Annotated in this window: 56 protein-coding genes and 1 tRNA gene (1 of these 57 running past the window's edge); 30 read left to right on the forward strand and 27 right to left on the reverse strand. The window is 72.7% G+C overall.

The features are described 5' to 3' along the window. Positions 1-217: 217 nt before the first annotated feature. Positions 218-751, reverse strand: a complete 534-nt coding sequence (locus tag ABT023_RS00005) for a YbhB/YbcL family Raf kinase inhibitor-like protein (protein WP_350879962.1) — start codon at positions 749-751, stop codon at positions 218-220. Between the two features lie 433 nt (positions 752-1184). On the opposite strand from ABT023_RS00005, the gene ABT023_RS00010 reads away from it, so the two are divergent. After that, positions 1185-1682 carry a hypothetical protein gene (locus tag ABT023_RS00010; protein ID WP_350879964.1) on the forward strand — a complete coding sequence of 166 codons (498 nt, stop codon included), beginning with the start codon at positions 1185-1187 and terminating at the stop codon, positions 1680-1682. Between the two features lie 371 nt (positions 1683-2053). Here the strand turns inward: ABT023_RS00010 and ABT023_RS00015 are convergent, their stop codons facing one another. Together ABT023_RS00015 and ABT023_RS00020 are read right to left on the reverse strand one after the other, a co-directional pair. Further along, on the reverse strand, positions 2054-2566 hold the full coding sequence (locus ABT023_RS00015; protein WP_350879966.1) for a hypothetical protein: 513 nt from the start codon (positions 2564-2566) through the stop codon (positions 2054-2056). 185 nt (positions 2567-2751) lie between these two features. Continuing rightward, positions 2752-2838, reverse strand: a tRNA-Ser gene (locus ABT023_RS00020). 376 nt (positions 2839-3214) lie between these two features. Here ABT023_RS00020 and ABT023_RS00025 point away from each other — a divergent pair. Next, on the forward strand, positions 3215-4192 hold the full coding sequence (locus tag ABT023_RS00025) for an NAD(P)H-quinone oxidoreductase (protein ID WP_350879968.1): 978 nt from the start codon (positions 3215-3217) through the stop codon (positions 4190-4192). 15 nt (positions 4193-4207) lie between these two features. Here ABT023_RS00025 and soxR read toward each other — a convergent pair whose 3' ends face one another. Continuing rightward, positions 4208-4669 (reverse strand): redox-sensitive transcriptional activator SoxR, encoded by a 462-nt coding sequence (soxR, locus tag ABT023_RS00030; RefSeq protein WP_350879970.1) that lies wholly within the window; start codon positions 4667-4669, stop codon positions 4208-4210. Positions 4670-4715: 46 nt separating this feature from the next. Between soxR and ABT023_RS00035 the strand changes: the two genes are divergently transcribed. Further along, positions 4716-5429, forward strand: coding sequence for a thiamine pyrophosphate-binding protein (locus tag ABT023_RS00035; RefSeq protein ID WP_350879972.1), 714 nt, complete (start codon positions 4716-4718; stop codon positions 5427-5429). A gap of 8 nt (positions 5430-5437) precedes the next feature. After that, the gene (locus ABT023_RS00040) at positions 5438-6325 is read left to right on the forward strand and encodes a transketolase family protein (RefSeq protein WP_350880589.1); all 888 of its coding nucleotides are present in this window, start codon (positions 5438-5440) and stop codon (positions 6323-6325) included. Positions 6326-6331: 6 nt separating this feature from the next. Here ABT023_RS00040 and ABT023_RS00045 read toward each other — a convergent pair whose 3' ends face one another. Beyond that, on the reverse strand, positions 6332-7039 hold the full coding sequence (locus ABT023_RS00045; protein WP_350879974.1) for a glycosyltransferase family 2 protein: 708 nt from the start codon (positions 7037-7039) through the stop codon (positions 6332-6334). Positions 7040-7162: 123 nt separating this feature from the next. Here ABT023_RS00045 and ABT023_RS00050 point away from each other — a divergent pair, with 123 nt between their 5' ends. Continuing rightward, complete coding sequence (locus ABT023_RS00050) at positions 7163-9334, forward strand: hypothetical protein (RefSeq protein WP_350879976.1); 2172 nt, start codon at positions 7163-7165, stop codon at positions 9332-9334. Here ABT023_RS00050 and ABT023_RS00055 read toward each other — a convergent pair whose 3' ends face one another. From ABT023_RS00055 to ABT023_RS00070, 4 genes are all read right to left on the reverse strand, one after another. Then, positions 9335-10078 carry a response regulator transcription factor gene (locus ABT023_RS00055; protein ID WP_350879978.1) on the reverse strand — a complete coding sequence of 248 codons (744 nt, stop codon included), beginning with the start codon at positions 10076-10078 and terminating at the stop codon, positions 9335-9337. It lies immediately after the preceding gene. A 69-nt stretch (positions 10079-10147) separates the two neighbouring features. Beyond that, positions 10148-10657 carry a hypothetical protein gene (locus tag ABT023_RS00060; RefSeq protein WP_350879980.1) on the reverse strand — a complete coding sequence of 170 codons (510 nt, stop codon included), beginning with the start codon at positions 10655-10657 and terminating at the stop codon, positions 10148-10150. A gap of 162 nt (positions 10658-10819) precedes the next feature. Further along, positions 10820-12421 carry a glycoside hydrolase domain-containing protein gene (locus ABT023_RS00065; RefSeq protein ID WP_350879982.1) on the reverse strand — a complete coding sequence of 534 codons (1602 nt, stop codon included), beginning with the start codon at positions 12419-12421 and terminating at the stop codon, positions 10820-10822. Between the two features lie 250 nt (positions 12422-12671). Then, positions 12672-13844, reverse strand: coding sequence for a thiolase family protein (locus tag ABT023_RS00070; RefSeq protein WP_350879984.1), 1173 nt, complete (start codon positions 13842-13844; stop codon positions 12672-12674). A 115-nt stretch (positions 13845-13959) separates the two neighbouring features. On the opposite strand from ABT023_RS00070, the gene ABT023_RS00075 reads away from it, so the two are divergent. After that, positions 13960-14409, forward strand: coding sequence for a PH domain-containing protein (locus ABT023_RS00075; protein WP_350879986.1), 450 nt, complete (start codon positions 13960-13962; stop codon positions 14407-14409). Between the two features lie 30 nt (positions 14410-14439). Here the strand turns inward: ABT023_RS00075 and ABT023_RS00080 are convergent, their stop codons facing one another. Further along, on the reverse strand, positions 14440-15351 hold the full coding sequence (locus tag ABT023_RS00080; RefSeq protein ID WP_350879988.1) for a rhomboid family intramembrane serine protease: 912 nt from the start codon (positions 15349-15351) through the stop codon (positions 14440-14442). A gap of 65 nt (positions 15352-15416) precedes the next feature. Then, the gene (locus tag ABT023_RS00085) at positions 15417-15947 is read right to left on the reverse strand and encodes a peptidylprolyl isomerase (RefSeq protein WP_350879990.1); all 531 of its coding nucleotides are present in this window, start codon (positions 15945-15947) and stop codon (positions 15417-15419) included. A gap of 84 nt (positions 15948-16031) precedes the next feature. On the opposite strand from ABT023_RS00085, the gene ABT023_RS00090 reads away from it, so the two are divergent. Beyond that, on the forward strand, positions 16032-16871 hold the full coding sequence (locus tag ABT023_RS00090) for a hypothetical protein (RefSeq protein ID WP_350879992.1): 840 nt from the start codon (positions 16032-16034) through the stop codon (positions 16869-16871). A 120-nt stretch (positions 16872-16991) separates the two neighbouring features. Here ABT023_RS00090 and corA read toward each other — a convergent pair whose 3' ends face one another. Both corA and ABT023_RS00100 read right to left on the reverse strand, forming a co-directional pair. After that, positions 16992-18134 (reverse strand): magnesium/cobalt transporter CorA, encoded by a 1143-nt coding sequence (gene corA / locus ABT023_RS00095; RefSeq protein ID WP_350879994.1) that lies wholly within the window; start codon positions 18132-18134, stop codon positions 16992-16994. 374 nt (positions 18135-18508) lie between these two features. Next, positions 18509-19603, reverse strand: coding sequence for an aminotransferase-like domain-containing protein (locus ABT023_RS00100; protein WP_350879996.1), 1095 nt, complete (start codon positions 19601-19603; stop codon positions 18509-18511). A gap of 238 nt (positions 19604-19841) precedes the next feature. Here ABT023_RS00100 and ABT023_RS00105 point away from each other — a divergent pair, with 238 nt between their 5' ends. After that, positions 19842-20672 carry a 3'(2'),5'-bisphosphate nucleotidase CysQ gene (locus ABT023_RS00105; RefSeq protein ID WP_350879997.1) on the forward strand — a complete coding sequence of 277 codons (831 nt, stop codon included), beginning with the start codon at positions 19842-19844 and terminating at the stop codon, positions 20670-20672. Positions 20673-20751: 79 nt separating this feature from the next. Then, a complete protein-coding gene (locus tag ABT023_RS00110) occupies positions 20752-21885 on the forward strand; it encodes a glycoside hydrolase family 26 protein (protein WP_350879999.1) in 1134 nt (377 codons plus the stop codon). A 3-nt stretch (positions 21886-21888) separates the two neighbouring features. Here the strand turns inward: ABT023_RS00110 and ABT023_RS00115 are convergent, their stop codons facing one another. The 4 genes from ABT023_RS00115 to ABT023_RS00130 are packed head-to-tail and all read right to left on the reverse strand — an operon-like array spanning position 21889 to position 24795. Beyond that, entirely contained in the window at positions 21889-22812 is a 924-nt protein-coding gene (locus ABT023_RS00115) for a glycosyltransferase family 2 protein (RefSeq protein ID WP_350880001.1), read from the reverse strand. Next, complete coding sequence (locus ABT023_RS00120) at positions 22809-23774, reverse strand: sulfotransferase family protein (protein WP_502890557.1); 966 nt, start codon at positions 23772-23774, stop codon at positions 22809-22811. The genes ABT023_RS00115 and ABT023_RS00120 overlap by 4 nt, the downstream gene beginning before the upstream one ends. After that, complete coding sequence (locus tag ABT023_RS00125) at positions 23762-24298, reverse strand: glycosyltransferase (RefSeq protein ID WP_350880591.1); 537 nt, start codon at positions 24296-24298, stop codon at positions 23762-23764. The genes ABT023_RS00120 and ABT023_RS00125 overlap by 13 nt, the downstream gene beginning before the upstream one ends. Before the next feature lie 56 nt (positions 24299-24354). Continuing rightward, positions 24355-24795 (reverse strand): UDP-N-acetylglucosamine--LPS N-acetylglucosamine transferase, encoded by a 441-nt coding sequence (locus ABT023_RS00130; protein ID WP_350880005.1) that lies wholly within the window; start codon positions 24793-24795, stop codon positions 24355-24357. A gap of 249 nt (positions 24796-25044) precedes the next feature. Between ABT023_RS00130 and ABT023_RS00135 the strand changes: the two genes are divergently transcribed. Next, the gene (locus ABT023_RS00135) at positions 25045-26013 is read left to right on the forward strand and encodes a sulfotransferase (protein WP_350880007.1); all 969 of its coding nucleotides are present in this window, start codon (positions 25045-25047) and stop codon (positions 26011-26013) included. Positions 26014-26057: 44 nt separating this feature from the next. Here the strand turns inward: ABT023_RS00135 and ABT023_RS00140 are convergent, their stop codons facing one another. Beyond that, positions 26058-26987, reverse strand: a complete 930-nt coding sequence (locus ABT023_RS00140; protein ID WP_350880009.1) for a core-2/I-branching beta-1,6-N-acetylglucosaminyltransferase family protein — start codon at positions 26985-26987, stop codon at positions 26058-26060. A gap of 204 nt (positions 26988-27191) precedes the next feature. Between ABT023_RS00140 and ABT023_RS00145 the strand changes: the two genes are divergently transcribed. The 13 genes from ABT023_RS00145 to ABT023_RS00205 all read left to right on the forward strand — a co-directional run bounded on the left by ABT023_RS00145 (position 27192) and on the right by ABT023_RS00205 (position 42463). After that, a complete protein-coding gene (locus ABT023_RS00145) occupies positions 27192-29045 on the forward strand; it encodes a lipopolysaccharide biosynthesis protein (RefSeq protein ID WP_350880010.1) in 1854 nt (617 codons plus the stop codon). Then, a complete protein-coding gene (locus tag ABT023_RS00150) occupies positions 29042-30034 on the forward strand; it encodes a DUF3048 domain-containing protein (RefSeq protein ID WP_350880012.1) in 993 nt (330 codons plus the stop codon). Before ABT023_RS00145 ends, ABT023_RS00150 begins: the two co-directional genes overlap by 4 nt. Then, positions 30031-31518: an O-antigen ligase family protein gene (locus ABT023_RS00155; protein WP_350880014.1), complete on the forward strand. Its 1488-nt coding sequence runs from the start codon at positions 30031-30033 to the stop codon at positions 31516-31518. The genes ABT023_RS00150 and ABT023_RS00155 overlap by 4 nt, the downstream gene beginning before the upstream one ends. Continuing rightward, on the forward strand, positions 31518-32747 hold the full coding sequence (locus tag ABT023_RS00160) for a hypothetical protein (protein WP_350880016.1): 1230 nt from the start codon (positions 31518-31520) through the stop codon (positions 32745-32747). The genes ABT023_RS00155 and ABT023_RS00160 overlap by 1 nt, the downstream gene beginning before the upstream one ends. After that, positions 32744-33604 (forward strand): sulfotransferase, encoded by an 861-nt coding sequence (locus ABT023_RS00165; protein ID WP_350880018.1) that lies wholly within the window; start codon positions 32744-32746, stop codon positions 33602-33604. Before ABT023_RS00160 ends, ABT023_RS00165 begins: the two co-directional genes overlap by 4 nt. After that, positions 33592-35127 (forward strand): lipopolysaccharide biosynthesis protein, encoded by a 1536-nt coding sequence (locus tag ABT023_RS00170; RefSeq protein ID WP_350880020.1) that lies wholly within the window; start codon positions 33592-33594, stop codon positions 35125-35127. Before ABT023_RS00165 ends, ABT023_RS00170 begins: the two co-directional genes overlap by 13 nt. 79 nt (positions 35128-35206) lie before the next feature. After that, complete coding sequence (locus ABT023_RS00175) at positions 35207-36256, forward strand: glycoside hydrolase family 26 protein (RefSeq protein WP_350880022.1); 1050 nt, start codon at positions 35207-35209, stop codon at positions 36254-36256. Positions 36257-36487: 231 nt separating this feature from the next. Continuing rightward, positions 36488-38563, forward strand: a complete 2076-nt coding sequence (locus ABT023_RS00180; protein WP_350880024.1) for a hypothetical protein — start codon at positions 36488-36490, stop codon at positions 38561-38563. 115 nt (positions 38564-38678) lie between these two features. Then, a complete protein-coding gene (locus tag ABT023_RS00185; RefSeq protein WP_350880025.1) occupies positions 38679-39128 on the forward strand; it encodes an NUDIX hydrolase in 450 nt (149 codons plus the stop codon). Next, a complete protein-coding gene (locus tag ABT023_RS00190) occupies positions 39125-39895 on the forward strand; it encodes a hypothetical protein (protein ID WP_350880027.1) in 771 nt (256 codons plus the stop codon). The genes ABT023_RS00185 and ABT023_RS00190 overlap by 4 nt, the downstream gene beginning before the upstream one ends. Before the next feature lie 81 nt (positions 39896-39976). Then, entirely contained in the window at positions 39977-40708 is a 732-nt protein-coding gene (locus ABT023_RS00195; RefSeq protein ID WP_350880029.1) for a phosphocholine cytidylyltransferase family protein, read from the forward strand. After that, positions 40696-41763 (forward strand): iron-containing alcohol dehydrogenase family protein, encoded by a 1068-nt coding sequence (locus ABT023_RS00200; RefSeq protein ID WP_350880031.1) that lies wholly within the window; start codon positions 40696-40698, stop codon positions 41761-41763. The genes ABT023_RS00195 and ABT023_RS00200 overlap by 13 nt, the downstream gene beginning before the upstream one ends. Further along, positions 41738-42463, forward strand: a complete 726-nt coding sequence (locus tag ABT023_RS00205; protein WP_350880033.1) for a CDP-alcohol phosphatidyltransferase family protein — start codon at positions 41738-41740, stop codon at positions 42461-42463. Before ABT023_RS00200 ends, ABT023_RS00205 begins: the two co-directional genes overlap by 26 nt. Positions 42464-42685: 222 nt before the next feature. On the opposite strand, the gene ABT023_RS00210 is transcribed toward ABT023_RS00205, so the two are convergent. Then, entirely contained in the window at positions 42686-43159 is a 474-nt protein-coding gene (locus ABT023_RS00210; RefSeq protein WP_350880035.1) for a hypothetical protein, read from the reverse strand. A 224-nt stretch (positions 43160-43383) separates the two neighbouring features. On the opposite strand from ABT023_RS00210, the gene ABT023_RS00215 reads away from it, so the two are divergent. Then, a complete protein-coding gene (locus tag ABT023_RS00215) occupies positions 43384-44397 on the forward strand; it encodes an ArsR/SmtB family transcription factor (protein WP_350880037.1) in 1014 nt (337 codons plus the stop codon). A gap of 140 nt (positions 44398-44537) precedes the next feature. On the opposite strand, the gene ABT023_RS00220 is transcribed toward ABT023_RS00215, so the two are convergent. Genes ABT023_RS00220 through ABT023_RS00230 form a run of 3 tightly spaced genes read right to left on the reverse strand, consistent with a single transcriptional unit; the run spans position 44538 to position 48601 of the window. Next, complete coding sequence (locus ABT023_RS00220; protein ID WP_350880039.1) at positions 44538-45995, reverse strand: tetratricopeptide repeat protein; 1458 nt, start codon at positions 45993-45995, stop codon at positions 44538-44540. Further along, the gene (locus ABT023_RS00225) at positions 45985-48243 is read right to left on the reverse strand and encodes a CHAT domain-containing protein (RefSeq protein WP_350880041.1); all 2259 of its coding nucleotides are present in this window, start codon (positions 48241-48243) and stop codon (positions 45985-45987) included. The genes ABT023_RS00220 and ABT023_RS00225 overlap by 11 nt, the downstream gene beginning before the upstream one ends. Positions 48244-48271: 28 nt before the next feature. After that, on the reverse strand, positions 48272-48601 hold the full coding sequence (locus ABT023_RS00230) for an effector-associated constant component EACC1 (RefSeq protein ID WP_350880043.1): 330 nt from the start codon (positions 48599-48601) through the stop codon (positions 48272-48274). A gap of 290 nt (positions 48602-48891) precedes the next feature. Between ABT023_RS00230 and ABT023_RS00235 the strand changes: the two genes are divergently transcribed. Then, a complete protein-coding gene (locus tag ABT023_RS00235) occupies positions 48892-50016 on the forward strand; it encodes a tetratricopeptide repeat protein (protein ID WP_350880044.1) in 1125 nt (374 codons plus the stop codon). A gap of 125 nt (positions 50017-50141) precedes the next feature. Here ABT023_RS00235 and ABT023_RS00240 read toward each other — a convergent pair whose 3' ends face one another. The 4 genes from ABT023_RS00240 to ABT023_RS00255 form a co-directional block, all read right to left on the reverse strand. Then, positions 50142-50492: a hypothetical protein gene (locus ABT023_RS00240; protein WP_350880045.1), complete on the reverse strand. Its 351-nt coding sequence runs from the start codon at positions 50490-50492 to the stop codon at positions 50142-50144. 15 nt (positions 50493-50507) lie between these two features. Beyond that, entirely contained in the window at positions 50508-50927 is a 420-nt protein-coding gene (locus ABT023_RS00245) for a hypothetical protein (protein WP_350880046.1), read from the reverse strand. A 583-nt stretch (positions 50928-51510) separates the two neighbouring features. Beyond that, positions 51511-51705 carry a DUF397 domain-containing protein gene (locus tag ABT023_RS00250; RefSeq protein WP_350880048.1) on the reverse strand — a complete coding sequence of 65 codons (195 nt, stop codon included), beginning with the start codon at positions 51703-51705 and terminating at the stop codon, positions 51511-51513. Between the two features lie 8 nt (positions 51706-51713). Next, positions 51714-52541 (reverse strand): helix-turn-helix domain-containing protein, encoded by an 828-nt coding sequence (locus tag ABT023_RS00255; protein ID WP_350880050.1) that lies wholly within the window; start codon positions 52539-52541, stop codon positions 51714-51716. A 129-nt stretch (positions 52542-52670) separates the two neighbouring features. Between ABT023_RS00255 and ABT023_RS00260 the strand changes: the two genes are divergently transcribed. The 4 genes from ABT023_RS00260 to ABT023_RS00275 are packed head-to-tail and all read left to right on the forward strand — an operon-like array spanning position 52671 to position 54547. Beyond that, a complete protein-coding gene (locus ABT023_RS00260; RefSeq protein WP_350880052.1) occupies positions 52671-52892 on the forward strand; it encodes a hypothetical protein in 222 nt (73 codons plus the stop codon). Further along, positions 52889-53059, forward strand: coding sequence for a hypothetical protein (locus tag ABT023_RS00265; protein ID WP_350880054.1), 171 nt, complete (start codon positions 52889-52891; stop codon positions 53057-53059). Before ABT023_RS00260 ends, ABT023_RS00265 begins: the two co-directional genes overlap by 4 nt. After that, the gene (locus ABT023_RS00270) at positions 53046-54248 is read left to right on the forward strand and encodes a helix-turn-helix domain-containing protein (protein WP_350880056.1); all 1203 of its coding nucleotides are present in this window, start codon (positions 53046-53048) and stop codon (positions 54246-54248) included. The genes ABT023_RS00265 and ABT023_RS00270 overlap by 14 nt, the downstream gene beginning before the upstream one ends. A gap of 2 nt (positions 54249-54250) precedes the next feature. Further along, entirely contained in the window at positions 54251-54547 is a 297-nt protein-coding gene (locus tag ABT023_RS00275; RefSeq protein WP_350880057.1) for a hypothetical protein, read from the forward strand. A 183-nt stretch (positions 54548-54730) separates the two neighbouring features. Here the strand turns inward: ABT023_RS00275 and ABT023_RS00280 are convergent, their stop codons facing one another. Further along, entirely contained in the window at positions 54731-55999 is a 1269-nt protein-coding gene (locus ABT023_RS00280; RefSeq protein WP_350880059.1) for a glycosyltransferase, read from the reverse strand. A 24-nt stretch (positions 56000-56023) separates the two neighbouring features. Between ABT023_RS00280 and ABT023_RS00285 the strand changes: the two genes are divergently transcribed. Continuing rightward, positions 56024-56129, forward strand: the 5' portion of a protein-coding gene (locus ABT023_RS00285; RefSeq protein WP_350880061.1) for an Fpg/Nei family DNA glycosylase. The gene runs 755 nt beyond the window's last position; only the first 106 of its 861 coding nucleotides appear in the window; its start codon is at positions 56024-56026; the stop codon falls past the right edge of the window.

Genomic DNA, 56129 nt, shown 5'->3' on the forward strand with positions numbered 1-56129 from the left:
GATCACCGCCCACGCCTCGTCAGTCAGTTCGCCACGACGCACCACCGGCACATCGTCAACGATCAACCACTACAAGATCGGCAGGACACGCCCTAACCCCCCACCCCCACCGCCCCCGCGATCTTGCACCTTGGGCCCGGACAATCCGGGCATGTGCCGCGAGACGCGGGCCGCAAGTGCAAGATCGCGGGCGGATGGCGGATGGCGGGCGGGTGGCTCAGTCCTTGACCTGGTACGTGGGGCGGATGACCGCGCGGGCCAGGGTGTGGAAGGCGAGGTTGAAGCCGACGTACGCGGGGGTGGCGTCCGGGCCCACGTCGAGGCGCTCGACGTCGACCGCATGTACGGCGAAGACGTACCGGTGCGGGCGGTCACCGGCCGGCGGGGCGGCACCGCCGAACCCGGTCGCGCCGTAGTCGTTGCGGACGCTGGACGCGTCGCCCAGGGCGCCCTCGTCGACGCCCCGGGGCAGCTCGGTCACCGAGGCGGGAAGGTTGACCAGCGCCCAGTGCCAGAAGCCGCTGCCGGTCGGCGCGTCCGGGTCGAAGCAGGTGACCACAAAGCTCTTCGTCTCGGCGGGGAAGTCCGACCAGGCGAGCTGGGGCGAGACGTTCCCCCCGCCGACGCTGTCGTGGGCGTGCCGGGCGTCCATCGGCTCACCGTTGTGCACGTCGTCACTGGTCAGGGTGAACGACGCAACGGTCGGCAGCAGCTCGTACGGGTCCGGGGCGATCGGTCGTTCCAGGGACATCAGGGACGGTCCTTCCGGTGAGCGTGGTTTCCTGCCGCCCTTCTTACCCCGCCACGACCGCCGATCGACCACCGGCACGTCGGATCAGCGCGAAGGACCTACGGGTAGGGACCGGCCAGCACGTACGTGAGCCGCCCGCTGCTGGTTGCCGCTCATTCGCCGCCGACCGGGCGGCAGGGGCCGGTGGCCGCGGGCAGCCGCCGGTACAGTGCCGCAGCATGGGCGCACTCAAGCCGTGGCACATCGCCACGCTCTGCTGTCTCGTCACGTCGGCAGCGCTGCTCGCCGGCCTCGTCTGGTTCCTGGCGAGCCGGGCAAGCCGCCGTCGCTAGAGACGGGGCTTGCCCGCGTCTCGTGCCCGGTCGTGACAGCTGGAAGTCACGGTGTCTGGCCCACACATGGCCCATGACGGCGAGATTAGAAGGATAATCGCGTGCTCAGGCAGTGGGCGGTTCCTCTTGCTGTTGCCTGGCATGCTAATCACGTGCCCTCTTCGCAGCCCCGCTATGAGCCCATCATGGTTCCCCCTGCCAGGCCGGGCAGATGGCGCGTGTGGTTGACAGCGTTGTTTGGCGCACTGCTGCTGTTCTTCGCGCTGCTCACCGTCGGCCAGGCGCTTTACCTGAACGAGAACGGCGTCATCACTCAGGCCGAGATCGTAGACACGCGTTTGGGCGGTCGCGCTGACTTCGTGCGCGTACGGGTCAGTTCGGGCCAGGAGACGAATCTCTGGGCCTGGGCGGAGTCTCCGAAGGTCGGCGCGACAGTTTCTGTGGTTTACCTTGCAGAATCGAACTGGGCGAAGGACGCCCGCGTATTCGCCCCAGGATGGCGAATCTGGCCGAATTTGGGAATGAGTCTTCTATTTCTGGTTGGAGCACTGCTGGAGCGCCGTCGCATCTCGCGTACATCCGACCGGGCGTTCGACTGAGTTCAAAGTTGTCATCAGCAGATCGGCCCGAGTGTTCTGGAGGGATTCTTTGCCTGCATGCACTTCGCCGTAATCCGACCCTCCGAGGTGAACATCTGCGCGCCGACGAATGCGAGCGTACCGAGAAAGGATGGTTCGGCTCCACCTCAGCGTTCCAGGTCCGCCCGCACGCCCCCTGACCGGCGTTTGCACTGGCCAGGGGGCGTTTTTGCTGCTTTCGGCCGGGTGTGGGATTCCGACCCGCGAAGGACGTCGCCGCCCTTACCGGTTTTCCTCCAGCCGGGATGTCTCGCTCAACTATCGCCTACGGCCTCATCGACAGCGGCGCGAGTCGACCTTGTCGTCCTTGACCGAGTTCACGCCACCTGGGGTCAGTAGCAAGGCGAGATGGAGTAGACAGGGTCCCAGTCGGCGGAACCCGAGGAAGGGCTCTTCGGGAGGACCCGGATCGGGATACCTTGGGAGCCGAGAAGGTACGGGGTGGGCGCGCCGCTGGACTGGTTGTTCCGCCAGTAACCCGTACCCGTCCAGTTGTACACGTCGTAGATTTGGCAGGTGTAGAGGAAGAAGACCTTCCAGACCAAACCGGCCCAGACCTGCGCGCAGAAGTAGCCGGAGGGACAAATGTAGGTATCCCCCGGCGCCACGCCGAGAGTGCTGACGGATGGCGAGATCGTGGGATTCGCGGTGGCGCCCATGCCACGAGGCGCCGGCGGTGCGGTTACGAGAATGCCGCCCGCGTCGTAGCTCGCGGGAGCGGCCCCCCCGACCGATTCGGTGGTGACGGATGCGGGTCTGGTGGCTGCGGAAGCTGTGGTGGGGACGCCGGTGGCCGCGACCACGAGCGCCGCGGCGACGATCAGCGCAGGCGCAAATCGCTTCATAAGTAGTCCTCCCGTGATGGCATAAACTGCCCCTACTACCCGAGCAGTATTCAGCATCCGGGCGATGATGTCGAGTGACGTCAATGTCATTGGTTGCATCCGCGCCTGGGGCATCGCAGGCATCGACGGCCGGGGCGAGGCGGCGCGGAAGCGGAGAGCGCCTGACCGCGCGGCGAACGGCAGAGCGGAGGGTGTGGGATTCGAACCCACGAAGACATCGCTGCCTTACCGGTTTTCAAGACCAGCGCCATCGGCCACTAGGCGAACCCTCCCGGACCACGCCCCGCAGGACGCGACCGCCGCCTAGTCTGCCAGAAGCCGGCCGGCGGGTGAGCCGCTGTCCCACCATGGCTGAACCGCCGGCCGAGTGCGGGACACCCCCGCCGCCGTGCTGACCAGCGAATCATGGCCGCCGTCAGATCCACAGTGGCCCAACTGCCGGCCCCGCCTGCTCCCCCGCCCGGTGCACCCGCGCGGCGAATCTGTTCCCCCGGACGATCACGACGAGGCGGCCCGAACTCGACGCCCGGACCGACACGGTCCCGGATCGGGCTCCGGCCGGTCACCCCGAGGCATGTCCTGCGGGCGACGGTGGACGAGATCCCGGGCCGGGCGTGGAGGGAGAGCAGGATGGGGTAAGACTGGGCCATGCACGCGATCACGATCCCGGAGCCCGGCGGACCCGACGCACTCGTCTGGGCGGAGGTGCCCGATCCGGAGCCCGGCCCCGGCGAGGTGGTCGTGCACGTGCGGGCCAGCGCGGTGAACCGGGCCGACCTGCTGCAACGGCAGGGGCACTACCCACCGCCGCCGGGCGCGCCCGCGTACCCCGGGTTGGAGTGCTCGGGGGTGATCGGCGCGGTCGGCGCGGACGTCACCGGGTGGGCGGTCGGTCAGGAGGTCTGCGCGCTGCTGGCCGGCGGCGGGTACGCCGAGCGGGTGGCCGTGCCCGCCGGGCAGCTCCTGCCGGTGCCGGACGGCGTCGACCTGGTCGACGCGGCGGCGCTGCCGGAGGTGGCCTGCACGGTCTGGTCGAACGTGGTCCGGCTCGCCGGGCTGGCGAAGGGCGAGACGCTGCTGGTGCACGGCGGGGGCAGCGGGATCGGCACGTTCGCCGTCCAGCTCGGCACGGCGCTCGGCGCGACGGTCGTGGTCACCGCCCGGTCGGCGAAGCACAAGCGGTTGCGCGAGCTGGGCGCCGCGCACGCGATCGACTACCGGGAGCAGGACTTCGTCGAGGAGGTCCGGCGGGTCACCGACGGCCGGGGCGCGGACGTCGTCCTCGACATCATGGGCGCTTCCTACCTGGCCCGGAACGTGGCCGCGCTGGCCACCGGCGGCCGGCTCGTGGTGATCGGCATGCAGGGCGGCCGGAAGGCGGAGCTGGACCTGGGCGCGCTGCTGGCGAAGCGGGCCTCGGTGGCGGCCACCGCGCTGCGGTCCCGTCCGCCGGCGGAGAAGGCGACGATCGTCGCGGGTGTTCGGGAGCAGGTCTGGCCGCTGGTGGCCGCCGGGGCGGTCCGCCCGGTCGTCGACCGGCGGCTGCCGATGCCCGAGGCGGCCGAGGCGCACCGGGTGGTCGAGTCCAACGACCACGTCGGCAAGGTGCTGCTCACCCTCGGGTGACCCCGGCGTGTCGTGTCACCCGGCGGGCGTGGCCTGCCCGGTGGGGGGCAGCATGAGCCGGGCGCCGGGGCCCTCGCCCGAGAGCTTGTCCTCCGGGTTGTAGAGGGTGCAGCGCTGCAACGACAGGCAGCCGCAGCCGACGCAGCCGTCCAGGTCGTCGCGGAGCTTGGTCATCAGCCGGATCTTCTCGCTCAGCCGGGCCCGCCACCCGATCGACAGCTCCGCCCAGTCGGCGGCCGTCGGGGTGCGGGAGGCAGGCAGCGAGTCCAGCGCGTCGCGGATCTCCTCCAGCGAGATGCCGACCTGCTGGGAGATCCGGACGAACGCCACCCGGCGCAGCTCGGTGCGGGCGTACCGGCGCTGGTTGCCGCTGGTGCGGTCGGCCCGGATCAGGCCGAGGCGCTCGTAGTAGCGAAGCGCCGACTGCGCGACGCCGCTGCGCGCGGCGAGCTGGCCGATGGTCAGGGATTCCTGCATCACGTCGCCTTGAGTTGAAGGGGACTTCAACTTGCAGGCTAGCGGCATGACCATCATGAGCGCCACCACGCGGGCCGCCGAAGGCGACCCACCCGCACCGCTCGGGCCCTTGTTGGAGCGGGTCCGGGCAGGTCGGGAGTTCGGCCCGAACGTGTACTCGACCCTCGACGTCCTCCGGGTGCTCTACGACCGGGTGCTGCGGATCACCCCGGCGACCGTCGACGACCCGGACCGGGACCGGTTCCTGCTCTCCAAGGGGCACGCCGTCGCCGGCTACTACGCCGTGCTGGCCGCGAGGGGCTTCGTGCCCGCCGACTGGCTCGACGACCAGGGCGGCCCGGACAGCCTGCTCGGCGAACACCCGGACCGCCTGCTGGTCCCCGGGGTGGAGATCGGCTCCGGCTCGCTCGGCCACGGCCTCGGCCTGGGCGCGGGCACCGCGCTCGGGCTGCGGGCCCAGGGCCTGACGACCCCCCGGGTGTACGTCCTGCTCGGCGACGCCGAACTGGACGAGGGGTCCAACCACGAGGCGATCGCGTACGCGGGCGCGGTCGGGCTGGCGAACCTGACCGCCGTGGTGATCGACAACGACTCGGCCAGCCACGGCTGGCGCGGCGGGATCGCGACCCGGTTCACCGTCAACGGGTGGACCGCCGCGACCGTGGACGGGCGCGACCACGATGCCCTCCACGACGCCCTCACCGGGCAGGGCGGGAACCGGCCGCACGTGGTCGTCGCGGTCGTCCGGGAGGGAGAGTGAGCATGCTGATGCGGGACGCGTTCGTCGACACGACCACGGCGCTGCTGGCCGAGCAGCCGCGCACCGCGCTGGTGCTCGCCGACATCTCGGCCGAGTCGTTCGCCCCGGCCGCCGGGCGGCACCCCGACCGGGTGCTCAACGTGGGCATCCGGGAGCAGTTGATGATGGGGGTGGCCGGCGGTCTCGCGCTGACCGGGCTGCGGCCGATCGTGCACAGCTACGCCCCGTTCCTCGTCGAGCGGGCGTACGAGCAGATCAAGCTGGACCTGGACCACCAGGGCGTGAGCGCGGTGCTGGTCGGCATCGGCGGGTCGTACGACCGGGCCGCCGCAGGGCGGACCCACCTGTCCCCGGCCGACGTCGCGTTGATCGACACCCTGGCCGACTGGACCGTGCACGTGCCCGGGCACACCGACGAGGTGCCCGCCCTGCTGCGCGCGGCGGTGGCCGGGGAGGGTCCGGCGTACCTGCGGCTGTCGACGCTGGGCAACGACCGGCCGCGCGGCACGGACGGATCGCTCGCCGTGGTGCGGGACGCGGGGCCGGGAGCGCCGCTGCTGGTGGCGGTCGGGCCGGTGCTTGACGCGGCGTTGGCGGCGATGGCCGGCCTGGGGGTGACGGTGGCGTACACCCACCGGCCGCGACCGTTCGACGCGGCCGGGCTGCGGGCCCTCGCGGGGGCCGAGGTGATCCTGGTGGAGCCCTACCTGGCCGGGACGTCCGCCCGGCTGGTCGGTGATGCCCTGGTGGACCGGCCGCACCGGCTGCTGTCGCTCGGCGTGGGCCGGGAGGAGCTGCGACGGTACGGCTCCGCCGCCGACCACACCCGCTGGCACGGGCTGGACGCGGCAGGCCTGCGCCGGTCGGTCAGCGCCTTCCTCGAAGCGGGGCGCTGACCCGGGTCAGCGCTGCGGGGCGTCGACGGGACGGCGGCGGGTGCGCTCTCGACCGAGGATCCAGATCGCCTCGACGCCGTCCTTCCAGGTGATCTTCTTGCCCTCCTCGCGGCCCCGCGCCCGGTAGCTGATCGGCACCTCGTACGGGCGGATGCGCCGGCGCAGCAGCTTGCCGGTCACCTCGGCCTCCATGCCGAAGCCCCGGGAGCGGACGTCGAGGGAGCGGTAGAGGGCGACCGGCATCAGCTTGAAGCAGGTCTCCAGGTCGCCGATGTACGAGTTGAACAGCACGTTGGCCGCCATGGTCACGCCCTTGTTGCCCATCACGTACCAGAAGCTGTACGCGCTGTGGCTGCCGAAGGTGCGGTTGCCGTAGACCACCGTGGCCCGGCCGTCGAGCACCGGGGCGAGCAGCTTGGGGATGTCCTGCGGGTCGTACTCCAGGTCGGCGTCGAGGATGACCATGTACTCGCCGTCGGCGTTGTCGACCGCCGTCTTGATGGCCGCGCCCTTGCCCGCGTTGCGCTGGTGGGTGATCACCCGTAGCCGAGCGTCGTCGGCGCGACCGAGGATCTCGCTGGTGCCGTCGCGGCTGCCGTCGTCGACCACGACCATCTCGATCTCGCACGGGTAGTCGACCGCCAACGCCTGCTTGAGGGCATCCGCGATGCGTTCTTCCTCGTTGTAGACCGGCATCAGGATCGAGAGCTTCACGGGGATCTCCACGGTGGCGGCGACACGTCGGCCCCAGCCTAGCCTGGCAGGTCAGCGCGACGGGGTACAGCACTGCCGGGCGGCGAGCGCGGCACATCCAGCCTGATGGTGTTTACTCGCGCCATGTCGGCAGCCGGCTCCCTGCTCGTGGCGGCCCCACTCGCCGCCGTTCTGTCGCTCACCGTGGCGCTGCGGCCACGTGGAACCGACGCGATCGCCCCGTTGCGCCTGGCCGTGATCCGAGCCGCCGTGGTCACCGGAGCGTTCGCGGTGCTGACGGTGGAGCTGCTCGGGGCGCTGCGTCTGCTGACCCTGCCCGCCTTCGCGGTCGCCTGGCTGATCTTCCTCACCGTCGCCGCCGGGGCGGCAGGCCGGCGACGCCGCCGCGACGGGACGCCGGGGGACCCGGCCGCCGCCGCCCGCGCCGGCCTCGCCCGGCTGGCCGGCCGGTGGCGTACGGCGGGGCGGGGCGAGCGGCTGCTGGCCGGCACGGTCGGCGGGCTGGTCCTGGTGGAGCTGCTGATCGCGCTGCTGGCCGAGCCCAACAACTTCGACTCGCAGACCTACCACCTGCCCAAGGTGGAACATTGGGTGGCCCAGCGCGGCCTGGAGTTCTGGCCCACCGCGATCCACCGACAGGTGACCATCCCGCCCGGCGCAGAGTACCTGCTGCTGCACCTGCGGCTGTTCACCGGCGGTGACGCGCTGCACAACCTGGTCCAGTGGGCCGCCGGGGTGGGCTGCCTGCTGGGTGCCGCCCGGATCGCCGCCCAGCTCGGCGGGGGGCGGCGGGCCCAGTTGCTCACCGCGTTCGTACTGGCCACCACCCCCATGGTGGCGCTCCAGGCGACCAGCACCCAGACCGACCTGGTCTGCGCCGCCTGGGTGGCCTGCGTGGCGACCCTGGCGCTGGACGGGCTGCGCCGGCGGGCCGGGGCCGGCACACTGCTGCTGCTCGGCGCGGCGACCGGACTGACCGCGGTGACGAAGACCAGCGGGCTGATCGGGGTAGGCCCGTTGCTGCTGCTCTGGGGCATCGGCCAGCTCCGGCTGGCGTACCTGGACGGACCGGTGCGGACAGCCGGCGACGACCCGGGCCGACCGGTGCTGGTCGGGGTCGGTGCGGGGGCGGTCGGGGACGGGGACCACCCGGCGGTCACGGCCGGGCCGGCCGGGCCGGCGGTGCGCGGCGGCGTCACGGGCCGCCCGGCGGGACCGTCCCGGGGGGCCGGGGTGGCCCGGACCGCGGCCGGATCACTGCTGGTGCTGCTGGTCGCCCTGGTCGTGGTCGGGCCGTTCCTGGCCCGGGTGCAGGCCGAGTTCGGTCACCCGCTGGGCCCGCCCCGGCTTCGCGAGTCGATCCCGATGGAGCGGCACGACCCGGCGTCGGTCCTGGTGAACGCGCTGCGCATCGGGCACACCGCGCTGGACACGCCGCTCGCCCCGGTCCGCGCCGGCACGGCCGAAGCGATCATGGCGGGGTCCCGCGCGATCGGGGTGGACCCGCAGGACCGGGCCATCACCTTCGGCCGGGAGGTCTTCCCGGTGCCGGCCTGGTACCCCGACGAGGACCGGGTGGCGTTCCCGCTGGTCGGCGCGCTCGCCCTGGTCGGGGCGGTGCTGGCGCTGGCCCGGCCGGCCCGGGTCGCCCCGGCTGCGGCCGGGGCCCTGCGGGCGTACGCCGTCGTGGTGGTGGCCGCCGTCCTGCTGCACACGGCGATGATCAAATGGCAGCCGTGGGGGAACCGGCTGCTGCTGTACGCCCTGATCCTGGCGGCCCCGCTGGCCGGCCTGTGGCTGGACGCGCTGTTCCGCCGCCGGCTCGCGCCGGGCCGACGGTCGGTGGCCGCCGGCCTGGCAGCCACGGTGCTGGCCGCCTCCGCCCTGGCCGGGGTGCTCGCCCTGTCGTACGGCTTCCCGCGCCGGCTGGTCGGTGCCGGATCGGTCCTCACCACCTCGGAGTGGGACACCCGCTTCCTGCGCCGGCCACAGTGGACGGACGAGTTCCGCGGGGCCGCCGACGCGGTGCGGGCGTCCGGCGCGCGGCGGATCGGGCTGGTGCAGCAGAACGACAACTGGGAGTACCCGTGGTGGCTGCTGCTGCGTGACGCCGACGGCCGCCCGCCCGAGCTGGTGGCGCTGGAGTCGGTGCTGCCGGACCGGCCGCCGGCCGCTCCCGCCTCGACGGACGCGATCGTCTGCACCGGCAGCCGGGCGGCCTGCGTGAAGCTCGTGCCGCCCGGCTGGACGCTGACCTGGCGGGGCTACGTCGGCTACGCCCTCCCGCCCACCTGATCAGGACGAGGGTGGGCGGTGGCGGTGGTGCCGTCCCGGCAGCGGCCGAAGGTCGGCATCGGCCGCGTACCCGGCACCCCGGTGGGTGCGGATCACCCCGGCCGCCCCGCCCAGCTTGGCCCGGATCTGCGCCACGTGCACGTCGACGGTGCGGGTGCCGGCGTGCACGGCGTACCCCCAGACGCCGGCCAGCAGCTCCGCCCGGGTGCAGACCCGGCCGGGCCGGGCCATCAGGTGGGCGAGCAGGTCGAACTCGGTGGCGGTGAACGGCACCGGGACGCCGGCCACGGTCACCGTTCGGCGGGTCGGGTCGATGGTCACCGGGCCCACCGTGCGGGCCCGGTCGTCGGCCCCGGACGCGCCGGCTGCGCGGCGCAGCGCCACCCGGACCCGGGCGATCAGCTCGCGCGGGCTGACCGGCTTCACCACGTGGTCTTCCGCGCCGAGTCCCAGGCCGACGACCCGGTCCACCTCGTCGCGCGTGGTGAGGAAGATGACGGGCGTCCGGTCACCGGCCTCACGCAGCCGCCGGCAGATCTCGGTGCCGGCCAGGCCGGGCAGGGCGACGTCCAGGACGCAGACCACCGGACGCAGCCTGCGTACGGCGGCCAGCCCGACGGCGCCGTCCCGTTCCAGGTGTACGCCGAAGCCGTCCCGGGTCAGGTGGAGCCGGACCAGGTCGGCGGCGGCGGGCTCGTCCGCGACCACGAGGACGAGCCCGCGCGGCGGTGCGTCGACGGTCACCGGTTCATGATTGCCGAACCTCGACGCCCGGGGCGCGCCGGGCCGTGCTCGAATCGGGCAAGGAGCCGCTCAGCGGATCACCACGGGCCGCAACGCGGTTGGGCGGGCGGCGGTCGGGGCGTCGCCGATGGTGGCCACGATCCGCTCCCGGGCCGTCCGGAGCCGGGTCCGGAACGCGTGGTGCAGCAGGGCGTCGAGCTGCCACACCTGCCTCGGGTGCTGGGGCCGGATGAGGAATCGCTCCCGGACGCCGTCGATGGCGGTGGCGGCCAGCTCGACCGCGGGCAACCGGGGGTCCGGGCTCCACGTGACGTCGGTCAGCTCGCGCAGTTCGGCGTTGAGGTGCAGGCACAGGCGGTGCAGCACCCGGGTCTGCCGGATGACGACGAGACGCCGGTGGGTCAGCAGCAGGAGGTACTCGCCGACCGGACGCTGCGGCCGGCTGCACCGGGTCACCAGGATGGTGGCGTCGCCCGCGCCGACGCAGCGGCGGAATATCGGTATGTGTCGGCTGACGGTCTGCGCCGCCAGTCCGGTGTCGGCGGCTGCGGGCAGGAACGTTCGGGAGAAGACGTCCATGCCCTGCCCAACGACAGGGGAGCCGGCGTGACGTGGGTCACGGGCGGACTTGCGGAACTTCCACGTGCCGGGGGTCGACGGCGTCGTAGGCGACCCAGGTCCCCGGGCGAGGGCGGCCCGGCGCCGGTCGGGTGCCGCTGACGGGCACCCGACCGGCTGCGCTCACAGCAGCGGTTGCATGGGCCCGAAGCCGGAGCCGAGGCGGATCGGCGGCAGCCAGGCGCCGCCGTCCCAGACGTAGCGCAGCAGGTGGCCCGTCGAGGCCTGAACGGCGACGAGCTCCGGCCGACCGTCACGGTCGAAGTCACCGGGCTGGACCAGGTCTCGCATGCCGCCCCAGCCGGTACCGGCCGGCAGCGGCACGCCGAACCCGTCCGCCGCGCCCGGGTGGACCAGGAGTCGGCCGGTGGCGGTCTCCCGGGCGAGCAGGTCCGGCCGGCCGTCGCCGGTGAGGTCGGCCCCGCCGGTCAACTCGTCCATCGCGTTCCAGCCGTCGGCGGCGAACAGGACCCGGGTGCCGAACGTGCCGCCCCGGCCGGGATAGAACCAGAGCGCGCCGGTGGACGTCTGGACCGCCACGAGGTCCTGGTAGCCGTCGCCGTCGAGGTCCCCGACCGGGGTGATCTCCCGGACGGAGTTCCAGCCCGCGCCCAGTTTGACCCGGCCGGTGATGCCGGACCCGGTCCCCGGGTAGAGCCACAGGTACCCGGTCGACTTCTCGCGTGCGACGACGTCCTCGCCGCCGGCCCGGTCGAAGTTTCCGGGCCGGACGATCGCGTCCATGCCGTTCCAGCCGGCGCCGAGGGTGACCCGGCCGCTGAGCGTGGTGCCGTTGCCGCCGTAGACGTGCAACTGCCCGGAGGCCGGATCGCGGTACGCCACGTCCGCCCAGCCGTTGCCGGTGAAATCGGCGAAGCCGGCCGCCGGCAGCACGGCCAGGTCGAGTTGGTCGCTGTCGATGTTGAGGGTGACCCCGCCCCACGTCTCGTGGTGGTCGCCCTGGTACTGCTTCATCCGCCGCCCCGGTGCCCAGTACGACTCCGGGATGGCCGGATCCGTCACCGTGGCCACCCCGTCCCAGCGGGCGAAGTCCAGGTAGTCCGGGCCGGCGTGGGTCGGCTGCTCGTAGGCGTCGACCTGGTCGGTCACGGCACCGGTGCCGACCTTGCCGTAGAGGCCGGAGAGGTAGCCGTTGTCGTGCAGCCGGATCGTCCAGGCGCTGACGAAGGCGTTGACCGCCGCCGTGCACGCCGCGTCGCCGGTCGGGTACGTCTCCATGTCGTAGAAGACGGTGCTGTCCGGTGCCAGCCCGAGGTCGCGGGCCCGGGTGGCGGCGTCGTCCGCCGCCGCGCGGCCCTGGGTCGCCGCCTGAGCCGGGTCGATGGTCCGGGTGTACTTCGAGCAGGGTGCCTGAAGTCCGACGTACAGCGGGAAGAACCGCCAGCCCGCCGCCTGTTGGGTGGCCACCCACTCCCTGGTCAGGTTGGCCTGGGCGCAGCCCCGGTTGACCCCGCCGAGGTAGATGCCGAGCGCGCGGTACGGCGAGGCGAGCCACGCCTTCATGGTGGCGCTGGACGGCGCGGCGCAGGTGTCGAAGCCCAGGCCGGTGAACGTCCCCGGGTGCGGGCCGGCGTAGCCGGCCGCGGCGGCCGGCCCGGTGCTGCCGGCGAGGGCGATGCCCGCGCCGAGAACCGTGGCGGCCGTGGCGGCCAGGGCCCGCCGGACGCCGCGCCCGAACGCGGGCGCAGAGAAGCTGTTCGTCACGTGTCCCCGATCTTTCCCCGTGCAGTAAACGAGCCGGCGGGCGGACCCGGACGGTCCTCGCGCAGCGCCGGCGCCCCGATTCTTCCGGGACCCCGACGGCTTTGTCGAGATCGGACGGCGGCTCAGCCGGTGAGCCACCGCTGGTCGGACCAGTCGGCGGGCGGCGTCGGGGAGTCGGTCCCGGTGGGTAGACCAGGAGCCGCGCCGGCGCGGGGCGAGGAGTTTTCCGCCGCCCCGGCCGGCTGGGCGGTCAGAGCAGCTCGACGATGGTGGCGTTGGCCATGCCGCCGCCCTCACACATGGTCTGCAGGCCGTAGCGGATGCCGTTGTCCCGCATGTGCTGGAGCATCGTGGTCATGATCCGGGCTCCGGAGGCGCCGAGCGGGTGGCCCAGGGCGATCGCCCCGCCGCGCGGGTTCAGCCGCTCCGGGTCGGCCTCCGTCTCGGCCAGCCAGGCCAGCGGGACCGGGGCGAACGCCTCGTTCACCTCGTACACGCCGATCTCCTCGATGCCCAGCCCCGCGCGGCGCAGCGCCTTCGCGGTGGCCGGGATGGGGGCGGTGAGCATGGCGACCGGGTCGTCGGCGGCGACCACGGCGGTGTGCACCCGGGCCAACGGGCGCAGGCCGTGCCGGCCGGCCCACTCGGAGGTGGTGACGGCGAGCGCGGCGGCGCCGTCGGAGATCTGGGACGCCGAGCCGGCGGTGACCACACCGTCGGACCGGAACGGGGTCTTCAGCTCGCCGAGCTTCGCCGGCGTGGTGTCCCGGCGGATGCCCTCGTCGGCGGCGAACTTGCCGCCGTCGGGCAGGACCACCGGGGCCAGCTCCGGATCGAACGCCCCGGCGTCCTGCGCGACGGCGGCCTTCTCGTGGCTGGCCAGGGCGAACTCGTCGAGCTGGGCGCGGGAGAAGCGCCAGCGGGCGGCGATCAGCTCGGCGCCGACGCCCTGGTTGAACGGCAGCGGGGAGTCCTCGGCGAAGCCCTCGACCCCCCGGTAGCGGTCGCGGATCCGGTCGCTGAACGGTGCGGCGTCGCCGACGCTGGAGCCCATCGGCACCCGGGTCATCGACTCGACGCCGCCGGCCACCACCAGCTCGGCCTGGCCGGACGCGACGGTGGCAGCGGCGAAGTGCAGGGCCTGCTGGCTGGACCCGCACTGCCGGTCCAGCGTGGTGCCGGGCACCGACTCCGGCCAGCCGGCGGCGAGTACGCCGTTGCGGGCGACGTTCCAGGACTGTTCGCCGACCTGGGACACGCAGCCCCAGACGACGTCGTCGACCTGCTCGGGGTCGATCCCGGTGCGCTCGGCCAGGGCGCGCAGCACGTGGGCCGAGAGGTCGACCGGATGCACGGTGGCCAGGCTGCCCTTGCGCCGCCCGACCGGGGTCCGTACCGCACCGACGATGACCGCGTCACTCATGTTTACTCCCCGGTAACCTGGCGGGCCTCGATACTACGTCCTGTCCCGGCCGGCCGTCCCCCGCACCGGCCGATGGCGGCAGGCCGAGGCGGTCCCGGCAGGGCATGCTGTACGCATGCGGCCAGAGCGGATCCCGGAGTCGTCGACGGCGGAGCGGCAGTGGCGGGTGCCGGCCTCGGTGCCGGTGGTCAAGCTGATCGGCGCGGCGGCGCTGGTCGGGCTCGGGCTGCTCCTCGCCGAGGGCGACCGGGTGCGGCTGGTGCTGGCCGCGGCGGCCGCCGTCGGGCTGGCCGGTTGGGCGGCGCGCGACCTGCTGGTGCCGGTGCGGCTCGCCGTCGACCCGGCGGGGATCACGGTGATCCGGGGCCTCGCCGGCCGACGCCGGCTCGCCTGGGACACCGTCGAGGCGATCACCGTGGACCGTGGACCCCGGCGGGGGCTGTCCACCGAGATCCTGGAGATCGACGCGGGCGACTCGCTGCACCTGTTCGGCCGGTACGACCTGGACGCCCCGCCCGGCGAGGTGGCCGAGGCCCTGCGCGCCGCCCACGGCGAGGCCCACTGACGTCACGCAACGGGCCGGCCGCGTCGGGGATCAGCCCGTGAGCGTCGCCGTGCGGACCACCGCGAGCCCGATCAGCGCCACCAGCACCAGCACGGCGCCGGCGGCCTGGAACAGCCCGCGCCGGGACCGGGGCGCGTACGCCAGCAGCAGGGCCAGCACCCCGCCGGTCACCAGCCCGCCGAGGTGGCCGGGGATGGAGATGCCCGGCACGGTCAGGGTGAAGACCAGGTTGATCACCAGGACCGGGAGCACCGAGGAGATGCTCCGCCCCATCCGGCGTTCGATCACGATCAACGCGGCGAACAGGCCGAAGACCGCGGTGGACGCCCCGGCCGTGGTGGAGTTCTCGGCGCTGAACAGGTAGGCGGCCACGTTCCCGCCGAGCCCGGCGACCAGGTAGAGGGAGAGGAACCGCAGCGGCCCGAGGTTGGCCTCCAGCGACCGGCCGAGCACCCAGAGCGCCCACATGTTCAGCAGCAGGTGGATCACGCCGTAGTGCAGGAACATCGCGGTGACCAGCCGGTACCACTCGCCCTGGGCGATGCCGTGCACGCTGCCGTCGGGGAAGAGGGCCTGGCCGAGCACCGAGCCCCAGTCGGTCAGCGGCGTGCTGCCGCCCATCAGGCCGCCGAAGCCGGAGCCGCCCGCCACCGCGTCCCCGCCCCGGTCGGAGGCGATGGACAGGACCATGAGCAGCACGTTCAGCGCGATCAGGGTCTTCGTGACGTAGCCGTGGCGGCCGACGGTACCGCCGCCGAAGGCGGTACGCGTCGGCCGCACGCTACGGCGTCCCTCGTCCACGCACTCGGGGCACTGGTGCCCGACCGAGGCGTCCCGCATGCAGTCCGGGCAGATCGGCCGGTCGCAGCGGGTGCACCGGACGTACGTCTCCCGGCCGGGGTGCCGGTAGCAGACCGGGGTGGTCGGTGGGGACTCACTCACGGCCGCTGCCTCCCGGTGCCGGCGGGGCGCTCAGTCATGCGAGCAAAGGTACCTCGCCACCCCGGTCAGGCCGGGGTGCGCTCGATCTCGACGCGCTCGATGACGACGTCGGAGACCGGGCGGTCGCTCGGGCCGGTCGGGGTGCTGGCGATCGAGTCGACGACCTTCGCCGACGCCTCGTCGGCCACCTGGCCGAAGATGGTGTGCCGGTTGGTCAGGTGCGGGGTCGGCCCCACGGTGATGAAGAACTGCGAGCCGTTGGTGCCCGGCCCGGCGTTCGCCATGGCGAGCAGGTAGGGCCGGTCGAAGCGCAGCTCGGGGTGAAACTCGTCACCGAACTTGTAGCCCGGGCCGCCGCGACCGGTGCCGGTCGGGTCACCCATCTGGATCATGAAACCGCTGATCACCCGGTGCGAGATCGTGCCGTCGTAGTACGGGCCGTTGCCCGGCTGACCCGTACGCGGGTCGGTGTATTCCTTGTTGCCCTCGGCCAGGTCGACGAAGTTGCGGACCGTCTTCGGCGCGTGGTTGGGAAAGAGCTCCAGCCGGATCGGGCCAGCGTTGGTGTGCAAGGTGGCGTAGACAGCCTCGGCCACGGGTACTCCTCAGTCGTTGGTCAGTTCCATGCGGATCCTCCCATGTGCCCGATCTGGCAGTGCGGAGGCATCCGAAGGTGGAGGATGACGGAGGAACAACTCCCAGGAGGTGGGACCGTGTTTGGAATCGGGCGGCGAAAGACCCAGGGGCAGCGAGCCAAGGTCGAACTGAACCAGGGCATCGGTCACCTGAAGCAGGCCGCCACGTACGCGGCGAGGGGCGCCGGCGCCACGGTCGGCCCGCGGGTCCAGGCGGCCCGAGGCGCGGTCGCGCCGACCGCCCTCGTGGTGCGGGACCGGGCGTCGAGCGGTCTCGCGTCGACGGTCGCGGCCCTCGCGCCGCTGGCCCTGGCCGTCCGCAACGCCCAGGCCGAGGCGGCCGGCAAGGCTGTCGCCGGCAAGAAGGCCGCCGCCGGGCGGCAGGCCGCGCTGAGCAAGAAGGTCAAGGCGAAGAGCCTGAAGGTCACGCGGAGGAAGCAGAAGAAGTCGTCGCGCGGCACGATGGTCGGCCTGCTGGCCGCCGGCACGGTCGCCGGCCTGGCCGGCGCGATGGCCATGCGCCGCCGCCGTGAGCAGCAGGAGTGGACCGAGTACGCCCCGGCCCGCACCCTGGAGCCGGCCCGCGACGAGGTGGACACCCTGATCGTGGAGACCCCGTCGGCGAACGGCGCGAAGGTGGCCGACTCGTCCACCATGTCCGGTGGCTCGCCGGCGGCCGGCGGGCCGACCGGGGCCGGCAGCTCGGCGGTGGCCGGCGGCGACAGCGCCTCCACCAGCACCCTCGACACCCAGCCGGTGATCCACCCGAACGACAAGGTGCCCTCGGTCGCCGAGGGCGCCCGGGACGTCTCCGGCCGTCCCGCCGACGACCTCACCACGGCCCTCGGCAAGGAGAACACCGCGCGGTCCGGCGGCCGGCGCTGACCCCTTCGGGCCATCGCCCGCGGCGCGGAGACGACCCCTGTCGTCCCGCGCCGCGGGCGTTCCAGGGCACCTGTCCGTCGCAGCCGGGCCGGGCCGAATGACGGGTGACGGGCGTCGGGCTCAGAGCCAGCCGTTGCGGCGGAACCAGCGGTACAGGGACAGCGAGACGACCAGCATCAGGGCGAGCACGACCGGGTAGCCGTACGTCATCCTCAGCTCCGGCATGTTCACGAAGTTCATGCCGTAGATGCCGGCGATCGCGGTCCAGACCGCGGCGATACCGGCCCACGCAGCGATCTTGCGCATGTCGTTGTTCTGGTCGACCGTGACCTGGGCCAGCCGCGCCTGGAGGATCGAGTTGAGCAGGTCGTCGTACGAGTTGACCTGCTCGACGGTGCGGCTGAGGTGGTCCTGCACGTCCCGGAAGTAGCGCCGCACCTCCTGCGGGACCTCCCGGTTGACCTGGGCGGTGAGGGTCATCAACGGCCGTTGCAACGGCGCCACCGCCCGCTTGAACTCGACCAACTCCCGCTTCATCTGGTAGATCCGCTGGATCCGGCCGCTGCTCTGCCGGTCGAAGACGTCGGCCTCCAACACGTCCAGGTCGTCCTCCAACCGGTCGGCCACCTCCAGGTAGAGGTCGACCACCCGGTCGGTGATCGCGTACGCGACGGCCCAGGGGCCGTGCTCCAGCAGCTCGTGCCTGGCCTCCAGGTCGGCGCGGACCGGAGCGAGCCGGCAGGCGTCACCGTGCCGGACGCTGATCACGAAGTTCGGGCCGATGAACAGCATCACCTGCCCGGTCTCGACGACCTCCGAGTTCTCGGTCAGCTCGTCGTGCTCGCAGTACCGGGCGGTGCGCAGCACCAGGAAGGTGACCTCGCCGAAGCGTTCGAGCTTGGGCCGCTGCTGGGCCTTGACCGCATCCTCGACGGCCAGCTCGTGCAGGCCGAAGGTATCGGCGATCGCGGACATCTCGGCCAGGTCGGGTTCGTGCAGGCCGACCCAGACGAACCCGCGCTCGCGGCGGGCCGCGGCCAGCGCCTCCGCGTAGTGCCACTCGCCGGGCTGCCGGCTGCCGTCGACGTAGAGCCCGCAGTCCATCACCGCGCTGCGCCCCGGCCCGACGGGCTCGGGGACGCGCTGGCCGTCGTCGGGGTTGAGGATCCGGGTCATCGCCCGCACCGGGGCCCAGGCCCGTGGCTTGATCACCCGCCCACCGTCCGGCGACGTGGCCCGGCTCCGCTCCGCCCGGTCCGACATGGCGACCCCCTCCCCACGCTGTCGCGGCAGCCGCACGCCGTCGCGGGTTGCAGGGTACGCCCGCGGCCGACGCCGACCGGCCGGCGTCGGCCGCCGCCTCAGCAGGTGGCGGACGGGTGCCCCGGGCGCGGAGTCGGGAGGGCGCCGGGGCGGGCCGTGCCGCGTCAGGGGGGTGAGGGACGACACGGCCCACCCGGCGCCCTTGGGGGCGGGGGTTCTGCTGCGCGCACCACCGGTCGGGTGGCCGGGGCCCGCATCGGGGCAGGTCGGCCGGGAGACGTGAGTGGTGCTCGCAGCATTGTGGGCCGCGAACCGGCCGGGCGGCAGACCCGACCCGGCCGGCACCGCGCTTCTGTCAGGAATCCGACAGATGGTCAGCCTCGGACGGCCGCCACCGCCTCCGCGAGACGACGAACACCCTCGTCGATCTGATCGACGGTGACCGCCGAGAACGCCAGCCGCAACGCGTGCTGCCCGCCGTCGAGCACGAAGTCGCTGCCCTTGACCACCGCGACGCCCCGCTCGGCCGCCGCCGGGGCGAGCCGGTCCACCAGCACGTCCTCCGGCAGCTCCACCCAGAGGAAGTAACCGCCGTCCGGCTCCACGAACCGGGCCTCGGGAAGGTGCCGGCGCAGCGACTCGGCGAGCACCCGGGCCCGCTCGCCCAGCGCGGTGCTGACCGTCTCGATCGAGCGGGTGATGTCGCCGGAGACGCAGAACTGGTGCACGATCGCCTCGGACACCATGCCGGGCGAGATGTAGAGGCTGGTCGCCTTCTTCGCGATGTCGGCGATCAGGTCCGCCGCCCCGATCAGGTAGCCGACCCGCACCCCCGGGCAGACCGTCTTGGTGAAGCTGGAGGCGTGCACCACCACACCCCGGGTGTCCAGCGAGAGCATCGACGGCAGCGGCTCGCCCCGGAACCGGATGTCGGCGTACGGGTCGTCCTCGAAGATGACGAAGCCGTGCTCGGCCGCCAGGTCGAGCAGCTCCCGCCGCTTCTCCAGCGACAGCGTGACCCCGGCCGGGTTCTGGTAGTTGGGGATGACGTGCGCGAGCTTCGGGCGGACCCCGGACTCCAGCAGCTTGCGCAGCTCGGCGATGTCCAGGCCGTCCGGCTGGATCGTCACGCCGTGGATCTCGCCGCCCATCCGCTGGAGGTTGAGCAGCGTCCGGTCGTACGTCGGGCGCTCGACCACAACCGCGTCGCCGGGGCGGACCAGGTGGTCGAACAGGAAAGCGTCGGCCTGGAGCGAACCGTTGGTGACCAGCACCTGGTCGGCCTCGACGCCGTGCTTCTCGGCGATCCACTTCCGCAGGGGCGGGTAGCCGACGGAGGTGCCGTAGGCCGTTACCCCGGCAGGGTCGGCGTCGAAGGCACGGACGGCGGCGGCCTTGAGCCCCTCGACATCGACGATGTCCAGCGAAGGAGCCCCACGGGCGAAGGAGATCAGCTGCTCGGCGGTCATGCGGACGAGCCTAGGGCCTGGCCCCGGCGATCCGACCGGCATACACGCCAAGTTCAACATGCGGGCAGCGGACGGACGGCGGAACGGCCGAGGCGGAAGCGGCCGAAGGTACGCGACACTCAGGTGTCGATTATCGGACCGGTCCCTGGCCGCGCCCCCGCGACCGCCGAAGGATGGGCGTCCGCGCGGCGCCGACGGATGGCACCGGCACCGGCACCGGAGGAGTGGTGAGTTTCACGTGACCGAGGACGGTACGGGTCGGCTCGACGACCAGGCCTTCGCACAGTGGCTGGCCGGCGCGGCCGGCAGGGCGCTGACCGCGCTGCGCGCGGAGCAGGGCTTCGCCGACCCGGCGGCACTCAAGAACGCCGGCGACAAGGTCTCCCACGACCTGATGTCGACCGCCCTGGCCCGGTGGCGGCCCGCCGACGCGGTGCTCTCCGAGGAGCAGGCCGACAGCCGGCGCGCGTGGGCCGGCGACCCGGCCGCCGGGGCCCGTCCCGCGCGGCTGGAGGCGGACCGGGTGTGGATCATCGATCCGCTCGACGGCACCCGCGAGTTCTCCGAGTCCGGGCGCGACGACTGGGCGGTGCACGTGGCGCTCTGGCAGCGCTCGGCCGGACCGGACGGCGCGCTGGTGGCCGGCGCGGTCGGCATGCCGGCCCGTACCGCGCCGGACGGCACGCCGCTGGTCCTGGGCACCGCCGAGCCCGCCGTGCCCGCCGTGGCCGGGCCGCTGCGGATCGCGGTGAGCCGCAGCCGGCCGCCCGCGTTCGTGGGCGAACTGGTCGAGGGCATCGACGCCCGGGCGGTGCCGATGGGCTCGGCCGGGGTGAAGGTCTGCGCGGTGGTGACCGGCGAGGTCGACGCGTACGTGCACGCCGGGGGCCAGTACGAGTGGGACTCGGCGGCCCCGGTCGCGGTCGCCCTGGGCGCCGGCATGCACGCGTCCCGGATCGACGGCTCACCGCTGCGCTACAACCGGGACGACCCGCGCCTGCCGGACCTGCTGGTCTGCCGCCCGGAGCACGCGGAGTCCCTGCTGGCGGCCATCGACCGCCACCGTTGACCGACGGATCCGCCGCCCGGCGGGCGCGGTCGTGGTGCTCCCGCCCGGTCCCATCGACACCGCCGACCCGAGGAGGGTCATGAGCTCCGGCCCCACCACCGCACCCGCCCTGCCCCCCGCCCCGGCCGAACCCGGCGGCCCGCGCCGCCGGCTCGGCCGGTGGCTGCTGCTCCCGGTGGCCGCCGGCGCGGTGGCGCTGGGCACCACGGTCGCCCTGGCCACCAACGGGGACCTGCCCGGGCGGCCGGCACCGACGATCACCGACGCCGCGTCCGAGGGCGCGGGCCTCGGCCCGGCCGCCCCCGGCGCCCGGCCGACGCCGAGCGGGAACGAGGGCTTCGGCAAAAGCCCGAAGTCCGCCTCGCCGAGCCCGGGCGTCAGCGGCGGGACGGAGGCCGGCGCGTTACCGGGCGGCCGGAACACCCTCCCGGGGGCGAGCATCCACCTTCAGGGTGGGGAGAGCTTCGCCACCGGGCTGGCCCGGTCCGACCGCAGCTACGGCCCGCTGCGCATGGTCCGGGTCTTCTACCCCGGCATGCCGCCGGCCTGGTCCGGCAGCCGCGCCGACGTCGCCGACCGGACCGTGGTGGTCTCCTTCAAGGCGCCGCCCGGCGAGGTGGCCGCCGGCCGGCACGACTCCCGGCTCGCCAACTGGTTCCGCTCCGTCCCCCGCAACCTGGACGTCTACTGGTCGTACTTCCACGAGCCGGAGGACGACATCGCCCGGGGCTCGTACACCGCCGGGCAGTACCGGGCCGCGTGGCAGCGGCTCGCCGGCCTCGCCGACCGGGCCGGCAACGCCCGGCTGCGGGCCACGCTGATCCTGATGTGCTGGACGCTGAACCCGAACTCGAACCGCACCTTCGAGGACTACTGGCCGGGTGGCGACGCGATCGACGTGCTCGGCTGGGACTGCTACAACAGCGGTGGCAAGTTCAACCGGTACACCGACCCGGCGCAGGTCTTCACCCCGATGATCGCCAAGTCGAAGGCGCTGGGGAAGCCGTGGGGGCTCGCCGAGACCGGCAGCGTCCGGATCGCCGGGGACAGCGGCGCGGGGCGGGCCGACTGGATCCGGGCGATGAGCCGGTACCTCGACGGCCAGCGCCCGCTGTGGGTGGCCTACTACGACTACCAGGTCGCCGGGGGCGACTTCCGGCTCACCGACGCGCCCAGCCGGGACGCGTGGCGGGCCTGGTGCGCCGCCTCCTGACGCTCAGATCCCCCGGCCGCGTCTGTGCAACGTACGAAGGACGCGGTCGGGGTCGACGGCCCGGCTGGCCACGGCCAGGGCCAGGTACGCGCGCGGCTCCCGGGGGTTGCGGGCCAGCGTGCGCCGGGCCCAGCGGACCGCCTCGCCCCGGTTGCCCAGCGCCGCCTGGGCGAAGGCGATCTGCCCGCTGACCCGGGCCTCGCCGGCCGGCACGGTGGCGAACTCCGGGTACCGGCCGAGCAGCCACTGCAACGCCGTGGCGATGGTCTCCCAGCGCTGGGCGAAGTACGACTGCTTGTGCCAGCGCACCGTCACGTACGGCTCGACGATGTTCACCAGCGGGGCGTGCCGGGCGGCCCGGAGCAGGAACTCGTAGTCCTCCGCGTAGCTGCCCGGGATCTCCTCGTCGACCAGCCCGATCCCGTCGAGCAGCGCGTCCCGGCGGATCAGGAACGTCGACGGGTGCAGCTCGGTGTGCCGGTCCCGCAGCAGGGCGGCCAGCGGCACCCGGTCCACCGAGAGCACCCGGTCGACCGGGGGACGGCCGTCGTAGTCGACCCGGATGCCACAGCTCACGAACGCCCCGTCCGGGGCGGCACGCAGCGCGGCCACCTGCGCGGCGAGCTTGCCGGGCAGCCACTCGTCGTCGTCGTCGCAGAACGCCACCAGGTCGCCCGTGGCGGCCAGGACGCCCGTGTTGCGGTTGCCGGCCAGGCCCGGGGTGCGCTGGTTGACCAGCACGGTGATCCGGGGGTCGTCGGCCAGCGAACGGTCCGGCTCGGACTGGTCGTAGACGACCACCACGTCGACCGGGCCGGGGTATTCCTGGCCGAGGATCGCGTCGAGGGCCTTGCGCAGCAGCTCCGGGCGGTCCCGGGTGGGGACCACCGCGGTCACCGACGGGTGCTCGTTCAACGGCTCGGTCATGGTGCCTCCGTGGAGCCCGGGCGGCCGAGGCCGACGTATCCGTACCGCAGCCGCAGCGGCAGCGTCGCGACGCTCACCACCGCCCGGCTGCGCGAGGGCAGGGCCGTGCGCCAGGCATCGTCCTGCCGGACGCGCAGCGGCCCCGCGTTGAACCGCAGCGGGTTGCCGGCGATGCTGTGCGCACGGACCAGCGGCGTGGGCGACGGGTCGAGCACCCGCAGCGCGTCCGGGGTGTCCGCCAGGCCGGCGAAGCGGCGGACCCGGGAGACGGTGCCGCGCGGGTCGGCGGTGAAGTCCTCATAGCGCAGCCGGATCACCGGCGCCCGGGTGGCGAGCAGGTGGAACGCGGCGTTCTGCGCCGTCCACAGCTTGCTCACCGTGAACGGCGAGAAGGTCGGCATGTACGCCTCGGCGTCCACCACCTCGGGCCGGCGCACCTGCTTCGCCCACGAGTGGGCCACCGCCCGGCTGTCCCGGACCAGGTGCAGCACCCGCAGGTCGAGGTCGTCGGCCCAGCGCAGCGCGAACGCCGTCGAGGCGTGCTTGCTGGAGTCCACCACGAGCTGCGCCCCGGTCACCGCCATCGCGGCGGCGTAGATCCGGGTGTAGAGGTCGGCGTAGCGGCGCACCTCGGCCAGCTCGGCGTCGGGCAGGTCGCCCCGGGCCAGCCGGGGGATGTGCCGGGTCCGGTCGACGGTGGCCTTGAGCGCGAGCACGTCGTCGCGGTCGACGGCCGACCAGCCGCCGAACGCGTGCTCGCCGACCCGCTGCCAGAAGTCGCAGGCGGTGAACCGCTCCCCGCAGCCGCACCGCTCGTCGCCGCCGAGGGCCCGCTCCCACAGGTGGACCACCTCACCGACGGCGCAGACGTCGGGGTGCTGGGCGAGGATCAGCTCCAGCAGCGTGGAGCCGCTGCGGCCGAGGCCGCCGACGAACAGCACCCGGGCGTTCACCGCCACCACCTGCGCCGCCCCGGCTTCCGGCTGGTCCGGACCAGGTCCTCGACGATCCGACCCACCGCTGTGGCGGCGGCGACCCGGGGATCGGGCCGGCCCGGGTCGGCAGCCAGCGCGTACGCCTGCGGGTCGGCCACCCCCCGATCGAGGGCCGCGACCAGGTCGGCCTCGGACTCGGCCAGCCGGACCATCCCGGCCGCGCCGAGGCGGCGGGAGAAGAGCTGCTGGTGGTCGTCGACGTGCTCGTCCCGGGTCGGGTCCCGGGGCACCACGATCGGCAGGTGCCCGTGCCGGCGCGCCTCGGTGATGGTGGCCGGCCCGCCGTGGCAGACCACCAGGTCGGCCTCGGTCATCGCCCGCTGGAGCTCGTCGTGGGCCAGGAACGGAGCGGCATCGGGCAGCCGGGGCGCGCGGCTGCGCCCGTGCTGGACGACGAGGCGGACCTCGGGGGCGAGGGCGTCGCGGCCGGCGTGCCAGCGCTCCAGCCACTCGACCAGCCGGTCGAACCGGTGCACGTCGGTGCCGACCATGGCCAGCACGGTGCGCCGGGCTGGGGAATTGGTGCGCTGGCGGGGGATCGGCAGGCTCACAGCAGGTTTCCCACCACGGTCGCCTTCGGGTAGAGCCGGCGCTGTTCCTCCCACTGCACGAGCATCGCGGAGAGGAAGGGCCGGCACAGCCGGGCCGACAGCGTCGCGGTGTCGATCCGGTCGTACACCTCGATGTAGACGGTGGGGATGCGACGCAGCCGGGCCACCACCACGAACGGCACGGCGACCCCGGCGCCGGTGGTGACCACCGCGGCGACGTCCCGCCCGCGGAACACCCGGACGGCGAGCCACATGTTGCGGACCAGGTTCTTCACGTTGCGGGTGGTCGGGTGGTGCGCCCAGACCACGTCCTCGCCGTCGAGCAGCGACCGGGCGTCCGGGGTGTCGAACGTGACCCAGGAGTGGGCCCGGTCGCGATACCACGGTTGCAGCGCCACCAGCTGGGCGAGGTGCCCGCCGCTGGATCCGACGAGCATGACTTCACCAGACTCCACGTCACCCGCCTCCCACGGCCCCGGCCGAGCCCCGGGACACGCCCACGGGGGGCGGTCGACCGGACGGCGCGGCGCCGCAACAATGTATCGGCCACCCGGCCAGGAACATAAGTGGCTCTCACCATCATCGGACCTGTCGGATGGTTGGCTGCGGCCCTTTCGCCAGTGCCTCACTCCGCAGTCCCGTGCCTAGACTGCCTGCTGACAGCAACCCGGGCGAGAGGATGGCGGATGACCGACACGGCCGAGGCGGCGCAGGGCGGCGGCACCCGGGCGGTCACCGTCCTGTACGTCTGCGGGATGCCGCGCAGCGGCTCGACCCTGCTCGACCTGATGCTCGGCCAGTTCGTCGGGCACTGCGACGTCGGCGAGCTGTTCTACCTGTGGCAGTCCGGCGTCGAGCGGAACTTCCGCTGCGCCTGCGGGGAGCACTTCGACGCCTGCCCGTTCTGGGGCGAGGTCGGCCGGCGGGCGTACGGCGGGTGGGCCCAGGTCGACGTGGCCGAGGTGCGGGCGTTGCAACGCCGGGTCGACGCCACGGGAAAGCTGCCGCTGATCGTGAACTCCCGGATGTCCCCGGCGTTCCGGCGGGACCTGGACCGCTACATCGAGCTGCTGACGAAGCTCTACCGGGCGGTGGCCGACGTGTCCGGGGCGAAGGTTGTGGTGGACTCGACCAAGCGCCCCTCGCTGGCGTACATCCTGGCCCGGGCCCCGCAGATCGACCTGCGGCTGGTGCACGTGCTGCGCGACCCGCGCGGGGTCGCGTACTCCTGGAGCCAGGTCGTCGAGCTGCCCGAGGGCACCTCGACGAAGGGCCGGATGAACCAGCGCTCGGCCCGGCTGACCGCCCGGCGCTGGGTCACCGTCAACGCGATGGTGGCCGCGCTGGCCCGTCGTGGCGTCCCCCGGGTCACCGTCCGGTACGAGGACCTGGTCCGCGACCCGCGCGCCGAGCTGGGCCGGATCGCCGCGCTCACCGCCGACGTGACCGGCGTCGTGGACCCGTTGGAGTTCCTGCGGGACAACGAGTTCGAGCAGGCCGGCTCCCACGCGGTCGCCGGTGGCCGGATCCGGATGCGCAGCGGCCCCATCACCCTGGCGCTGGACGAGAAGTGGCGCCGGGAGTACGCCCCGGGCCACCGCCGGCTGGTCGGCGCGCTGACCTGGCCGCTGCGCCGCCGCTACGACTACCGCTGACCCGCCCGCCGGCCCCGGGCGTGGCACGCGCCCGGGCGGCGGGTTCAGGGGCGGGCGGCGGCCAGGTGGGCGTCCAGGGTGTCCAGCAGCTCCGGGGCGCGCTCGTAGTCGAACTTGCGGGCGAAGTGCGCCCCGCTGGCCAGCGCCCGGGGCAGGTCCTCGGCGGTCAGCGACTTCGGGTGGTTGAAGGTGCTGCCCCGGAAGTCGAAGTACCGCTTGCAGTCCGGCACCAGGTTGAACAGCCCGGGGCTGCACGCGATGGTCTGGAAGACGGCCTCCACCGGGGAGAGGCAGCGTCGGAAGTACGACACCACGTCCGGCCGCCGGTCGAAGTACTCCCGCAGGTACGCCACCACCGGCCAACTCAGCGAGGCGAACGCCGACCCGCCGTGCAGGCGCAGGTCGGGCCCGAACGGGGTGCGGGCCCGGCGGCCCACCGCCAGCCCGTACGACACGTGCACCCGGACCAGCGGCTGCACCCGGTTGACCGCCTGGATCGGGCGGAGCAGCTTCTTGCCCCGGGGGGTGAGCGGGAGCAGCCGGCGGTGCTGGAAGTGGTAGCGGGACCGGACCCGGCTGCTCGGCCAGTGGCTGTCCGGGCCGAACGCGTCCCAGTACTCCATGAACCCGTCCGCGCCCGAGTCGACCAGCTCCGCCTCGCACTCGCCGAGCGGCCGCAGGGGGTAGTCCTGACCGGTGATGTTCACCAGCCAGTCGACCTGCACCCCCTCGTCGTTCAGCCAGTCCACGGCAGCCATGTAGCGGTCCACATGACTGAAATCACCGTAGCCGCCCTCGTGGGTCTGCACGACGACGTCGGGCAGCGAGCGCAGCTCGGTGAGGTCCAGCGGGGGGCCGTTGACGTCGTGGCTGATGTGCACCACGCTGTCCGGGCTGTACCGCTTCACGGCGTGGACCAGCCGGTTCATCTGCTCGGGGGACCGGTGGCTCTGGATGTGGTAGCAAAACCGCACCCACCCATCCTGCCCCCCGAACCCGGCTGCGGAGAAGCGGACCTTCGTCGGCTTCCCCTCACTGCCCGGATCGGGGAGACTCAGGGTTCCGCCATGATGCCGCCCGCCGCGGCCGACTGACCGGTTCCGGTCCACAGGAAGCGACACAGCCCGATGCCCTCGCCTCACCACACCGATCTGCGCGACTCAGACGGTCCCACGCTGATGACCTACCTCGAGTGGCTGCGCCGCCGGTGGTGGATGCTCGTGGTGGCCGCGCTGCTGGGCGCGGGCGCCGGGATGTTGGTCAGCCAGGTGCAGACCCGCACGTACGTCTCGACGACTTCGCTGCTGGTCCGCCAGGTCGGCCAGGACGCCAACCCGGGCGCCAAGGTCAACCTGGACACCGAGGCCCAGGTGGTCCGCTCCCTGGTGGTGGCCGAACGGGCTCGGGCCCTGCTGAAGACGACCATCCCGCCGGAGGACCTGGCCCGCTCACTGTCGGTAACCGTGCCGCCGAACAGCCAGGTGCTCCAGATCGTGTACGAGGCGCAGAGCCCCGAGGCGGCGCAGGCCGGGTCGCACTCCTTCGCCCAGGCGTACCTGGACCTGCGGCTGGCCACCGCCACCCGGTCCCTGGAGAACGAGACGACCGCGCTCAAGCAGCAGATCGCCGAGACCAACAAGCAGCTCGCCGCAGTCGCCGGGAAGATCGCCGGGACCCCGTCCAACTCGGTCGAGCGGGCCCGCGCCGAGGCCGACCGGAACGTGCTGACCAACAATCTCGCCAGCCTCAACAGCCGGCTGAGCCCGCTGCTGAGCATCGCGCTCGACCCCGGCGAGATCATCTCCGACGCGGCGCTGCCCCGGAAGCCCAGCTCGCCGAACACCACCCTCAACCTCGCCAGCGGCCTCGGCGCCGGGCTGCTCTTCGGCATCGTGGTCGCCCTGGTGCTGGACCGGCTGGACACCCGGGTCCGGCGCGGCCGGGACGTGGCCGACCGGCTCGGCCTGTCGATGCTGCTGGAGCTGCCGCCCCGGCCGACGGGGCTGACCGTCCTGCCGGCGGCCCACGAGGTCGCCCGGGAGCTCGGCCGGCTGCGCAACGTGCTGTTGTCCACCATGCCTGAACCGCGGCCCGGGCGGGGCCGCCTGCTGCTGCTCACCGACACCTCCCGCGGCCCGGCCGCCGGCTTCGTCGTCGGCAACCTCGCCGCGGCGTACGCCCGCACCGGGGCCCAGGTCGCGGTGGTCACCACCAAGCCGGACTCCCCGCTGGCCGGGATGCTCGGCGACATCCGGCCCCGGCACACCCTCGCCGACGTGCTGCGCCACGACGTCTCGGCGCTCATCGCGCTGACCCCGGCCCCCGGCCTGAACCAGCTCCGGGTGCTGCTCCCGGGCAACCTCGACACCGAGGTGGAGCTGCCCGTCGCCACCATGCTGGAGATCCTCGCCGAGCTGGCCGCCCGTTTCGACCACGTGCTGATCGAGACGGCCCAGCCGACGGCGGCGGTGGAGGCGCAGGCGCTGGCCCGGCACGTGGACGGCGTGATCCTGGTGATCGAGGGCGGGCAGACCCGAAGCAGCGAGATCACCGCCGCGATGCAGCAGTTCGAGCAGGTCGACGCGCCGGTCCTCGGCGCGGTGCTGACCCCCCGCCTCGCCGACCGGGGCCCGACGGTCCGGCCGGCCCCGCCCACCACGCCGGCCCGCCGGGCGGGCCCGCCGTCGCCGCGCCCGCGGCCGACGCCCGCCGGGCGGCCCCAGCCGGGCACGCCGAACTTCGAGTCCACGATGATCCTGCCCCGTGCCGGCGCGGGTGCCCGGGACACCGCCGCACCGCACCGCACCGCACCGCCCGGCATGGCCAAGCCGGGCCAGGTCCCGCCCGGCATGGCCAAGCCGGGCCAGGTCCCGCCCGGCATGGCCAAGCCGGGCCAGGTCCCGCCGCCCGGGCCGCCGGGCCAGCAGAAGCCGAGCGGCAAGTCCACCGTCTACCGCTCCGCCCGGGACACCGACGGCCCCGACCCCGGCCGGTACTCGATGGCCCTCGACCCGTCCGAGGAGCGGGAGTGAACCGCCGGCGGGCGCTGGGCACTACGCTCGCGGCCGTGCTCGTCGCCGTGCTCGGCGCAGGCTGCGCCGAGGAACAGGCGCCCGGCGCGACGAACGTGGCGGAACCGGGTTCCCCGGCACCCCGGCCCAGCCCCACCCCGAGCCTGCCGGCCGCGCCGCTGTCCGGAAAGCCGGCCGCGGCAGCGACGGCCGCCCGCCAGGCCGTGGTGGTGCCGCTGCGGGTGACCGCCGGTACCAGCCCGGTTGGGCTGGCCGAGGCCGACCTGGTCTACCAGGAGTTCGCCGAGTCGGAGAGTTTGCACCTGACTGCGGTCTACCAGTCCCGGGACGCCGCCCGGGTGGGACCGGTCGCCGAGATCCGGCCGGTGGACATCCGCACGGTGGGCGTGCTGCAACCGTTCGTCGGCTACGCCGGCGGGCCCACCGGGTTCCTCCGCCAGTTCGAGGCGGCGGACCTGCCGGGGGTGACCCCGGCGCAACGCTCGGCCGCGTTCCCGTCCGGCCAGGCGTCCGTCGCCGCGCTGCGGCAGGCGGCCCCGAAGGGCGGCGCCGCGCCGACCCGCGTCCTCGACCACGCCGCCCCGGGGACCCCGCTGGCCAGCCAGGGCGTCACCCCGGCCGGCCGACTGACCGTCACCGCGCCCGGCCACCCCGCCCAGACCTGGGCGTACGACGCGGCCAGCTCGTCGTGGCGCGGCCGGGTCGGCAAGGCCACGGTGAGCGTCGCCGCGGTGGTCGTGCTGACGATGGAGTACCGCACCATCGACGTCCGCAAGCCCAGCCCCCGCTCGCTGCCCGGGGCGAACGTGTACGGGTCCGGGGCCGCGGTGGTGGTGTCCGGGCCGTCCAGCGCGAAGGCGCAGTGGAGCAAGCCCGGGCAGAAGATGGTCTGCAACGTCACCGACACGGCCGGCTACCAGGTCCGCCCGCAGCCCGGCCCGGCCTGGGTGATCTACGCCCCGAAGACCGCCAAGGTCAGCGTGACATGACCACGGCCGCCCCGCTCCGGCCCACCTCCGGGCCGGAGCCGGCACGAGCCGGACGCCGTCCGGCCGACCCGCCGGAGAGCCCGCCGGTCGGCACGGCCCGCCGCTGGTCGCTGCGGCTGCCCGCCGCCTGGCCGGTGACCGCGCTCTTCGTGCTGTACCCGCTGTGGTGGGCCCTCGGCCTGCCCTCGTTCATCTTCGCCATCCTGGCCGTCCCGATGGCCTTCCAGCTCTACCGGCGCGGCAACGTCAAGGTGCCGCCGGGCTTCGGGATCTGGCTGATCCTGCTGGCCTGGGTGGTGCTGTCCGGGCTGATGCTCGGCATCACCGCGCCCGACACGCTCGCCCCGAGCGGGTCCGGCCGGTACATCGGCTGGGGCATCCGGGTGATGAACTACACCGCGCTGACCGTGACGATGCTGTACGTGCTCAACCTCAGCGAGCGCGAGCTGCCCCGCAAGCGGCTGGTGAAGCTGTTCGGCTTCATGGCCGTGATCACCGTCATCGGTGGGTACGTCGGCGCGCTGTTTCCCCAGCTCAAGTTCGTCGCGCCGCTGAACTACATCCTCCCCGCCGCCATCGCCAAGGAACCGTTCGTCAACCGGCTGATGCACGTCGAGGTCGCCCAGGTGCAGGAGGTGCTCGCCGGGGAAGCCAGTTCGCCCCGCCCGGCCGCCCCCTTCGAGTACACCAACACCTGGGGCGAGAACATGGCCATCCTGCTGATCTGGTTCATCGTCGGCTGGGTGGTCCTCGGCCGGGGGCCGCGCAGGCTCACCGGGTACCTGGTGGTGGCCGCCGCCATCTTCCCGATCGTCTACTCGCTCAACCGGGGGCTGTGGATCGGCCTGGTGATCGGCGCGGTGTACGTGGCGGTGCGGATGGCGCTGCGCGGCCGGATCGTCGTCCTGGTCGGGTTGGCGCTGGCCACCGGCCTGGTCGGGGTGGCGGTGCTCGCCTCGCCGTTGGGCACCCTGCTCAACGAGCGAATGGCCAACGGGCACAGCGACGACATCCGGTCCACCCTGTCCAACGGGGCGGTGGCGGCGGCGAACCACTCGCCGGTGCTCGGCTACGGCGGCAACCGGGCGCTGATCGGCAGCAACCGGTCCATCGCGATCGGCAAGTCGGCCGACTGCAAGCAGTGCGGCAACCGGGAGCTGGGCAGCAACGGCCAGCTGTGGAACCTGCTGACCGGCCAGGGGTGGGTGGGCGCGTTCTGCTACAGCGCGTTCTTCCTCTGGTGCCTGTGGCGGTTCCGGCACGACCACACCCCGATCGGCATCGCCGGCAGCCTGGTGTTGATCCTGATGCTGTTCTTCCAGTTCCTCTACGGCTCGCTGAACACCACCCTGGCGTACGGGCTGATCAGCGTGGCGCTGCTCGCCCGCAACGACCTGCACCTGCGCGAGCTGCGCCGCGAGGCCCGGCTCGCCGCACCGGAGACGACTGGCCCGCGCGCGTGGCCGGAACGGCGGTCCCACTGATGCTCACCCCACCACCGGGCGCGGACGCGCGCGGCGCGTACCTGCCTGAGCTGGCCGGCGTGGTCTGGCCGGCGCCGGCCCGACCGGCGCTGCGGCGCGGCGGCCGGGCCGGGTTCGCGGTGGTGCCGTCGGCCGCGCGCCCCCGGCTGCTGGTCCCGGCCGGCTCCCGGCGGGCGGCGGCGGGCGCGGTCCGGCACTCCACCGAGGCGCAGGGGGCGAAGGCCCGGCTGCGCCGCGCGGTGCTGGCGGCGGCGTTCCGCACCGGGCTGGGCCGGCTCGCGTTCCGGGACCGGCTGGTGGTCGACGCCGCCGCCGACGCGCTCGACGCGCACCTCGCCGCCGTGCTGGGCCGGCCGGCGCTGCTGAGCATCCACATCGGCCCGGCCCGGGCCAACCGCAAGCCGGTGGTCCAGCTCCTCGACGCCGCCGGCGACCCCATCGGGTACGCCAAGCTCGGCGTCGACCCGCTCACCCGGGCCCTGGTCGACGCCGAGGCGGCGGCGCTGAGCCGGCTGGCGACGCTCGACCTGCCCGGAATCGCGGTGGCCGAGGTGCTGCACCACGGCACCTGGGGCGGGCACGCCCTGCTGGTGCAGAGCGCCCTGCCGGTGGGCCTGCCCCGGGCCGCCCCCGCGCGGGCCGCCGAGGCGGAGCGGGCCGCCATGGTCGCGGTGAGCCGCTGCGTCGGCGTCGACCGCCGGTCGTACGCCGAGAGCGCCCATGCCCGGCGACTCGCCGGCGAGCTGGCGGCGCTCGGCGACCGCCCGGAGGCGGCCCGGCTGCGCGCCGTGCTGGCCGAGGTCCGCCGCGCCGACCCGGTGCTCGACCTCGGCGCCTGGCACGGCGACTGGAACGGCGGCAACAGCGCCGCCCTGGCCGACGGCCGGGTGCTGGTCTGGGACTGGGAGCGGTTCGCCGACGACGTGCCGGTCGGCTTCGACGCCCTGCACCGTCGGGTGCAGACGGCGATCACCCGGGCCGGCGTGGAGCCGCGGGTGGCGGCCGGGCGGCTGATCGCCGACGCGGCCGGGCCGCTGGCTGAGTTCGGGCAGCCGGCCGGGGTGGCCGATCTGGTGGCGGTGCTCTACCTGGTCGAGCTGGCCGCGCGGTACCTGCGCGACCGGCAGGCCGAGGCGGGCGCCCGGCTGGGACACGTGGCCGCCTGGCTGTTGCCGGCGGTGGAGGATCACCTGGCCGGTCGGCCGGGCGCGGGAGGAGTGGCGAAGTGACGCTGGTAAAGGCACAGGCGCGGCGCGCGGTGCGGTCGGTGAGCCGGACGTACGGCCGGTGGACCGCGGGGTCGCGGCTCGCCCCCGACTTCCTCATCGTGGGCGCCCAGAGGTGCGGCACGACGTCGCTGTTCAAGACCCTCTCGCAGCACCCGGCGGTGCTGCCGGCGAACTACCACAAGGGCGTGCACTACTTCGACACCGGCTACGACCGGGGGATGGACTGGTACCTGGGTCACTTCCCGACGGTGCGCCGGGCCGAGGCGGTCCGGGAGCTGGCCGGGGTGCGCGGGGTGACCGGCGAGTCGAGCCCGTACTACATGTTCCACCCGCTGGCCGGCGAGCGGATCGCGCGGGACCTGCCGGACGTACGGCTGCTGGTGCTGCTGCGCGACCCGGTGGAGCGGGCGTACTCGGCGCACTCGCACGAGGCGGCCCGGGGCTTCGAGCCGGAGGGCTTCGAGCGCGCCCTGGAGCTGGAGGAGGAGCGGATCGCCGGGGAGCGGGAGCGGCTGCTCGCCGACCCGACCGCGCACAGCCACCACTACCAGCACAACGCCTACCTGACCCGGGGACGCTACGTCGAGCAGCTCGAACGGCTGGAGTCGATCTTCGGTCGGGATCGGCTGCACGTGGTCGACGCGGACGACTTCTTCGCCGACCCCCGGCCGTCGTTCGACGCGGTCTGCGACTTCCTCGGCCTGCCGCACTGGGCGGAGATCTCGTTCGGCAAGCACAACGCCCGGTCCCGCTCGCCCCTGGACCCGGCGCTGCGGGCCCGGCTGGAGGAGCACTTCGCCCCGTACGACGAGCGGTTGAGCGCCTGGTGGGGACGCGTGCCGTCGTGGCGACGGTAGCGCCGGCCCGGTCCCCGGGCGGCGAGCTGGGCGGGGCGGCACGGCACGGCGTGGCGAACCTGCTCGGGGTGGCCGTCGCGGCGGTCGCCGGGTTCGGCCTGAACATCGTCGTCACCCGGGCCTGGTCCATGGCGGACGCGGGCCTCTTCTTCGCCGCCACCAGCGCCTTCATGATCGCGTACGCGGCGGCCCGGCTGGGCACCGGCGTCGGCTCGGTCTACTTCCTCAGCCGCTACCGCACCCTCGGCCAGCCGGAACGCATCCGCGCGTCGGTGCTGGTCGGGCTGCTGCCGGTGGTGCTGTTCGGCACGCTGATCGCGCTGGCCGGCTGGTGGGCCGCCCCGCGGATCGTGGCGCTGACCTTCGACGAGCCGGTGCCCGGGGCGGTGCGGGCGCTGCGGGTGCTGCTGGTCTTCGTGCCGGTGGCCGCGCTCTGCGACTTCGCGCTGGCCGCCTGCCGGGGATTCGGCAAGATGCGCCCGCTGCTGCTGGTCGAGCGGCTCGGTCGGAGCGGGCTGCAACTGGTCGGGGTGGGCCTGGTCGCCCTGTTCGGTCTCTCCGCCACCACCGCCCTGCCGCTGGCCTGGGCGCTGCCCTACCTGCCCGCCGCTCTGCTCGGCACCGGGTGGCTGGCCCGGCTGGTCCGGCGGGCCGAGCGGGGCGCCCAGGTTCCGCCGGTGTCGCTGCGCGACGAGTTCTGGCCGTACTGGCGCTACAGCGGCCCCCGGGCGCTGAGCGGGCTGGCCCAGATGGCGGTGCAGCGGCTCGACATCGTGCTGCTCGGCGCGCTGCGCGGGTTGCCCGAGGCGGCGCTCTACACGGCGGCCACCCGGTTCCTGGCCCTCGGGCAACTCTCCGGGCAGGCGCTGTCCACCGCCGTGCAGCACCGGCTGGCCGAGCACCTCGTCCGCGACGACCGGGCCGCCGCCGGCCGGCTCTACCAGGCCGCCACGGGGTGGCTGGTGCTGCTGGCCTGGCCGGCGTACCTGCTCTTCGCGGTCTTCGCCGAGCCGATGCTGCACCTGTTCGGCGACGGGTACGCCGCCGGCCAGCGGGTGACCGTGTTCCTGGCGCTGAGCATGCTGGTGGCCACCGGCTGCGGCATGGTCGACACGGTGCTCAACATGGCCGGCCGGACGTCCTGGACGTTCTACAACGCGCTGGCCGGCACGGTCGTCAACGTGGTGCTCAACGTGCTGCTCATCCCGCGCTTCGGCATCATGGGGGCGGCGGTCGCCTGGTCGGCGTCCATCCTGATCACCAACCTGGTGCCGCTGGCCCAGCTGCACCACGCGTACCGGCTGCACCCGTTCGGCCGGGGCACGCTCGTCGCCGCCGGGCTGGCGGTGGCCTGCTTCGGGGTGCCGGCGCTGCTGGCCCGCACGGTGGCCGACGTCGGGCCGGTCACGCTGGCCGTGCTGGCGGTGCTCGGCGCCGCCGGGTACGCCGCCGGGGTGTGGCGGCTGCGCCGGGTGCTCCAACTCGACGCGCTGCGGGCGCTGCGCCGGGGTCGGCGGCGCTGAGGTCCCGGCCGCGGGCCTGTCCATCGAACGTCCGCCATCGGCACGCCGGTGGCCTCAGCACGGGGAAGGTACGGCAACGATGAAGCGGTTCCAGACGGCGGCGGTGCTCCTGCTCGGATCGGCGCTGGCCGTGTCGGCGTGTTCCGAGCCGGCTCCGGAATTCGTGCCGCCACCGGCCACGCCGACCGGCACCGCGCCGGCCGCGAGCCCCCGCGCGGCGGACGGCCTGAGCACCACCGGGCGCGGCCCCGAACTGCCCGGGGAGGGCGTCTGGCTGGGCGCCTGGGTGAAGCCGGACTGGCAGACCCCGGAGGGCCGGGTCGAGGCGCTGACCGCGTTCGCGGACCAGACCCGCGGCAAGGTCGTCCTGGCGCACATGTTCCACGACTGGGAGGACGACTTCCCCGGCCCCACCGAGCACGCGTTCCAGGCGGCCGGGAAGCTCCAGATGATCTCCTGGTCCGGCGCCGACACCCGGTCCATCCGGGACGGGGTGTACGACCAGCTGATCCGGCAGCGGGCCGAGAAGATCAAGCAGTTCGGGGTGCCGCTGCTGCTGCGCTGGCGGTGGGAGATGGACCGCCCCAACCTGACCCAGAGCGTGCACTCCCCGGAGGACTACGTCGCCGCCTGGAAGCGGATCCGGGGCATCTTCACCGAGGTGGGAGCCACCAACGCCGGCTTCGTCTGGTGTCCGCACGTGCAGGGTTTCGTCGACAAGAAGCGCGACGCCGCCGCGTACTACCCGGGCGACGACCAGGTCGACTGGCTCTGCACCGACGTGTACCCGGGCAAGGAGTTCGACGGCTTCGCCGAGCAGATGGACACCTTCATGGCGTTCGCCGCCAAGCACCCCCGGCCGGTGATGATCGGCGAGTTCGGGGTGACGTACCCGGGCGGGCCCGGCCAGCGCGCCGCCTGGCTGAACGAGGCCCGCGACTACGTCAAGCAGCACCCGCAGATCAAGGCGGTGGTCTACTTCGCCGCGAAGCAGACCACGAAGCCCGTGTACGACAGCACGTTCAACGATGACCCGGAGGGGCTGGCCGCGTACCGGGAGCTGACCGCCGACCCGTGGTTCGCCGCACCGCCCCCGCCGGTCCCGGCGCACGGCCCACGTACCCGGTGACCCCGGCCTCCCCGGCGACCGGCCCGCCGGTGAAGGCCGCGTCGATCCGATGACGGACACAACGGGCACCCCGGGGTAGACGCCGTGCGCCGCATGCGCCATCGTGTGCTGAGACTCCGTGTTCCCGGTCGTCGCCTCCCCGACCGGGGATCACCAGCATCACCCGACCGGCCAGGCCGGTCGGGTGGAGGCATCCGCATCGTTTTCTCCGCCGTTCATTCGGAGTTGCCCGTGGCCCGTTTTCCCGCGCTCAGCCGCCGACCACTGGCGGTCCTGACCGCCGCCGCACTCGCCGTCACCGGCGGCGTCGTCGCCAACCCCGCGCCCGCCGGCGCCGGCCACGCCACAGTGGTGGGCGCGGTCCCGTCCGGCCCCACGCCGGACGTCGTGGACGGCACCGTCTTCGCCATCCACGACGCCGGGAGCAAGGTCGTCGTCGGCGGCTCGTTCACCGGGGTGGAGAACCGCGGCTCGGACGTGAAGATCCCGCGCAAGTTCGTGCTGTCCTTCGACAAGGCCACCGGCAACGTGGACACCGCGTTCGCCCCCGTGGTCGACGGCGAGGTGCTGGACGTCCTCGCCGGCCCCACCGCCGGCACGGTCTACCTCGCCGGCAATTTCAACACCGTCAACGGGACGAACCGCCGCAAGCTCGCCCTGGTCAACCTGTCCGACGGCAGCCTGGTCGCGAGCTTCCCCAACCTGGCGTTCAACGGCCTCGTCAACGACGTCGCCAAGGTCGGCAGCCGGCTGCTGGTGGGCGGCACCTTCACCACCGCCGCCACCAAGCCGCGTGGTGGGCTCGTCTCGCTCAACGCCACCACCGGCGTCGTGGACGACTACCTGACCGCCACGCTGACCGAGCACCACAACTACGACGGGATCAGCGGCGCGAGCGCGGGCGTCGGGGCCGAGAAGCTGGCGGTCTCGCCCGACGGCTCCCAGCTCGTGGTGATCGGCAACTTCAAGAAGGCCAACGGGGTGCTGCACGACCAGGTGGTCCGGCTCACCCTCGGCGCCGCCACGGCGACCGTCTCGGGCTGGAACACCAACCGCTACGAGCCGCGCTGCAACGCGAAGGCGTTCGACTCGTACGTGCGGGACGTCAGCTTCTCGCCGGACGGCCGCTACTTCGTCGTCGCCACCACCGGCAGCCCGTACAGCGGGACGCTCTGCGACGCGGTCGCCCGCTGGGAGACCTCCTCCACCGGTACGGCCGTCGAGCCGACCTGGGTCAACTACAGCGGCGGCGACACGTTCCTCTCCGTCGGCATCACCGAGCAGGCGGTCTACGTCGGCGGCCACTTCCGCTGGGTGAACAACAGCTCCGCCACCAACTCGGCGTACCCGGGCGCCGTCGCCCGGCCCAGCATCGCCGCGCTCGACCCGCTCAGCGGCCTGCCGCTGACCTGGAACCCGGGCCGGCACCCACGCGGCTACGGCGTGGCCGAGTTGCTGGTCACCCCGCAGGGCCTGTGGCTCGGCTCCGACCAGGAATGGATCGGCAACTTCAAGTACCGCCGGGGGCGGATCGCGTTCTTCCCGCTCACCGGCGGCGCGGTCCCGCACTCCACCGCCACCACCACCCTGACGGGCAACGTCTACTTCGCCGGGGTCGGCGCGGCGAACACGATGCGCACCCGGGCCTACGACGGCCTCCGTGGGGTCAGCCTCTCCGCGCCGGTCCCCAGCCCCGACGGCACCGCGTGGTCGGCGGTCCGGGGAGCCTTCTGGGTGGGCGGCACCCTCTTCTACGGGGTGAACGGCGCGCTGTGGCGACGGACCTTCGACGGTGCCACCTTCGGCACGCCCAAGTTGGTCGACCCGTACCACGACCCGCTGTGGGACAACGTGGTGACCGACTCCGGGCCGGAGGGCCAGAAGTACGCCGGCAGCACGGTGAACTTCTACCCGGAGCTCCCGAACGTGACCGGCGCGTTCTACACCAACGGCCGGCTCTACTACACGCTGACCGGCCAGAGCGGCCTGTTCTGGCGCTGGTTCAGCCCGGACAGCGGCACCGTGGGCGCGGACAAGTTCACCGTGGCCGGCGCGACCGGCTTCGCCGACGCCGGTGGGATGTTCGTCTCCGGATCCAGCATCTACCTGGTCAGCCGCACCACCGGCAACCTCTCGTCGGCAAGCTGGGTCAACGGGGCGCCGACGGGTGGCTGGACGACGCGCAGCGGCCCCCAGGTCGACGTGATCGACTGGCGGGCCGCGGCCGTCTTCACCGGCCCTGACAGCCCGACACCGCTGCCGACGAAGCGGAGTCCGGTCAAGCGGACGCCCAGGCAGAGCCGCTGACCCGTGCCCGACGGCCCGGCCCCCGCGCGGGGGCCGGGCCGTCGGCGTTCCCACCGGTGGCGTCCCTGGTCACCAGGCATCGCCCTACACGGCGTCGGCTCGCTACTGTCGACGGGTGTCCACCGAGCCTCTCCGCTGCGCCGGCGCCCTGATCGTCGACGACGACGGCCGCCTCTTCATCCAGCGCCGGTCCCCGCACCGGGTCCTGTTCCCCGACACCTGGGACATCGTCGGCGGCCACCTGGAACCGGGCGAGGGGGTGGAGGACGCGCTGCGCCGGGAGGTCACCGAGGAGACCGGCTGGACCGTGTCGCACGTCCTCGGCCCGGTCGGCGAGTACCGCTGGACCGGCGCCGACGGGCTGGACCGGGTCGAGACCGACTTCCTGGTCCGGGTCGACGGTGACCTGAGCCGGCCCCGGTTGGAAGAGGGCAAGCACACCGAGTTCCGCTGGCTGGCCGAGCGGGACGTCGCCCTGCTGGACGAGCACCGCGACGTCAACGACGGGCTGATCCGGCGGATCGCCGAGGACGCCTTCGCGGCCCTGCACTCGATCGGTCTGTGAGCGACGACGTCGAGCTCGCGCCGCACCGGTTCGCCGGGCTGATCGCCCCGGCGGTGGATCGGGTCTTCGTCGCCGGAATCCTCGCCGGCCGCGACGGGGGCGGCGCGGAGCTGAGCCAGCGGTACGGCGGGCCGGCGGCCACCGGCTTCCTGATCGAGTTCCGCACCCGGCTGGCCGCGCCGGGCGGGACCGTCGACCCGGCGGGCTTCGCCGCCGTGACCCGGTACCGGGACCCGGGGTCCTGCCAGCGGGCGCTGGACAAGCAGGTCGCCTACGGCATGCTGCACCGCCGCCCCGACGGATGCTTCTCCGCGACGGAACGCGGGCAGGCCTTCCTCACCGAGATCTACCAGGTGCACGCCGAGGTGACCGAGGAGCTGTGGATCGGGCACGACGACCGGGTGGTCCGGCTGGTCGAGGCGCTCGGCCGGCTGCTCACGTACGCGATGGTCGCCGCCGAGGAGGAGCCGGGCTCGGCCGGCGACGCGTTCGCCGTGATGGCGCCCCCGCACGAGCCGGACGGCGCCTCGCCGGGGGTGCTGCTGCTCAACCGGCTCGGCACGCTGCGCTACCACCGGGCCGACGCGCACGAGGCGGCGTGGACGGCGGCCGGGCACACCGCGCTCAGCATCACCGAGCTGCCGGCCGGCCCGGAACGGCTGGCCATCGAGCAGGAGACGGACCGGCGGGCGGCGGGCCCGTACGCGGTGCTGACCGCCGACGAGCGGCTGGCCGTGCTCGCGGACCTGGCCGCGCTGCCGGGGTGAACTCCCGGTTGACGTCGGGCGTGTTCCGCCCCGGCGCTATCCTCCACCGATGACCCGGAGTCGTACGAGGGAGGCGGTCGCATGATCGGGATGGTGCTCGCGGCCGGTGCGGGGCGTCGACTGCGCCCGTACACCGACACCCTGCCCAAGGCGCTGGTGCCGGTGGACGGTGAGACCACCATCCTGGACATCGCGCTGCGCAACCTCGCCGAGGTCGGGCTGACCGAGGTGGTGATCGTCGTCGGGTACGCCGCGGACGCGGTCGTCTCCCGTCAGGCGGAGCTGGAGAAGCGCCACGGCGTCACGATCAGCCTCGTGCACAACGACAAGGCCGAGGAGTGGAACAACGCGTACTCGCTCTGGCTGGCCCGGGAGCACTTCGCCCGGGGCGTCCTGCTGGTCAACGGCGACACCGTGCACCCGGTGAGCGTGGAGAAGACCCTGCTGGCCGAGCGCGGCCCGGGCATCCTGCTCGCGGTGGACACCATCAAGGCGCTGGCCGAGGAGGAGATGAAGACCACCTTCGACGCCGCCGGCCAGCTCACCCGGATCACCAAGCTGATGGACCCGGGCGAGGCGTACGGGGAGTACATCGGCGCGACGCTGATCGAGCCGCAGGTGGCCGACGCGCTCGCCGACGCCCTGGAGACGACCTGGCGGCGGGACCCGAACCTCTACTACGAGGACGGCTACCAGGAGTTCGCCGAGCGGGGCGGGGAGGTGCGGGCGGCGCCGATCGGCGACGTCTCGTGGGTCGAGGTCGACAACCACGCCGACCTGGCCCGGGCGCGGGAGATCGCGTGCCGCTGCTAGCCCGCACGGTCCTCACCCCGCTGCACATCGACGTGCGGCGGGGCGCGGTGGCGGACCTGGCCGCGATCCTGGCCGACGGGCGGATCTCCTCCGGCGGCGACGTGGCGGTGGTGGTGGGGCCGGGCCAGGGCACGCAGATCGCCGAGCTGATCCGGCCGTCGCTGCGCTCGGCGGACGTGTTCACCGTGGCCGGCGGCACCCTCGACGCCGCCGACGACCTCGGCGGGAAGCTGCGCGCCCGGTCGTACGACGCGGTGGTGGGCATCGGCGGCGGCAAGACCATCGACGTGGCGAAGTACGCGGCCACCCGGCGCGGCCTGCCCATGGTCACGGTGGCGACGAGCCTGGCCAACGACGGCATCGCCTCCCCGGTGGCCTCGCTGATCACCGACGGGATCAAGGGCTCCTACGGGGTGCACATCCCGATCGCGGTCATCATCGACCTGGACTTCGTGGAGGCCGGGCCGGAGCGGCACAACCGGGCGGGCATCGGCGACGTAGTGAGCAACATCAGCGCGCTGGCCGACTGGGAGCTGGCCCGCCAGGTCCGGGGGGAGCCGGTCGACGGCCTGGCCGCCTCGCTGGCCCGGGCGGGCGCCGAGGCGGTCCTCAACCACCCCGGCGACATGACCGACGACGCGTTCGTCACCGTGCTCGCCGAGGCGCTGATCTCCAGCGGCCTGGCGATGGCGATCTGCGGCACCAGCCGCCCGTCCAGCGGCGGCTGCCACGAGATCATGCACGCGGTGGACGCGCTCTTCCCGGGCACCGCCTCGCACGGCGAGCTGGCCGGGCTGGGCGCGCTGTTCTGCACCTGGCTGCGGGGAGACCTGCGCCGGTTCCGGGAGATGTCGGCCTGCCTGGCCCGGCACGGCCTGCCCCGGCTGCCGGCCGACGTGGGGCTCAGCGACGACCAGTTCGTGGAGGCGGTGCAGTTCGCGCCCCGGACCCGGCCGGACCGGTACACCATCCTGGAGCACCTGGCGATGTCGCCTTCCGAGACGCGGGAGCGGCTGGCAGACTACGCCGGTGCACTCCGCGACCACCTTGACTGATTCGTCCCGCCCCTCCGTAGCCGACTTCCACCGGGTCAACCGGGGCGGCGGCCTGTTCAGCGAGTCGGTCAGCCAGTGGCTGGGCGCGGTGTTCGCGCTGGTCGCCCAGCGGCTCGGGCTGCGACCGACCGCGCTGACCATCGCCAACCTGGTGCTCGGCCTGGCCACGTCGGTGACGGTGGTGGCGCTCGCCGACCGGGTCGCCGCCGGGAGCGTGCCGGCGTGGGTGGTCGGGTTGGTCGCGCTGGTCGGCTGGCAGGTCGCGTACGCCCTGGACTGCGCCGACGGGCAGCTCGCCCGGGTGACGGGGCAGGGCAGCGCGGCCGGCGCGCGGGTGGACGTGCTCTGCGACGTGGCCGCCCAGATCGCCCTGGTGGCCGCCCTGTCCGCCACGGCCGTGGCGCAGCGCCCGGAGACGCCGTCCTGGCTGGTCGCCGTCTTCGCGGGCACCTGGATGGTCAATCTGGTGACGTCGGTGATGCAGGCCGGCCCGAACGCGGCCAGCATGGTCACCTCGACCTCGCTGCCGGTGCGGCTGGCGAAGCTGGTCCGCGACTACGGCGCGGTGATCTTCGTGGCCGGGCTGGTGCTGGCGTTCGCCCCGGCCCTGGTGTTCTGGGTGATCGTGGCGTTCACGGTGGTAAACGGCGGCTTCCTGCTGGCCAGCATCGCCTTCTCGGCCCGCGCCTCGCTGCGCTGACCCGCAGGGGCCTGTCTCGTCACATCCGGCTGCCAGCCTTGATCGATCACTCAAAGAGTGACGTGCCCCGGCTCCGAAGATGGGAGCCGGGGCACGTCACTGCCTCATCGCTCGTGTGTCCGGTGCCCGAGCCCCGTCCCTATGGGCCGGGTCATCGGTCCGTCAGGGGCACTCGCCGTCGCACGCCCGCCGCTTCGGGGCGCAGACCCCTTCAGCATTGTCTCAGGGCATCACCGTATGCCAGTTCTTCTCGCAGTGGATGATCTTCCCGGCCGAGTTCGCGTGGCAGGCTCGGGAGTTCAGGTTCCCGATCGGATACGAGCTGTAGAAGTACGCCCTGGCCGTGCCGGCGCCGTTGGTGGAGCAGTCCAGCACGGGGACGGTGCGGAAGTGCCAGTGGTCACTTTGCCATCCGCCGTGCGTGTAGGCGATCTCGATGGTCCCGCAGTAGCCGTCGGTGGCGGTGTCCTCCACGTACGCCTGGATCGCGGAATATTCGCCGGAGGTGGTCCACTCGTCCACCTCTTGATACACGCCGCCAACACTGCTGCGCGTGTCCCCAGCGTATTTGTACCCGTTGCCGCCTGGGGAACTGGTGTCGTAGTACCAGTCGTCGGTGCTGTGTGCGCTTGCCGCACTGGGGACGGCGATCACCAGGCCCAGCACCGCAATGAGCACGAGCGAAATGCGTTTCACGGCTCTCTTCTCGTGCCTGCCCGGTCCGGCGGTGAACAGCAGTCTGGCGAGTCTCCGTACCATGGGGGGTTCCCTTCTCTGGAGCGAGAAACGGTCGTCGTTGCTGAAACCACCATCGGACCGTCGGGTATCGGCTGTCACCTTGCTTCGGTCTGAGCCGAAAGGCCACCATCGATGGGCGTTCGAGGAGAGTCGGCGCTGGTTCTGAATTGGAAGGGTCACGGGTGGTCTACCGGATTCACTTCACGGCAGAGGACCTGGGACGCACCCGGGTGATGGGGTCGCCGTCGCCGCTGGTGGAGACCATGCGGGTGGTCCGTGGGTTGTGGAAGCCCTCGTTGATGCGGCATGTCCCCTGGACCGGGCCGGTGGTTCCACGTCTGCCGGCCGAAACCCGCTTGGTCTTCGATCTGGCGCCGGCTCGTGGCTACTCGCCGAACTTCCTGTCCCTGGCACGGCTCGGCGGCGCGCAGGAGTGCCTGGAGCAGGTCCGGTCCACACCCCGGTCGCTGATCCGCCGGGAGATGACGCGCTTCGCCGAGGAACGGCCGGTGCCGGGCTGGGCACGCCGACTCGACGACGACCCGCAGGCCCTCCAACGCCTCGCTGATGCCCTCGGCCAGCTACACACCACGCTGATCGCCCCATACTGGGACCAGGTGACCGCCTGGATCGCCGCCGACCGGGCCGCCCGGGCCCGGGACCTGGTCGACCACGGGATCGACCACCTGTTACGCCATCTGGGTCCGCCGCAGATCCGCTGGAACCCGCCCGTCCTGGAGATCCACACCGGGCTCACCGGCGAGCTGCATCTCAGCGGCCGCGGGCTGCTGCTGATTCCCTCGGTGTTCGGCTCCGGCAGGCCCAGCCTCGACTGCGACGCCGAACCCCAACCCTGGCTGAGCTTTCCCATCCCCCACAACGGGCAGCGCTTTCCCGACCCGATCACGCCAGCGGAGTCGGCAGCGGCACCGCGGCAGATGGTCGCGCTGCTGGGCCGTACCCGCGCGACCGTCCTGCACGTCATCGCCCAGCAGCCCGGTTGCACCACCGGTGAACTTGCCGCCACCGCCCGCATCAGCGCCAGCAGCGCCAGCGAACACGCCACCGTGCTCCGGAGCGCCGGACTCATCACCACCACCCGCCGCAGGCAGAGCGTCCTCCACGTCCTCACCCCGACCGGCCGGTCCCTCCTCGGCACCGGCCAGTCCGGCGCTGCCTCGGCTGGCCGGTGGTGAACCACACCGCAGCGAGGACGAGCAGGAACTGGCCGAGAGGCTAAACACCAGTCGTCCGCCTCGCCCCGCCTCGTTGATCATGAAGTGATCGCCATGAGGTCGCCTTCTCCGCCCGCGCCTCCCTGCGCTGACAGCCGTCATCACGACCCCCCGGGCGGTTCGGATCCGTGGTCTTCCGCGCGTTGTCGGCGGAGTTGTTCGAGGACGGCGGTGTCGGCGTCGAGGTCGGGGCGGTCGACCTGGCGGTCGAGGTCGACAACATGTTCGAGTTCCTGGATCGCCAGGTCGAGGTCACCTTCCGCCCGGTGGACCATCGCGATGTTGTGCCGGGTGACAGCTTCGCCGACCCGGTCGCCGACCTCCCGCCGGATAAGGAGCGCATGGTCGTAGAAGCCGAGAGCCCGCCGCCGATCCCCCAACCCGACGTGCACGGACCCGATGTTGTTCAGGGTGACAGCTTCGGCGGCCCGGTCGCCGACCTCCCGCAAGATGGGCAGCGCCTGATCGTAGAAGCCGAGAGCCCGCCGCCGATCCCCCAACGTGTCGTACACGTGGCCGATGTTGTTCAGGGTGGCGGCTTCGCCGGCCCGGTCGCCGACCTCCCGCGCGATGGGCAGCGCCTGGTGGTAGAAGTCGAGAGCCCGCTGCCGGTCACCCAACCCGGAATACACGAGACCGAGGTTGTTGAGGGTGGCGGCTTCGCCGGCCCGGTCGCCGACCTCCCGCCGGATAAGGAGCGCCTGATCGTAGAAGCCGAGAGCCCGCCGCCGATCCCCAAACCTGTCGTGCACACCCCCGATGTTGTTGAGGGTGGCGGCTTCGCCGGCCCGGTCACCGACCTCCCGCACGATGGGCAGCGCCTGATCGTAGAAGCCGAGAGCCCGCCGCCAGTCACCCAACCCGGAATACACGAGACCGATGTTGCTGAGGGTGGCGGCTTCGCCGGCCCGGTCGCCGACCTCCCGCCGGATAAGGAGCGCCTGATCGTAGAAGCCGAGAGCCCGCCGCCGATCCCCCAACCCGGAGTACACGAGACCGATGTTGGTAAGGGTGGCGGCTTCGCCGGCCCGGTCGCCGACCTCCCGCAGAATGGGGAGCGCCCGGTCGTAGAAGCCGAGAGCCCGCCGCCGATCCCCCAACCCGGAGTACACGAGACCGATGTTGGTGAGGGTGGTGGCTTCGCCGGTCCGGTCGCCGACCTCCCGCCAGATGGGCAGCGCCCGGTCGTAGAAGCCGAGAGCCCGCCGCCAGTCCCCCAACCTGCCGTGCACGTGGCCGATGTTGTTGAGGGTGGCGGCTTCGTTGCCGTGGTCGCCGGACTGCTGGTACATGGTCAGGGCCCGGTGGAAGTCCTTCAGCGCCGGCCGGGGCTGGCCGGTCGCCGACCGTGCCCAGCCACGGTGGTAGAGGGCGCTGGCGTCCGGGCCCAGGGTCAGGGTCGCGGTGGCCATGGCCTCGACGGCGGCGAACCGGGAGGTACGCAGCCACACCTGGCACACCCGGGCACCGGTGTCCCGGGCGATCGCCGCCTGCCGACCGGCGACAGCGAGCCGGTGCACCTCGACCCACCGGACGAGGGTCAGGGGGTCAGTGGCCATCGGGGGCGGTGGGGTCGAGGACCCAGAGTCGGTGGAGGGACTGTGCGGCGGCAGCGCATGCCTGGGTGTGTTCGTCGTCGGTGATCAGGGGGCGGACGAGGGGGTGCAGGACGTTGGAGACGTAGTAGCGGGGCTGTCGGGTTTCGGGGTCGGTGCCCTCTTCGAGCAGGCCCAGTTGAACGGCCCGCTGGATGTGCCGGGCGGCGTCGGGGTGTTGGTGCAGGGCGTGGACGGTGGCGGTAGGTACGGGTAGTTCGACGACGTTGATTCTGGCGAGCATGCGGCGGAGTTCGAGGGGCTGGGAGTCGAGCAGATTGTCGGCCAGGACGGTCTCGCGGCGGAACCGGTCGGTTTCGTTCTCGATGGCGGTGAGCAGGCCGTCGATGTCGAGGGTGGGATCATCGACGATCCGGTTGAGCCAGTCGAGCAGGCGGGGGTTGCCCGCCGCAGCCTCGATCGCCCGGTCCCGGATGGTCAGGTCGATCGTGGATCCGGGGCGCAGGTTCGCCAGGTTCGCGATCTTCTTGTCCTGCTCGACGGGGGTGAGGGTCTCCAGGCCCTCGACGGCGACGGTGGTGCCGGCCGGGGCGGGGAAGCGGTAGCGGCTGGTGATGATGACGCGGCTCGGGCTTCCGGTGTCGCGGATGGCGGTGAGCAGGGCGGGCAGGATGTCGGCCATCGCCGGGGCGAGCACATGGCTGCCGTCTTCGCGCTGGTCGAGGTTGCCGGTTTCGAAGTCGTCGAACACGAACAGGCAGGGTGTCCCGCCGAGCGGCCCGTCGACGTCGAGCAGGTACCGCAGCCGGATCGGGAGGGGAACCTGTTCGTTGTCGAGGAGTTTGTTGGCCTCGCTGGTCTGGTCGACACTGTCGAAGCGGATCTTGCTGGTCAGCTCGCGGAACTTGATGGCGTCGACCTGGCCGTACCAGACGGCGTGCTGGTGGGTGGGCATGCGTTCCAGGAGCCGGGAGGCGAGGCTACTCTTGCCTAGCCCGCCCATGCCGGCCAGCAGCAGGCCCTGCGCCGCACCGGGGGTGTCGGCGGGTTGCCTGAGGGTGCGCAGGCAGCGCTGGATGAGCCGACGCCGGCCGACGAACTCGGCGCGGGACGCGACCCGGGACAGTTGGGTCTGTGGGTCCAGGAACTGCTGGTCGGCGGCGCGTACCTGCGACCTTCTGCGGCCTTTGGTGTGCAACGGCGTGACCATGGGTGCCAGCGGGGACCGGTCGGCGTAGACCCGGAGCAGATGCCAGTAGCTGCTCTTCTTGTCGAGGAACAGGTGGCGGCGGGCCTCGATGACGGCCTGGTCCAGCGACCGGCCGTCGGCCAGGGCCCGGTAGAGAGCGGCGGCGAAATCGGTGGCGGAGACGTCCCCGACCGGCAGCGCCCAGCCGAGCACTGCGGGGGCACCAGCCTGGACCAGGCTTTCGCTCATCGATGGGAACACGCCGCCGTCAGGGGCGTCCGCGGTCAGGCAGCCGGAGACGAACACCAGCCTCGGCCAGTGTCCCTGCATCGCCTGGGCGATCTGATCGGCCGTCGCCCTGGCGGTCGCGCCGAACTCGTCTTCCACCACGAAGACCGGCTCGCCGCCGTCGGTGGTGGCGTGCCCGCTCAGGTGCAGCACGTCGAAGTGGCCGGCCCCGTAGTCGCGGCTGAGGAACCGGAGCCCTTCCAGCGTGCCGCTCTCCTCGACCACCAGATCGGTGCCGGTCCGTCGCGTCGCCGCCAGGATCGCAGCCTCCTCGGCCTCGAAGTTGAGCTCCGGCTCGACACCTTCGGGGGAGGCTGCCATGAACAGCACCCGTAACGGCCGGTTGCCCGGCGTGACCGGGCTGGTCAGCGCCGCGTGGGTGCCGACTGCACGGACCGGCAACAGCGGCGCCCGCCCGGCCACGGTCAGGAACGTGCCCTGCTGGGCGAGTAGTTCCCAGGGCAGGTGCCGCAGCCGCTGCTCGGCGGTGATCCGCAGCACCGCCCCGTCGGGACGGGCCAGGATCGGGGTCAGCCACCGCTGATCGCCGTCGAGGAACTCCGCCAGCCGCGCCCCCAGCTCAGCCAGCCGGACCGCGCCGTACACCTTCTGCGCGCCGGCGTCACTGCTGTAGTCACGCCGCACCAGCGTGATCAGCTCATCGACCGCGGCCCGGTCCAGACCACGCGTCCGGGGCGGCTCGCCATCGGCGGACAACCGCAGCTCGTAGTAGTTCGAGGTCTGCGCGAAGACCTCCAGTTCGAAGGTGGTCATCTGCCCATCCCGTTTTGGTGGCCGGTGATCAGTGCTGCCCGGTGCCGTCCTGCCGCATGGCGATCTCCAGCCGCGCCTGGCTGCCCTCGGCCAGCTCGATCCGGGTGCCGTCAGGCAGCAGCACCGTGACCGCAGCACCGTCCCGGCGGCGGGAACTCCACCACTCGGTGATCGTCTTGGCCACCTCGACCCCGGAGAACACCAGCCCGATGACCGCGATCACCATCTCTGCCGACCGGTGCACCTGCACCGGCGACACACTGTCGTTCGGCCCCACGGCCGCGGCCAACACAGCCCGCAGCTCCGCGGCCCACCGCGCGGCCTGAGCCCCGGAAACCTCCACTGTGGCGCTGCTCATCGCCCACACCCTCCCCTGATGTGCCCGGTCAAGCCGGCCCAGGACCGCCCGCGTCCGGGCCAGGCGATCGACGGCGAACCATGGCGGCCACTGTACGTTTCATTCGGGTACCGGGCCCGGTCGGTAGACCAGGCTCATGTGACGAGTTTCCGACTCACTGACCGCATCCCGGCCATCGTGGGAAGAACAATGACGACCAACGCACCCGCCCCACACCGGTGCCGTGGTCCGGCCCTCGGCAAGCGCCGAGTCGGCAGCCGGAGCAGCAGGAAGAACGAGGTGGCTCGGGCATGGAGGATCCAGAACCGTCGCGACCGCGTCCCCTCAGCCTCGCCGCGACGGCCACCGTCACCCGACACGTGGAGGTGCATCGGCTCGCTGTCGCCGGTCGGCAGGCGGCGATCGCCCGGGACACCGGCGCCCGGCTGTGCCAGGTGTGGCTGCGTACCTCCCGGTTCGCCGCCGTCGAGGCCATGGCCACCGCGACCCTGACCCTGGGCCCGGACGCCAGCGCCCTCTATCAGCGTGGCTGGGCACGGTCGTCGACCGGCCAGCCCCGGCCGGCGCTGGAGGACTTCCACCGGGCCCTGACCATGTACCAGCAGGCCGGCGACCACGGCAACGAAGCCGCCACCCTCAGCAACATCGGCCACGTGCACGACAGGTTGGGGGACCGGCGGCGGGCTCTCGGCTTCTACCACCAGGCGCTGCCCATCTTGCGGGAGGTCGGCGACCGGGCCGGCGAAGCCGCCACCCTCAACAACATCGGCCACGTGCACGACGGGTTGGGAGACCGGCAGCAGGCTCTCGACTTCTACCACCAGGCGCTCCCCATCCGGCGGGAGGTCGGCAACCGGGCCGGCGAAGCCGCCACCCTCAACAACATCGGGCTCGTGCACGACAGGTTGGGAGACCGGCAGCAGGCTCTCGACTACTACCACCAAGCGCTCCCCATCATGCGGGAGGTCGGCGACCGGGCCGGCGAAGCCACCACCCTGAACAACATCGGAGGTGTGCACGCCGGGTTGGGGGATCGGCGGCGGGCTCTCGGCTTCTACGACCAGGCGCTTCCCATTCTGCGGGAGGTCGGCGACCGGGCCGGCGAAGCCGCCACCCTCAACAACATCGGCCTCGTTCACGTCGGGTTGGGAGACCGGCGGCGGGCTCTCGACTTCTACCACCAGGCGCTCCCCATCATGCGGGAGGTCGGCGATCGGGCCGGCGAAGCTGTCACCCGGTACAACATCGCGATGGTCCACCGGGCGGGCGGTGACCTCGACCAGGCGATCCAGGAACTCGAACACGTCGTCGACCTCGACCGCCAGGTCGACCACCCCGACCTCGACGCCGACACCGCCGTACTCGAACAACTCCGCCGACAACGCGCGGAAAGACCAGGGATCCACATGAGATAGGTCCGCCAGATCAATCTGATGGGCCCATCAGAGACAGACCTAGACCTGTCCCACGTACGGGAGGGAACGGATCCCGCGTCTGCGGTGCGGAGGGAACGTCAACCGCACATCGTCGCGGGAGTTCTTCAAACCGCGCCGGCAGGCATACGTGCCGAGAGCCGCAGGTCGATGTTGACACCGGCAGCGCCGCTCGGGTCGTGGACCTGCAACCGGACCTCCAAGCTCACCGCCGTTTCACCCCATCCTTGCGCCTCGATGTTGAGGTGGGCGATCTTCTGCGATTTCAGACGAGGCAGGTATCCCAGGGGCGCCAGCTCGACCTTGTCGGATCCCAGAGCGTTCATCTTGGACCGCTTCTTACTGTCCGGGTTCTCGGCCAGGTTGCGGAAGTCTTCGGTACCTCCCAGGTTGACCTGATAGGAGCTGACCAGGGTCAAACCGCGCTCCTCCAGCAGCCGCAGCAGGGCTTTGTGCACGACGGAGGTGCCGAACTAACTGGCCAGGTCATCGCCGACAAGCGGCAGGCCTGCTTCCTCGAATCGTTCGAGCAGCGACAAGTCCCACGCGATCGGGTCCGAGGTGGTGTTGACGAACGCAACGCCCGCCAGCAGAGCAGCCTCCGCGTACGCCCGAGCAACATCCGGCCGCCCACTCGGCGCGGAGTAGAGCAGCACCTCGGCACCTTCCAACGCCTCCGCCACCCGCCGAGTCTCGGTCGAATCCGTGAGCCCGCGCTGCACGCTCACGCCAGCGAGAGGAAGCTCTGCATCGAGGCGGGGGAAATTGTTCGGCGGCGCGAAGATCGCATCGCACAGATCCTTGCCCACCTTGCCCTCGGAGAGGGCAAAAGCCGCAACGAAGTCGATATCACCAACACCCAGCCCGTTCACCTGGGGCTGACGAATGCCCACCAAGCAGCCCGGTGCTGCGGTAGAAGTTGATCCCCTGCACCAACGCTGACGTGTTGTTGCCAACGCCGACGACTGCGACCTTCGCTTCTCGATCACGCACGACGCTACCAACCTACGCCCGCAAACGGGATACGCCGTCGCCCCGCCCGGCCCACCGGCGATCATGAAGTTATCGCCATCCATCTCGGCGATTCTTGCCGCTAACTTCATGATCACGGGCGGTCCCGGTCCGGCCCTGCTCTCCTGGCCGCTCAGCTCTCCGGCGGCGGTGGTTCGTCCGCTCCCCGGGCCTTCCACGGCTGGTGTTCGGTAATCCAGACTTCTACGTCTTCCACCAGCCAGACCGCCCCGCCCGCCAACCGGTCGAAGGGCTCCGGGAAATCGGGTCGGCTGGTGAGCTGGACGACTCGGACGCGCGACACGCCCAAACGCTCCTGAAGCTCCGCACTCCCGTACAGCTTCCGCCGCCAGCCCATTACCGAAGCATCCGAGAGCCGCACGGGCGGCTGTCGACGCAGCAGACCCGGCTCCGAAGATGGGAGCCGGGTCGCGTCACTCCCTCATCCAGTACGGAGAGGTAGCGCTAGTTGCTCTTGAGGGAGTGGATGAAGCTGCGCCAGCCCTGGGCGTCGAAGGCCAGCGCGGGGCCAAACTTGTCCTTGCTGTCTCGGACGGCCACCCCGTCGCGGAGGTCGGCCACCTCGACACACGCGCCGCCGTTGCCGTCGCTGCGGGTGGACTTCCGCCACACCGCGCTGGTGAGGTCCGGATTCGTCATGTCAACCTCTACTTCATCTCGTCGGCGATGCGCAGGACGAGCCCGCGCGACTCCGCCGGCCCCAACGCCGCAGCCCGGAGACGGTCCCAGTGCCGATTGTAGGCCCGGACCGCCTCGGGACTGTCGAGGTAATCCGCGTCCGTGAACGTCTCCAGGTAGACGACGTCCGACGCGACTTCCTCCCCGAACCGGAGGATGATGAAGTTGAACGAGGAGACCACGTAGGTCTCGGCATCCAGCGGAAACACCTGGATGGTGACGTTCGGGCGGTTGGCGAGAGTGGCGATCTGGGATAGCTGCTCCCGCATGGTCTCCCGATCGCCGAGGTTCCGCCGGAGCGCGGACTCGCTGAGGATGAAGTTCAGTTCCGGCCCGTCCAGGCGATCGATGACCTTCTGTCGTTCGAGGCGAACTTCGACCTGCTGCTCCACGTCCTCCCTGTCGATGATCGCCCGGATGTAGGGCTCGGTCTGGAGGATGCCGGGGATGACCTCGGATTGGTACCAGCGGATCTCCGCCGCGTCGGCCTCCAGGTCGAGGTACTGCCGGAACCAGTCCGGCACCACGTTCCGGTAGCCGCTCCACCGCCCCCGTTGCCGTCCGGCGCGAGCGAGGTCCCGTAGCGGCTCGGCTTCCTCCCCGGTCACCCCGTAGAAGTCGAGCAGCAGCTTCAAGTCGGTCAGCCGGATGCCGGACTGGCCCAGCTCCAGCCGGCTGACCTTGCTCGACGCCGAGTCGATGACCTCTGCGGCCTCTTCCTGGGTCTTGCCTGCCGCCTCGCGGGCGCGCTTGAGGGCGTTGCCGAGGCGACGCCTCTGGATCGTCGGGGTGACCATGCGGCGAGTATCCCGCCCCTGCCACCGCCCGCCCGGCGACACGCCGTGAGTTCCCAAATCAGGATCGCCTCGCTAGCCTATTTTTCTGGACTCCTAATTTGAGGAACCAGAGGTCTTTCGGGAGGACTCATGGCTCGGCATGCGAAGAACCCGACACACCCCGGCCTGCTGCGCTGGATCTGGCCGTTCAAGCGCCGTCGCACAAAGCCGCTCGACCATCTCGGCCCGGCGACCATCCACCCGACGCGACCGGCGGCATACCGGGCCATCGGCGTGGCCCGGGTGACCTACCTGCCGGAACGGCCGTTGCCGGTTCTCGCGGGGAAGCACCAAGCGGGGTGCTGGTCGTGACGGCGCGGCGGACGCCCGACCGTGAGGACCGAGGCGAGCAGATTCAGGCGGCGGAACGGGAGGCCGCGCGGCAGCGGATCTTCGCGCAGGCCGAGGCGGACCGGATACCGGCAGAGGAGACCACCCGGGCGGTGCCGGACCGGCGGTGGCGGCGTGGACAGCAGTGATCTGCTGCCGGTCGGCCGGCGGGTGGCGTACTGGCGGAGGCGGCGCAGGCTGTCGCAGCAGGTGTTCGCCGATCGGCTCGGCAAGTCGAAGTCCTGGGTCGACAAGGTCGAGCGGGGTGTCCGGTCGCTGGACAAGGTGTCGACGTTGCGGGACATCGCCGCTGCTCTACGGATCGATACCGCCGTGTTGCTCGGCCGAGACGTTCAACCCGCCGTGGTGGCCGAACGGGTCGAGGGGGTGGAGCGGATTCGGGAGGCCCTGTCGGCGTACGAGATTGCCCTGGGCCGGCCGGTGGCCGGACGTCTTGTGCTGCCGGCCGACCGGTTGGCCCGGGATGTCGAGCACGCGTGGGTCATGTTTCAGCATGCCCGGTATCCGCAGGTGATCGCCGTGGTGCCGGGCCTGCTGGCCGGCGTGCAGCGTGTCGTCGCCGACGATTCCGGGTGGGGTCGCCCGCTGCTGGTGGAGGTGTACCGGCTGGCCGCGTCGCTGCTGGTGAAGCTCGGCGAGGTCGATCTGGGCTGGCTGGCCGCAGACCGGGCCATGGCTGCCGCGACCGGCGATCCCGTGTTGGTGGCCGCCGCTGCGGTGCAGCTCGGCCAGGTGTTCCGCGCTTCCGGGCGGGCGCGGGCGGCGCTGTCGGCGACGCTGGCCGCCGCGTACCGGATCGCCCCGCCCAATCCGGGGGACGGTAGCCCCGGCGCGTTGTCGTTGTGCGGGACGTTGCTCGTGCAGGCCGCCCTGGCGGCGGCCCGCCGGGGCGACGACCACGCCACCGCCGAACTCCTCGACGACGCTGCCGGCATGGCCGCCCGGGTGGGCGACGGCCAGGATCATCACCGGACCGCGTTCGGGCCGACGGCCGTCGACCTGGCCCGTGCCGCCGCAGCCCTCGACCTGGGCGACGCGAGCGAGGCGGTTGCCTGGCACGAGAAGACGACCAAGCGGGACGCCTGGCGGTGGCTACCGGTGGAACACCGCGCCGCGCACCTGGTCGACGCCGCCCGCGCCTACGTCCAGGCCGATGACCCGGTCAGCGCGGGCCGGGTGTTGGTCGACGTCGACCGGATGGCACCGGCTGAGGTACGCCACCGGCCCGCCGCCCGGGAGGTGCTCGCCCAGGTGGCCCGCGACCCGCACGCCCCGGCCACGATCATCCAACTCGCCGTCGCCCTCGGGGTGACCTGAGCATGACCGCGCCGTTCCTGTCCCTGGCCCAAATCCGCAACCGGCTGGTCCTCACCGCCCGAGCGGTCCTCCGCGACCACCGGACCGGTCCGAACGGCCGCTGCCGGGTGTGCCGGACTCCGGACTGCCGAGTGGCGACCGCCGCCCGCAACGTCATCCACGCCGCCTCTGCTCCCCGCGCAGCGGAAGAGCAGGCAGCGGAGGAGATCCGTGCCCTCTGCAACGGTGAGCAGGTTCCCTCTCCCGCAGGCGTTGTCCCCACTGCCGAGCTCAAGGCAGCGGACGACGCCCAGTGGTAGGGGCCGATGCGGGTGCCGCCGATGGTCAGTCACGGAGATCGCCTGTCGCGTACCGGCACCCCGCCCGGCGTGTCGCGCCGGTGAGCAGCAGACGATCAAGGGACGGCCCACGTCTCACTTTTCATCAACGATCACCGCGGACCGCAGGGACCCCACGCGCCGGGTCTCTGCGAGCGCGTTGGCTCAGCGGGGCGGCGCGGTGGCCGAGACGCCGGCGTACACGTCGATCAGGCGCTTCGTGACCACGTCGGGGTGGAAGGTGCGCTCGTACCGGGCGCGGGCCGCCGGGGCGAGTCGCGCCGCGCCCGCCCGCGCCACCGGCAGCGCGGCGGCCATGGCAGCCGGCTCCGGGGCCACCACCCAGCCCACCTCGCCCGCCTGCACCCCCACCGGCAGCGCGACGCGCCCCTCCCCGGGCGCGGCGGTGGCGACGGCGGCCGGGCCGGTGCCGGCGGGCTCGCGCGGGCCGTCCGCACCGAGCAGGTACGGGATGCCGCCGAGGGCGGTACCGAGCACCGGCCGCCCACTGGCCAACGCCTCGATGATCACCGTAGGCAGCACGTCGTGCCAGGTGGAGGCGGCGATGATCACCGCGCTGGCCTCGATCGCCGCGCGCACCCCGGCGCGGTCCAGCGGGCCCAGGTACGTCACGTCGGCGCGTTCGGCGGCGGCGGCCTCGGCCAGCGGGCGCAGCTCGCCGTCCCCGGCGATGCGCAGCGGGCCGAGTGAGCCGTCCGGGTGCCGCCGCCAGGCGTCCAGCAGCAGGCCCAGCCCCTTCTCCGGGGAGAGCCGGGCCATGTACAGGAAGCCGTCGCCGAGCGGCGCGGGCGCACCCGGGTCGGGGATGCCGTTCGGCTTCACCACGATCCGGTCCGCCGGGACGCCGTAGTCGCGCAGGTGGTCGGCGACCGCGCTCGTGAGCGCGATGAAGCGGTCCACCGACTTCCAGGTGGGGCGGTGCACGGCCAGCGTGGTGGCCATCAGCGCGCTCTGCGCCCGCGAACCCCGGTAGCAGCGGTGCACGATCGCCGGCACGCCGAGCGTCCGGCCCCGGCAGTCCTGGCAGATCATCCCGTCGCGGAAGTACAGCCCGGAGGAGCAGACCTGCCGGTAGTTGTGCACCGTCTGCACCACCGGCACGCCGTGCTTGTGCGCGGTCCGCACCACCCAGGGCGAGAGCAGCGGGTACGGGTTGTGCAGGTGCAGCACGTCCGGCCGGTGCTCGGTGATCAGCCGACTCAGCTCCTGCTGCGCCCGGGGGGCGTAGATCGGGGAGACCGGCAGCAGCGCCTTGGCCGACTTCGGCATGCTCGGGATCTCGTCGGAGCTGCGCAGGAACGGCAGCACCTCGACCCCGGCCGCCGTGAGCTGGGCGATCTCCGCGTCGACGATCGTGTTCTCGCCGGAGGGCTGAGCCTCCCGGTACCGGTTGTGCGCCACCACGACTCTCACGGGGAAGAAGGCTACCGTTGGCTGATGCCTGAACTTCCCGAGGTGGAAGCGCTCGCCGGCTACCTGCGGGAGCGCGCGGTGGGGCGGCGCGTCGACCGGGTCGAGGTCGCCGCGATCAGCGCCCTGAAGA

It is taken from the genome of Micromonospora sp. NPDC002296, from assembly GCF_040296145.1.
GTDB lineage: Bacteria > Actinomycetota > Actinomycetes > Mycobacteriales > Micromonosporaceae > Micromonospora.

Bases quoted from the DNA above. Each gene is read 5' to 3' on its own strand.
- ABT023_RS00260 (WP_350880052.1), top strand. From the start codon at position 52,671: ATGGCTCGGCATGCGAAGAACCCGACACACCCCGGCCTGCTGCGCTGG.
- ABT023_RS00015 (WP_350879966.1), bottom strand. From the start codon at position 2,566: ATGAAGCGATTTGCGCCTGCGCTGATCGTCGCCGCGGCGCTCGTGGTC.
- ABT023_RS00060 (WP_350879980.1), bottom strand. From the start codon at position 10,657: ATGGACGTCTTCTCCCGAACGTTCCTGCCCGCAGCCGCCGACACCGGA.
- ABT023_RS00110 (WP_350879999.1), top strand. From the start codon at position 20,752: ATGAGCTCCGGCCCCACCACCGCACCCGCCCTGCCCCCCGCCCCGGCC.
- ABT023_RS00135 (WP_350880007.1), top strand. From the start codon at position 25,045: ATGACCGACACGGCCGAGGCGGCGCAGGGCGGCGGCACCCGGGCGGTC.
- ABT023_RS00040 (WP_350880589.1), top strand. From the start codon at position 5,438: ATGCGGGACGCGTTCGTCGACACGACCACGGCGCTGCTGGCCGAGCAG.
- ABT023_RS00220 (WP_350880039.1), bottom strand. From the start codon at position 45,995: ATGGCCACTGACCCCCTGACCCTCGTCCGGTGGGTCGAGGTGCACCGG.
- ABT023_RS00025 (WP_350879968.1), top strand. From the start codon at position 3,215: ATGCACGCGATCACGATCCCGGAGCCCGGCGGACCCGACGCACTCGTC.
- soxR (WP_350879970.1), bottom strand. From the start codon at position 4,669: ATGCAGGAATCCCTGACCATCGGCCAGCTCGCCGCGCGCAGCGGCGTC.
- corA (WP_350879994.1), bottom strand. From the start codon at position 18,134: ATGTCGGACCGGGCGGAGCGGAGCCGGGCCACGTCGCCGGACGGTGGG.
- ABT023_RS00070 (WP_350879984.1), bottom strand. From the start codon at position 13,844: ATGAGTGACGCGGTCATCGTCGGTGCGGTACGGACCCCGGTCGGGCGG.
- ABT023_RS00175 (WP_350880022.1), top strand. From the start codon at position 35,207: ATGAAGCGGTTCCAGACGGCGGCGGTGCTCCTGCTCGGATCGGCGCTG.
- ABT023_RS00005 (WP_350879962.1), bottom strand. From the start codon at position 751: ATGTCCCTGGAACGACCGATCGCCCCGGACCCGTACGAGCTGCTGCCG.
- ABT023_RS00235 (WP_350880044.1), top strand. From the start codon at position 48,892: ATGGAGGATCCAGAACCGTCGCGACCGCGTCCCCTCAGCCTCGCCGCG.
- ABT023_RS00255 (WP_350880050.1), bottom strand. From the start codon at position 52,541: ATGGTCACCCCGACGATCCAGAGGCGTCGCCTCGGCAACGCCCTCAAG.
- ABT023_RS00125 (WP_350880591.1), bottom strand. From the start codon at position 24,298: ATGGTCGGCACCGACGTGCACCGGTTCGACCGGCTGGTCGAGTGGCTG.
- ABT023_RS00195 (WP_350880029.1), top strand. From the start codon at position 39,977: ATGATCGGGATGGTGCTCGCGGCCGGTGCGGGGCGTCGACTGCGCCCG.
- ABT023_RS00225 (WP_350880041.1), bottom strand. From the start codon at position 48,243: ATGACCACCTTCGAACTGGAGGTCTTCGCGCAGACCTCGAACTACTAC.
- ABT023_RS00145 (WP_350880010.1), top strand. From the start codon at position 27,192: ATGACCTACCTCGAGTGGCTGCGCCGCCGGTGGTGGATGCTCGTGGTG.
- ABT023_RS00160 (WP_350880016.1), top strand. From the start codon at position 31,518: ATGCTCACCCCACCACCGGGCGCGGACGCGCGCGGCGCGTACCTGCCT.
- ABT023_RS00035 (WP_350879972.1), top strand. From the start codon at position 4,716: ATGACCATCATGAGCGCCACCACGCGGGCCGCCGAAGGCGACCCACCC.
- ABT023_RS00075 (WP_350879986.1), top strand. From the start codon at position 13,960: ATGCGGCCAGAGCGGATCCCGGAGTCGTCGACGGCGGAGCGGCAGTGG.
- ABT023_RS00230 (WP_350880043.1), bottom strand. From the start codon at position 48,601: ATGAGCAGCGCCACAGTGGAGGTTTCCGGGGCTCAGGCCGCGCGGTGG.
- ABT023_RS00250 (WP_350880048.1), bottom strand. From the start codon at position 51,705: ATGACGAATCCGGACCTCACCAGCGCGGTGTGGCGGAAGTCCACCCGC.
- ABT023_RS00115 (WP_350880001.1), bottom strand. From the start codon at position 22,812: ATGACCGAGCCGTTGAACGAGCACCCGTCGGTGACCGCGGTGGTCCCC.
- ABT023_RS00100 (WP_350879996.1), bottom strand. From the start codon at position 19,603: ATGACCGCCGAGCAGCTGATCTCCTTCGCCCGTGGGGCTCCTTCGCTG.
- ABT023_RS00275 (WP_350880057.1), top strand. From the start codon at position 54,251: ATGACCGCGCCGTTCCTGTCCCTGGCCCAAATCCGCAACCGGCTGGTC.
- ABT023_RS00090 (WP_350879992.1), top strand. From the start codon at position 16,032: ATGACGGAGGAACAACTCCCAGGAGGTGGGACCGTGTTTGGAATCGGG.
- ABT023_RS00050 (WP_350879976.1), top strand. From the start codon at position 7,163: ATGTCGGCAGCCGGCTCCCTGCTCGTGGCGGCCCCACTCGCCGCCGTT.
- ABT023_RS00155 (WP_350880014.1), top strand. From the start codon at position 30,031: ATGACCACGGCCGCCCCGCTCCGGCCCACCTCCGGGCCGGAGCCGGCA.
- ABT023_RS00130 (WP_350880005.1), bottom strand. From the start codon at position 24,795: ATGCTCGTCGGATCCAGCGGCGGGCACCTCGCCCAGCTGGTGGCGCTG.